This window comes from Micromonospora marincola (assembly GCF_056150385.1).
This window is the reverse complement of sequence record NZ_JAXCFT010000020.1, coordinates 1-57,450: the sequence shown is the minus strand read 5'-3', so window position 1 is coordinate 57,450 and position 57,450 is coordinate 1. Positions and strand designations below refer to the sequence as shown.

Annotated in this window: 52 protein-coding genes, 1 tRNA gene and 1 pseudogene (1 of these 54 only partly in view); 17 read left to right on the top strand and 37 right to left on the bottom strand. The window is 71.2% G+C overall.

The genetic code is table 11. The features are described from left to right. The 5 genes from SM450_RS27220 to SM450_RS27200 all read right to left on the bottom strand — a co-directional run. Window positions 1-136, bottom strand: the start of a protein-coding gene (locus SM450_RS27220; protein WP_474622629.1) for a DUF1540 domain-containing protein. The gene continues 161 nt to the left of window position 1, outside the view; the window shows 136 of its 297 coding nt (coding positions 1-136); it begins with the start codon at window positions 134-136; its stop codon lies off the left edge, out of view. Window positions 137-255: 119 nt separating this feature from the next. After that, entirely contained in the window at window positions 256-2,250 is a 1,995-nt protein-coding gene (locus SM450_RS27215; protein ID WP_474622628.1) for a protein meaA, read from the bottom strand. A gap of 112 nt (window positions 2,251-2,362) precedes the next feature. Further along, complete coding sequence (locus tag SM450_RS27210; protein WP_474622627.1) at window positions 2,363-4,510, bottom strand: FtsX-like permease family protein; 2,148 nt, start codon at window positions 4,508-4,510, stop codon at window positions 2,363-2,365. Continuing rightward, entirely contained in the window at window positions 4,507-5,187 is a 681-nt protein-coding gene (locus SM450_RS27205; RefSeq protein WP_474622626.1) for an ABC transporter ATP-binding protein, read from the bottom strand. The genes SM450_RS27210 and SM450_RS27205 overlap by 4 nt, the downstream gene beginning before the upstream one ends. Beyond that, window positions 5,184-5,708 (bottom strand): PadR family transcriptional regulator, encoded by a 525-nt coding sequence (locus SM450_RS27200; RefSeq protein ID WP_474622625.1) that lies wholly within the window; start codon window positions 5,706-5,708, stop codon window positions 5,184-5,186. The genes SM450_RS27205 and SM450_RS27200 overlap by 4 nt, the downstream gene beginning before the upstream one ends. A gap of 85 nt (window positions 5,709-5,793) precedes the next feature. On the opposite strand from SM450_RS27200, the gene SM450_RS27195 reads away from it, so the two are divergent. The 3 genes from SM450_RS27195 to SM450_RS27185 all read left to right on the top strand — a co-directional run bounded on the left by SM450_RS27195 (window position 5,794) and on the right by SM450_RS27185 (window position 8,375). Then, window positions 5,794-6,642: an ABC transporter ATP-binding protein gene (locus SM450_RS27195; RefSeq protein WP_474622624.1), complete on the top strand. Its 849-nt coding sequence runs from the start codon at window positions 5,794-5,796 to the stop codon at window positions 6,640-6,642. Then, window positions 6,639-7,484 (top strand): ABC transporter permease, encoded by an 846-nt coding sequence (locus tag SM450_RS27190; protein ID WP_474622623.1) that lies wholly within the window; start codon window positions 6,639-6,641, stop codon window positions 7,482-7,484. The genes SM450_RS27195 and SM450_RS27190 overlap by 4 nt, the downstream gene beginning before the upstream one ends. 81 nt (window positions 7,485-7,565) lie before the next feature. Further along, window positions 7,566-8,375, top strand: a complete 810-nt coding sequence (locus SM450_RS27185) for an alpha/beta hydrolase (RefSeq protein ID WP_474622622.1) — start codon at window positions 7,566-7,568, stop codon at window positions 8,373-8,375. Window positions 8,376-8,398: 23 nt separating this feature from the next. Here the strand turns inward: SM450_RS27185 and SM450_RS27180 are convergent, their stop codons facing one another. Together SM450_RS27180 and murA are read right to left on the bottom strand one after the other, a co-directional pair. Beyond that, window positions 8,399-9,247: a 3-hydroxyacyl-CoA dehydrogenase family protein gene (locus tag SM450_RS27180; RefSeq protein ID WP_474622621.1), complete on the bottom strand. Its 849-nt coding sequence runs from the start codon at window positions 9,245-9,247 to the stop codon at window positions 8,399-8,401. Between the two features lie 68 nt (window positions 9,248-9,315). After that, the gene (gene murA, locus SM450_RS27175) at window positions 9,316-10,746 is read right to left on the bottom strand and encodes a UDP-N-acetylglucosamine 1-carboxyvinyltransferase (RefSeq protein ID WP_474622620.1); all 1,431 of its coding nucleotides are present in this window, start codon (window positions 10,744-10,746) and stop codon (window positions 9,316-9,318) included. Between murA and SM450_RS27170 the strand changes: the two genes are divergently transcribed. Continuing rightward, window positions 10,745-11,317, top strand: a complete 573-nt coding sequence (locus SM450_RS27170; RefSeq protein WP_474622619.1) for a cob(I)yrinic acid a,c-diamide adenosyltransferase — start codon at window positions 10,745-10,747, stop codon at window positions 11,315-11,317. The two genes, murA and SM450_RS27170, sit on opposite strands and share 2 nt — an antisense overlap. Next, complete coding sequence (locus SM450_RS27165; protein WP_474622618.1) at window positions 11,293-11,757, top strand: VOC family protein; 465 nt, start codon at window positions 11,293-11,295, stop codon at window positions 11,755-11,757. Before SM450_RS27170 ends, SM450_RS27165 begins: the two co-directional genes overlap by 25 nt. A gap of 61 nt (window positions 11,758-11,818) precedes the next feature. Here the strand turns inward: SM450_RS27165 and SM450_RS27160 are convergent, their stop codons facing one another. From SM450_RS27160 to SM450_RS27100, 13 genes are all read right to left on the bottom strand, one after another. After that, window positions 11,819-12,370 (bottom strand): hypothetical protein, encoded by a 552-nt coding sequence (locus SM450_RS27160; RefSeq protein ID WP_474622617.1) that lies wholly within the window; start codon window positions 12,368-12,370, stop codon window positions 11,819-11,821. A gap of 752 nt (window positions 12,371-13,122) precedes the next feature. Beyond that, window positions 13,123-13,578: a DUF2550 domain-containing protein gene (locus SM450_RS27155; RefSeq protein ID WP_474622616.1), complete on the bottom strand. Its 456-nt coding sequence runs from the start codon at window positions 13,576-13,578 to the stop codon at window positions 13,123-13,125. Window positions 13,579-13,590: 12 nt separating this feature from the next. After that, the gene (locus SM450_RS27150) at window positions 13,591-13,869 is read right to left on the bottom strand and encodes a F0F1 ATP synthase subunit epsilon (RefSeq protein WP_474622615.1); all 279 of its coding nucleotides are present in this window, start codon (window positions 13,867-13,869) and stop codon (window positions 13,591-13,593) included. 108 nt (window positions 13,870-13,977) lie between these two features. Continuing rightward, a complete protein-coding gene (locus SM450_RS27145; protein ID WP_474622614.1) occupies window positions 13,978-15,120 on the bottom strand; it encodes an LCP family protein in 1,143 nt (380 codons plus the stop codon). A gap of 215 nt (window positions 15,121-15,335) precedes the next feature. Continuing rightward, a complete protein-coding gene (gene atpD / locus SM450_RS27140; protein WP_474622613.1) occupies window positions 15,336-16,781 on the bottom strand; it encodes a F0F1 ATP synthase subunit beta in 1,446 nt (481 codons plus the stop codon). Further along, on the bottom strand, window positions 16,781-17,719 hold the full coding sequence (locus SM450_RS27135; RefSeq protein ID WP_474622612.1) for a F0F1 ATP synthase subunit gamma: 939 nt from the start codon (window positions 17,717-17,719) through the stop codon (window positions 16,781-16,783). Before SM450_RS27135 ends, atpD begins: the two co-directional genes overlap by 1 nt. A 4-nt stretch (window positions 17,720-17,723) precedes the next feature. Then, on the bottom strand, window positions 17,724-19,376 hold the full coding sequence (gene atpA, locus SM450_RS27130; RefSeq protein WP_474622611.1) for a F0F1 ATP synthase subunit alpha: 1,653 nt from the start codon (window positions 19,374-19,376) through the stop codon (window positions 17,724-17,726). An 85-nt stretch (window positions 19,377-19,461) separates the two neighbouring features. After that, entirely contained in the window at window positions 19,462-20,283 is an 822-nt protein-coding gene (locus SM450_RS27125) for a F0F1 ATP synthase subunit delta (protein ID WP_474622610.1), read from the bottom strand. Then, a complete protein-coding gene (locus SM450_RS27120) occupies window positions 20,283-20,822 on the bottom strand; it encodes a F0F1 ATP synthase subunit B (RefSeq protein WP_474622609.1) in 540 nt (179 codons plus the stop codon). Before SM450_RS27120 ends, SM450_RS27125 begins: the two co-directional genes overlap by 1 nt. A gap of 29 nt (window positions 20,823-20,851) precedes the next feature. Continuing rightward, on the bottom strand, window positions 20,852-21,085 hold the full coding sequence (locus tag SM450_RS27115) for an ATP synthase subunit c family protein (RefSeq protein WP_046563803.1): 234 nt from the start codon (window positions 21,083-21,085) through the stop codon (window positions 20,852-20,854). Window positions 21,086-21,153: 68 nt separating this feature from the next. Further along, window positions 21,154-21,951: a F0F1 ATP synthase subunit A gene (atpB, locus tag SM450_RS27110; RefSeq protein ID WP_474622608.1), complete on the bottom strand. Its 798-nt coding sequence runs from the start codon at window positions 21,949-21,951 to the stop codon at window positions 21,154-21,156. An 11-nt stretch (window positions 21,952-21,962) separates the two neighbouring features. Continuing rightward, a complete protein-coding gene (locus tag SM450_RS27105) occupies window positions 21,963-22,199 on the bottom strand; it encodes an AtpZ/AtpI family protein (protein WP_091069120.1) in 237 nt (78 codons plus the stop codon). 174 nt (window positions 22,200-22,373) lie between these two features. Continuing rightward, window positions 22,374-22,805 (bottom strand): hypothetical protein, encoded by a 432-nt coding sequence (locus tag SM450_RS27100; RefSeq protein WP_474622607.1) that lies wholly within the window; start codon window positions 22,803-22,805, stop codon window positions 22,374-22,376. 87 nt (window positions 22,806-22,892) lie between these two features. Here SM450_RS27100 and SM450_RS27095 point away from each other — a divergent pair, with 87 nt between their 5' ends. Continuing rightward, on the top strand, window positions 22,893-24,359 hold the full coding sequence (locus tag SM450_RS27095; RefSeq protein WP_474622606.1) for an SDR family oxidoreductase: 1,467 nt from the start codon (window positions 22,893-22,895) through the stop codon (window positions 24,357-24,359). Between the two features lie 52 nt (window positions 24,360-24,411). On the opposite strand, the gene SM450_RS27090 is transcribed toward SM450_RS27095, so the two are convergent. From SM450_RS27090 to prmC, 4 genes are all read right to left on the bottom strand, one after another. Beyond that, window positions 24,412-26,523 (bottom strand): transglycosylase domain-containing protein, encoded by a 2,112-nt coding sequence (locus SM450_RS27090; protein WP_474622605.1) that lies wholly within the window; start codon window positions 26,521-26,523, stop codon window positions 24,412-24,414. Window positions 26,524-26,635: 112 nt separating this feature from the next. Next, a complete protein-coding gene (locus tag SM450_RS27085; RefSeq protein ID WP_474622604.1) occupies window positions 26,636-27,247 on the bottom strand; it encodes an arsenate reductase/protein-tyrosine-phosphatase family protein in 612 nt (203 codons plus the stop codon). After that, the gene (locus SM450_RS27080) at window positions 27,248-27,892 is read right to left on the bottom strand and encodes an L-threonylcarbamoyladenylate synthase (protein WP_474622662.1); all 645 of its coding nucleotides are present in this window, start codon (window positions 27,890-27,892) and stop codon (window positions 27,248-27,250) included. Next, on the bottom strand, window positions 27,892-28,839 hold the full coding sequence (gene prmC / locus SM450_RS27075) for a peptide chain release factor N(5)-glutamine methyltransferase (RefSeq protein WP_474622603.1): 948 nt from the start codon (window positions 28,837-28,839) through the stop codon (window positions 27,892-27,894). The genes SM450_RS27080 and prmC overlap by 1 nt, the downstream gene beginning before the upstream one ends. Window positions 28,840-28,913: 74 nt before the next feature. Here prmC and SM450_RS27070 point away from each other — a divergent pair, with 74 nt between their 5' ends. Then, entirely contained in the window at window positions 28,914-30,467 is a 1,554-nt protein-coding gene (locus tag SM450_RS27070; RefSeq protein WP_474622602.1) for a GGDEF domain-containing protein, read from the top strand. Between the two features lie 70 nt (window positions 30,468-30,537). On the opposite strand, the gene prfA is transcribed toward SM450_RS27070, so the two are convergent. The 11 genes from prfA to argS all read right to left on the bottom strand — a co-directional run bounded on the left by prfA (window position 30,538) and on the right by argS (window position 46,773). After that, entirely contained in the window at window positions 30,538-31,626 is a 1,089-nt protein-coding gene (prfA, locus tag SM450_RS27065; RefSeq protein ID WP_474622601.1) for a peptide chain release factor 1, read from the bottom strand. 94 nt (window positions 31,627-31,720) lie between these two features. Next, entirely contained in the window at window positions 31,721-31,945 is a 225-nt protein-coding gene (gene rpmE, locus SM450_RS27060) for a 50S ribosomal protein L31 (RefSeq protein ID WP_073828674.1), read from the bottom strand. A gap of 265 nt (window positions 31,946-32,210) precedes the next feature. Further along, complete coding sequence (rho, locus tag SM450_RS27055) at window positions 32,211-34,391, bottom strand: transcription termination factor Rho (RefSeq protein WP_474622600.1); 2,181 nt, start codon at window positions 34,389-34,391, stop codon at window positions 32,211-32,213. Window positions 34,392-34,730: 339 nt separating this feature from the next. After that, complete coding sequence (gene thrB, locus SM450_RS27050; RefSeq protein WP_474622599.1) at window positions 34,731-35,633, bottom strand: homoserine kinase; 903 nt, start codon at window positions 35,631-35,633, stop codon at window positions 34,731-34,733. A gap of 65 nt (window positions 35,634-35,698) precedes the next feature. Next, entirely contained in the window at window positions 35,699-36,931 is a 1,233-nt protein-coding gene (locus tag SM450_RS27045; RefSeq protein ID WP_474622598.1) for an MFS transporter, read from the bottom strand. A 9-nt stretch (window positions 36,932-36,940) separates the two neighbouring features. After that, window positions 36,941-37,789, bottom strand: coding sequence for a polysaccharide deacetylase family protein (locus SM450_RS27040; RefSeq protein WP_474622597.1), 849 nt, complete (start codon window positions 37,787-37,789; stop codon window positions 36,941-36,943). A 110-nt stretch (window positions 37,790-37,899) separates the two neighbouring features. Further along, on the bottom strand, window positions 37,900-41,136 hold the full coding sequence (locus SM450_RS27035) for an efflux RND transporter permease subunit (protein ID WP_474622596.1): 3,237 nt from the start codon (window positions 41,134-41,136) through the stop codon (window positions 37,900-37,902). 100 nt (window positions 41,137-41,236) lie between these two features. Next, a complete protein-coding gene (thrC, locus tag SM450_RS27030; protein WP_474622595.1) occupies window positions 41,237-42,286 on the bottom strand; it encodes a threonine synthase in 1,050 nt (349 codons plus the stop codon). Window positions 42,287-42,399: 113 nt separating this feature from the next. Continuing rightward, window positions 42,400-43,704 (bottom strand): homoserine dehydrogenase, encoded by a 1,305-nt coding sequence (locus SM450_RS27025; RefSeq protein ID WP_474622594.1) that lies wholly within the window; start codon window positions 43,702-43,704, stop codon window positions 42,400-42,402. Continuing rightward, a complete protein-coding gene (lysA, locus tag SM450_RS27020) occupies window positions 43,701-45,101 on the bottom strand; it encodes a diaminopimelate decarboxylase (RefSeq protein ID WP_474622593.1) in 1,401 nt (466 codons plus the stop codon). Before lysA ends, SM450_RS27025 begins: the two co-directional genes overlap by 4 nt. A 4-nt stretch (window positions 45,102-45,105) precedes the next feature. Then, window positions 45,106-46,773 carry an arginine--tRNA ligase gene (argS, locus tag SM450_RS27015; RefSeq protein WP_474622592.1) on the bottom strand — a complete coding sequence of 556 codons (1,668 nt, stop codon included), beginning with the start codon at window positions 46,771-46,773 and terminating at the stop codon, window positions 45,106-45,108. Window positions 46,774-46,871: 98 nt separating this feature from the next. On the opposite strand from argS, the gene SM450_RS27010 reads away from it, so the two are divergent. The 7 genes from SM450_RS27010 (at window position 46,872) to SM450_RS26980 (ending at window position 53,389) form a co-directional block, all read left to right on the top strand. Then, window positions 46,872-47,708 carry a DUF3105 domain-containing protein gene (locus tag SM450_RS27010; RefSeq protein ID WP_474622591.1) on the top strand — a complete coding sequence of 279 codons (837 nt, stop codon included), beginning with the start codon at window positions 46,872-46,874 and terminating at the stop codon, window positions 47,706-47,708. A gap of 10 nt (window positions 47,709-47,718) precedes the next feature. After that, window positions 47,719-48,396 carry a DUF305 domain-containing protein gene (locus tag SM450_RS27005; RefSeq protein ID WP_474622590.1) on the top strand — a complete coding sequence of 226 codons (678 nt, stop codon included), beginning with the start codon at window positions 47,719-47,721 and terminating at the stop codon, window positions 48,394-48,396. 121 nt (window positions 48,397-48,517) lie between these two features. Then, window positions 48,518-49,213: a winged helix-turn-helix domain-containing protein gene (locus tag SM450_RS27000; protein WP_474622589.1), complete on the top strand. Its 696-nt coding sequence runs from the start codon at window positions 48,518-48,520 to the stop codon at window positions 49,211-49,213. Between the two features lie 66 nt (window positions 49,214-49,279). Further along, a tRNA-Arg gene (locus SM450_RS26995) sits at window positions 49,280-49,351 on the top strand. A 413-nt stretch (window positions 49,352-49,764) separates the two neighbouring features. Next, window positions 49,765-50,580: a hypothetical protein gene (locus tag SM450_RS26990; protein ID WP_474622588.1), complete on the top strand. Its 816-nt coding sequence runs from the start codon at window positions 49,765-49,767 to the stop codon at window positions 50,578-50,580. Then, the gene (locus SM450_RS26985) at window positions 50,577-51,782 is read left to right on the top strand and encodes an XRE family transcriptional regulator (RefSeq protein ID WP_474622587.1); all 1,206 of its coding nucleotides are present in this window, start codon (window positions 50,577-50,579) and stop codon (window positions 51,780-51,782) included. Before SM450_RS26990 ends, SM450_RS26985 begins: the two co-directional genes overlap by 4 nt. A gap of 215 nt (window positions 51,783-51,997) precedes the next feature. Next, on the top strand, window positions 51,998-53,389 hold the full coding sequence (locus SM450_RS26980) for a hypothetical protein (RefSeq protein ID WP_474622586.1): 1,392 nt from the start codon (window positions 51,998-52,000) through the stop codon (window positions 53,387-53,389). 573 nt (window positions 53,390-53,962) lie between these two features. On the opposite strand, the gene SM450_RS26975 is transcribed toward SM450_RS26980, so the two are convergent. After that, complete coding sequence (locus SM450_RS26975; protein ID WP_474622585.1) at window positions 53,963-54,403, bottom strand: PPOX class F420-dependent oxidoreductase; 441 nt, start codon at window positions 54,401-54,403, stop codon at window positions 53,963-53,965. 147 nt (window positions 54,404-54,550) lie between these two features. Between SM450_RS26975 and SM450_RS26970 the strand changes: the two genes are divergently transcribed. The 3 genes and pseudogenes from SM450_RS26970 (at window position 54,551) to SM450_RS26960 (ending at window position 56,840) form a co-directional block, all read left to right on the top strand. Continuing rightward, entirely contained in the window at window positions 54,551-54,856 is a 306-nt protein-coding gene (locus SM450_RS26970; RefSeq protein ID WP_474622584.1) for a hypothetical protein, read from the top strand. Between the two features lie 74 nt (window positions 54,857-54,930). Next, window positions 54,931-55,581, top strand: a pseudogene (locus tag SM450_RS26965) (helix-turn-helix domain-containing protein); the annotation flags it as partial. A 131-nt stretch (window positions 55,582-55,712) separates the two neighbouring features. Continuing rightward, on the top strand, window positions 55,713-56,840 hold the full coding sequence (locus SM450_RS26960) for an integrase core domain-containing protein (protein ID WP_474622583.1): 1,128 nt from the start codon (window positions 55,713-55,715) through the stop codon (window positions 56,838-56,840). Between the two features lie 210 nt (window positions 56,841-57,050). Here SM450_RS26960 and SM450_RS26955 read toward each other — a convergent pair. Beyond that, the coding region (locus tag SM450_RS26955; RefSeq protein ID WP_474622582.1) for an integrase core domain-containing protein at window positions 57,051-57,450 on the bottom strand (400 nt) is incomplete at its 5' end.

Genomic DNA, 57,450 nt, shown 5'->3' with positions numbered 1-57,450 from the left:
CCACGTAGGTGTGGCAGTGCGCGTGGTCGCTGCTGCCGATCGTGATGGCGAACGCGTGGCAGTCGTTCGTGTGGTTGTAGGCGCAGGACCGGACGGCGCACTCCTGAACCCGGGGCATCTCCATCGACGCGGTCATCTTTCCGCCCTTCCGTGGTGTCTTGCCCCGACTTTAGGCTTTTGCGCGCGCTGCCGGGCCGGTTCCGGTGTTAAGCGGGGCCCCCGCCTCTACCGAATGCGTTAAGCGGGGCCCCCGCCTTACATCCGCTCGCGGATGACGGTGACCAGTTCGTCGATGATGCCGGTGAGCGCGAAGTCCTTCGGCGTGAACACCCGCGCCACCCCGGCGGCGAGCAGCGCCCGCGCGTCGGCCGGCGGAATGATGCCGCCCACCACCACCGGCAGGTCACCCCGCCCGGCGGCGCGCAGCCCGTCAAGCACCGCCGGCACGGCGGCCAGGTGCGAGCCGGAGAGCACGGAGAGGCCGACCAGGTCGACGTCCTCCTCCACGGCGGCGGCCACGATCTGCCCGGCGGTCAGTCGGATGCCCTGGTAGACCACCTCGAAGCCGGCGTCCCGGGCGCGTACCGCGATCTGCTCGGCACCGTTGGAGTGCCCGTCCAGCCCCGGCTTGCCGACAAGCAGGCGCAGCCGGCCGGTGCCCAGCTCCCGGGCGGTCGCGGCGACCCGCTCGCGGACCGCGGCGAGACCCGCGTCGCCGCCGGCCCCGGCCGCGCCGGCGAGCCCGGTCGGCGCCCGGTACTCGCCGAACACCAGGCGCAGCGCGCCCGCCCACTCCCCGGTGGTCACGCCCGCGGCCACGCAGGCGAGCGTCGCCGGCATCAGGTTGGTGGTGGTCGCGGCGTCCGCGCGCAGCCGGTCCAGCGCGGCGTCCACGGCCGCCGCGTCCCGACCGGACCGCCACGCGCGTACGCCGTCCACGGCAGCCGCCTCGACGGCCGGGTCCACCTGCTCGATCGCCTCCGCGCCGGCAGCGGTCAACGGGGACGACTCGGTCTCGGTGAACCGGTTGACACCGATCACCACGTCCGCGCCGGACTCCATCCGCCGGCGCCGGTCGGCGAGCGAGGCGACGAGCGCGCTCTTCAGGTAGCCGGACTCCACGGCGGTCACCACGCCGCCCATCTCCAGCACCTTGTCCAGCTCGACCCGGGCGCCTGTCACGATGTCGTCGACGAGCGCGGTCATCACGTGCGAGCCGTCGAACAGGTCGGGATATTCGAGCAGGTCCGACTCGTACGCAAGCACCTGCTGCATGCGCAGCGACCACTGCTGGTCCCACGGGCGGGGCAGGCCGAGCGCCTCGTTCCAGGCGGGCAGTTGCACGGCCCGGGCCCGGGCGTCCCGGGAGAGCGTGACGCCGAGCATCTCCAGCACGATCCGCTGGATGTTGTTCTCCGGCTGCGCCTCGGTCAGGCCCAGCGAGTTGACCTGGACGCCGTAGCGGAACCGGCGCTGCTTCGCCTCGGTCACGCCGTACCGGTCACGGGTGATCTCGTCCCAGAGCGCGCCGAACGCGCGCATCTTGGCGATCTCCTCGACGAAGCGCACCCCGGCGTTGACGAAGAAGGAGATCCGCTGGACCACGTCACCCATCCGCTCGGCCGGCACCTGGCCGGAGTCGCGCACGGTGTCAAGCACGGCGACGGCGGTGGCGAGCGCGAAGCCGACCTCCTGCACCGGCGTCGCGCCGGCCTCCTGGAGGTGGTAGGAGCAGATGTTCACCGGGTTCCACCGCGGCATCTCCCGCAGCGTGTACGCGACGACGTCGGCGGTCAGCCGCAGCGAGGCGGCCGGCGGGAAGATGTACGTCCCCCGGGACAGGTACTCCTTGATGATGTCGTTCTGCGTGGTGCCGGCGCAGCGGCTCAGCTCGGCGCCCTGCTCGGCGGCGGCGGTGCCGTAGAGCGCGAGCATCCACATGGCCGGCGCGTTGATCGTCATCGAGGTGTTCATCTCGGCGAGCGGGATGCCGTCGACGAGCGCCCGCATGTCGCCGAGGTGCGCCACCGGCACGCCGACCCGGCCCACCTCGCCGGCGGCCAGCTCGTGGTCGGGGTCGTACCCGGTCTGGGTGGGCAGGTCGAACGCGACCGACAGCCCGGTCTGCCCCTTGGCCAGGTTGCGGCGGTAGAGCGCGTTGGAGGCCGCGGCGGAGGAGTGCCCGGCGTACGTGCGCATCACCCACGGGCGGTCCCGCTCCGGCAGGCGTCCCGGCATCGCGTCGTCCATGGCCGGAGTCTAAGTTACCGTTCAGTAAAAGAGGCTGTGCAAAACCACACAGTTGGATGGCTGCGCCGGTGGGCCGGCCGGGGCTCCGGATGTGGCCGGCCCACCTGGCGGCTCACTCGCTGCGGGCGGTCTGCGGACCCGTGATGCGTTCCAGCAGCGGCAGCGTGGCGGCGATGACGGCGAGGCAGCCGAGCAGCCCGACGGCCACCACGGCGGCGAACCCGGCCCCGGGCAGGCGCAGGTCGTAGTCCATCTGCGCGCGCAGGAACAGGTGCGCGGCGACCAGTCCCATCCCGACGGCGACCGCGGCGACGATGAGCATCGGCACCGCGCTCTCCAGCGCCACCACCCGGCGCAGCAGCCGCACCGGCGCGCCGCTGAGCCGCAGCAGGCTGAACGGCCGCTTCCGCTCGCCGAGGCCGGCCGCCACGGCGACCGCCAGGCTGCACCCGGCGAGCGCGAGGCTGGACACCACGACCACGTCGGCCAGCCGCTGCCAGCCCCGCATGGTGTCCGCGAAGTCGGCCTCGAAGTCGCCCGGCACGTTCGGGGCCACCACGTAGGCGGGGAACGCCGCCTCGATGACCGTCCGGGCCCGCTCCACGGTTGCCGGGCCGTCCGCGTCGAGCGCCACCGAATCCACCGGCAGCCCCGGGAGGGCGGCCGGATCGACAGTGGACGCGGGCCAGATCCGGGCCGCCGAGGCGGACTCCCGCCAGGGGATCAGGCCCGACTCCACCTCGGCCACGGCCACCCCGGGCGCGCACCGCCCGTAGGCCGGCGGGATGTCCGCGCAGGCGATCACGCCGGACCCGCCGCCGCGCGCCGGGTTCTGCCGGACGACCACCGGGTCACGCACGCCGGGGACCGCGGCCAGGTCGGTCAGCAGCGTGGCCGGCACCGGCACGTCGTGCACCAGGTTGAAGGACAGCCGACCGGCCTCCAGCGAACCTCGGGGGGCCGGGCCGCGCTCGGCCGCGATCGTCCCCATGATGCCGACCGCCACTGTCGTCACGAAGAGCGCGAGCATCACCCCGCTTACCGCCCGGAAGCCGGCGGCCGGGTTGTCGGCGAGCCGGCGGGCGGCGATAAGCGCCGCCGGCCGGCTGGCACGGGCGGCCATCGCCCGCGCGCCGACCATGGTCAGCCAGGGCCCGCCGGTGACCAGGCCGGTCATCACCAGCAGCAGGGAGGGCAGGAAGAGCGCGGTCTGTCCGTCGCCGGTGACGGGCCGGTAGAGCAGGCCGAGGCCCAGCCCGGCGAAGCCGAGCACGAGCGGGATCAACCGGTACGCCCGCGGCGGCCTCGGTGTCACCCGCCGGGTGACGCCGAGCGGGGAGATCCGCACCCGGCGCAACGCCACCCGGGCCGCGACCGCCGCGCCCGCCGGCACACCGAGCGCCACCAGCAGCACGTCCGGCGCGCCGAGGGAGAGGTCGCCGGGGAAGTACGGCATGCCGGTGAACGGGATCGCGGCGAGTTGCCCGCGGAACGCGAGGAACAGGGCGAAGCCGGCCGCGGCGCCGACCGCCGCCGCGAGCGCCGCCTCCACGGCCGCGACCACCGAGATCTGTCGTGGGGTGGCGCCGACCAGGCGCATCGCGGCGAAGCGCTGCTCCCGGCGGGCGGCGCCGAGGCGGGTCGCGGTGCCGATGAAGATGAGCACGGGGAAGAGCAGCCCGCCGACCACCACGCCGAGGATGAGGTCGATCGCGGTCTCCGGCAGCGGCGCCTCGTTGCCGGCCACCCGGGTGACTTCCCGGACCCGATCCAGCGCGCCCACCTGCTCCGGCGTCCCGCCGACCAGGATGAGCAGGCTCTCCGGCGAGGTGAGCGCCGCCGGGCCGACGGCACCGAGGTCGCGGCCGGGATAGCGGTCACCGAGCTGGTCGCCCGGCGTGGCGGCCAGCAGCTTCCGCAGCGCCGGGGAGGCGTAGTACTCGCCGGGACCGGGCACCCGGGGCACGCCGACCGGGGTGGGCGCGGTCGGCCCGGTCGCGGCGACGTCGACGCGCTGGATCTGGGCGCCGTGGAAGTAGTCGGTCCGGGTCGACCAGAGCAGCGGGTCGGCGGCGCCGCCCGCCGTCTCCTGCGGGTACATCGCGGCGTACCGGCCGAGCTGGGCGTTCGTGGCGTGCACGCCGGCGACTGTGGTGAGCAGCAGCCCGGTCCCGATCGCGGCGGCGGCGGCGATGGCGGCCAGCCGGACGAGCGCCTCCCGGCCGCCCGCGACGGCGAGGCGCAGCGCGAGGGCGGTCACGAGGCGACCCCGGCCGGCGCGTTGATCCGCCCGTCACGCACGATGACCTCCCGGTCGGCGTACGCGGCGACGCGCGGTTCGTGGGTGACCAGGACGACAGTGGTCCCCTGTTCGCGGGCGGTGTCGACGAGCAGGTCCATCACCTCCTCGCCGGTGAGCGAGTCGAGCGCGCCGGTGGGCTCGTCGGCGAAGAGCACCTGCGGCTTGGCGACCAGGCCACGGGCCAGCGCGACGCGTTGGGCCTGCCCGCCGGAGAGTTCGCCGGAGCGGCGGTGCTCCAGGCCGCCCAGCCCGAGCCGCTCGAACCAGGCGCGGGCCGCCCGCAGCGCCGGGGCACGCCGGACGCCGCCGAGCAGCAGCGGCAGCGCGACGTTCTCCGCCGCGGTGAGTTCGGGGACGAGCTGGCCGAACTGGAAGACGAACCCGAAGCGGTCGCGGCGCAGCGCGCTCCGCTCCGCCTCGCCGAGCGTGTCGATCCGCACGTCGCCGATCCGGACCTCACCGGAGTCGGGCCGCAGGATGCCGGCCAGGCAATGCAGCAGCGTCGACTTGCCGGAGCCGCTGGGGCCCATCACGGCGACGACCTCGCCGGCGTCGACGGCGAGGCTCGCGCCGCGCAGGGCCGGGGTGTCGCCGAACGAGAGCGTGATGTCCCGGGCCTCGATCGTCACGGTCATCGCCGTACCGCCTTCCGCAGGGCGTCCAGTCGGGCGCCGGCCATCTCGATCCATCTCAGGTCGGCCTCCAGGTGGTAGAGGCCGTGGTCGGCGAGCATCACGTCGACGAGCCCGCCGGCCCGCTTGACCTCGGTCAGCTCGCGCATCCGGCGCAGGTGGGCGGCGCGCTGCGTGTCCAGGTAGTCCTCGGCCGGTCGGCCCAGCATCAGGGCGAGCACGACCTTGGCGAACAGCACGGTCTGCAGGTGCGGTTCCGGCTCGACCGGCTCGGTCAGCCAGTGCTCCACCTCGGTGGCGCCCCGGTCGGTGATGACGTAGCGCTTGCGGTCGGGGCCGGCGCCGGGCTCGACCTCGCTGACCACCACCTTGCCGTCCCGGGCCAGCCGGCTGAGCGTCGAGTAGACCTGCCCGTAGGGCAGCGGCTTGCCTCGGCCGAAAAAGGTGTCGTAGTCGCGCTTCAGGTCGTAGCCGTGGCTCGGCTCGCGTTCGAGCAGGCCGAGCAGGGTCAGGGGAACGGTCATGGACCGAGACTACACCCGGTGTATACCTCGCGTATATAGCTAACCCGGGACCGCCGTGAGTGGCGGCAGGACGCACACTTGAGGCATGGACCAGCAGCTCGCGATCTCCGTACGGGGACTGCGCAAGACGTACGGCGACAACGTCGCGGTGGCCGGGGTGGACCTGGACGTCCACCGGGGCGAGGTGTTCGCCCTGCTCGGCCCGAACGGCGCGGGCAAGACCACCACGGTGGAGATCCTGGAGGGCTACCGGCACCGCGACGCCGGCGAGGTGCGGGTGCTCGACGCCGACCCGGCCCACGCCGACGCCGGCTGGCGCGCGAAGGTCGGCATCGTGCTCCAGGGCACCGGCGAGTTCGACGAGCTGACCGTCGGCGAGGTGGTACGACACTTCTCCGGCTTCTACCCGGACGCCGACGACCCGGCCAAGGTCGTCGAGCGGGTCGGCCTGGGCGCCAAGGCCAAGGCACGCACGCACACGCTCTCCGGCGGGCAGAAGCGCCGCCTCGACGTGGCGCTCGGCATCATCGGCCGCCCCGAGCTGCTCTTCCTCGACGAGCCCACCACCGGCTTCGACCCGGAGGCCCGACGCGAGTTCTGGGAGCTGATCCGGGACCTCTCCGCCGCCGGCACCACGATCGTGCTCACCACCCACTACCTGGACGAGGCCGAGGCGCTCGCCGACCGGGTCGGTGTGATCGCGGCCGGCCGGGTGGTGGAGGTCGCGCCGCCGGGCCGGCTGGGCAACCGGCAGGAGTCGCTGGCGACCGTCTCCTGGCGTACCCCCGAGGGGGAGGCCGGGTCGGCGGAGACCGCGACGCCGACGGCGCTCGTGGCCGAGCTGGCCGCGCGCTTCGGCGGCGAGGTGCCCGGCCTGGCCGTGCGCCGGCCGACCCTGGAAGACGTCTACCTGCGGATGATCGGAAGCCGATGACCACCACGACGAAGCCGGCGGCCCCGGTCGCCGCCGTACCGGCCCGACGGCCCGGCGCGGGCACGCTGGCGTTGCGCCAGGGCCGGCTGGAGATCACCCAGTTCCTGCGCAGCCGGGAGTCCGTCGTGTTCACGATGGGCTTCCCGATCATCATGATCCTGATCTTCGCGGCGATCTTCAGTGACGAGATCGCCCCGGGCGTCAGCTACACGCAATACTTCATCACCGGCATGATCGCGACCGGCCTGATGACGGTGAGCTTCCAGAACCTCGGCATCTGGATCCCGATCGAGCGGGACCGGGGCGTGCTCAAGCGCTACCGGGGCACGCCGATGCCGAAGTGGGTCTGGTTCGCCGGCAAGGTGATCATGGTGGTGGCGATCGGCATCGCCGAGACCGCGCTGCTGCTCGCCGTGTCGGTGGCGCTGTTCGACCTCGACCTGCCGCAGACCGCCGCCAAGTGGCTGACGTTCGGCTGGGTCGCCGTCCTCGGCGTCACCGCCTGCACGCTGTGCGGCATCGCCATCTCGTCGCTGGCCCGCACCGCCCGCAGCGGCTCGGCCGTGGTCACCCCGGTCGCGCTGGTCCTCCAGTTCATCTCCGGCGTGTTCTTCATCTTCACCAGCCTGCCGACCTGGATGCAGCAGGTAGCCGCGCTCTTCCCGCTCAAGTGGATGTGCCAGGGCCTGCGCTCGGTCTTCCTCCCGGACAGCTTCGGCGCCCAGGAGCCCGGCGGCTCGTTCGAGCTGGGCCGGGTGGCGCTGGTGCTGGGCGCATGGTGCGTCATCGGCCTGCTGCTGTGCCTCACCACCTTCCGCTGGACCACCCGCCGCGACGGCTGAGGTGTAAGGCGGGGCCCCCGCTTAACGCCTGGCGTATAGGAAGGGGCCCCGCTTAACACGCGGGGTGGCACACTGCCCGGCATGGGACGCACGCTGAGCCGGCGGACGCTGCTCACCGCCGCCGGAGGGATCGCCGGCGCCGGGCTGGTCGGCGGGCTGGCCGCCCGGCAACTGACCGAGCCCCGCCCCGGGCCGGCCCCCGCCCTGCCCGACGCGCCGGCCGGCGACGAGCGGCTGACCCGCATCGCCTCCGGCGCCCGGGGCCGGGAGGTGGACTTCTGGACCGCCGTGCCCGAGGGGTACGGCGACGGCCGTGGCCTGCCCGTCTGCCTGGTGCTGCACGGCGCCTCGGCCACCCCGCGCGACTACGGCCGGTTCGGGCTGGCCCGCTTCCTCACCGACGCGGTACGCCGTGGCGCCCCGCCGTTCGCGCTCGCCGGCGCGACAGGTGGACGGCTCGCCTGGCGCCGGACCGGCGACGACGACCCCCAGCGGATGGTGCGCGAGGAGGTGCCCGCCTGGTGCGCCCGGCGCGGTTTCGACAGCAGCCGGCTGGCCGTCTGGGGCTGGTCGATGGGCGGTTTCGGGGCGCTGCTGCTCGCCGAGGCGTACCCGAAATGGCTGCGGATGGCCGCGGCCTTCTCCCCCGCGGTCAGCCCCGGCGACGCGGTCTTCACAGGCGTCGACAAACTGCGCGGCACCCCCGTCGGGCTCTGGTGCGGGCGGCAGGACAACTTCCTGAAGGACGTCCGCGCCCTGGCCCGGGCGCTGCCCGAGCGCCCGGTACGCGCGGCCTGGGCCGACGGGCGGCACAACTTCGGCTACTGGGGCACCGTCATCCCGGACGCGTTCGCGCTGCTCGGCGCCGCGCTCACCCCGCCCCGGACGTGAGTCGTCCGGGGCGGTAGCCGCAATCAGTACGGGTAGAAGCCCTGGCCGGTCTTGCGGCCCAGGTCGCCTGCGGTGGCCATGCGCTGGAGCAGCTCCGGCGGGAAGAACTTCTCGTCGGCGGTGTCGGTGTAGATGTTGCGGGTGGCGTTGAGCAGCACGTCCACGCCGGTCAGGTCGACCGTGGCAAGCGGGCCCATGGCGTGCCCGAAACCCAGCTTGCAGGCGGTGTCCAGGTCCTCGGCGGAGATCACGCCGGCCTCGACGAGCTTGACCGCCTCCATCGCCAGGGCACAGATCAGCCGGGTGGTGACGAAGCCGGCGATGTCCCGGTTGACCACCACGACCGTCTTGCCGATCTCCTCGGCGAAACCTCTGGCCGTGTCCATCGTCGCGTCGCTCGTCTTGTAGCCCCGGACCAGTTCGCAGAGCTTCATCATCGGCACCGGCGAGAAGAAGTGGGTGCCGACCACCGACTCCGGACGCTGCGTGGCGGTGGCGATCTGGGTGACCGGGATGGCCGAGGTGTTTGTGGCAAGCACCGCGTCCGCCTTGCAGATCTTGTCAAGCGCGCGGAACACCTCGTGCTTGATCTCGATCTTCTCGAAGACGGCCTCGACCACGATGTCCGCGTCGGCCGCCGCCTCCAGCTCGGTGGTCGGGGTGATCCGGCCCAGCGTCGCCTCGACGTCCGACGCCTCGATCTTGCCCTTCTCGGCGAACTTCGCAAGCGACTTCCGGATGCCGTTGACGCCCCGCTCAGTGGCCGCGTCGTCCACGTCGCGCAGCGTCACCTGCCAGCCCGCCTGCGCCGCCACCTGGGCGATGCCCGAGCCCATCAGCCCGGCACCGACGACCGCCAGTCGACCCGCCATCTGCTTCTCCCTCGCCCGTGGTTCTCCACTGTCTTCGAAGAACCCTACTTAACGAGGGATAAGGAGCGTCAGATGGCCAGGTCCGGTTCCTCCGGCGCGGTGCCGCGCTCCACCTCGACGCCGAGCGCCCGCAGGTCCGCCACGAAGTCCGGGTAGCCCCGGTCGACGTGGTGCACGTGCGACACCTCGGTCATCCCGTCCGCGCAGAGCCCGGCGATGATCAGACCGGCGCCGGCCCGGATGTCGGTGGCGCGCACCGGGGCGCCGGAGAGCCGCCCCCGGCCGCAGACCAGGGCGTGGTGGCCGTCGGTACGGATCTCCGCGCCGAGCCGCATCATCTCGTTGGCGAACATGAACCGGCCGTCGAAGATGTTCTCCGTGATCAGGGAGCCGCCCTCGCTGACCGCGGCCAGCCCGATCGCCATCGGCAGCAGGTCGGTGGCGAAGCCCGGATAGGGCAACGTGACCACGTCCACCGCCGCCGGCCGGTCGTCCATTCGTACCCGGAAGGTGTCACCGCGCGTCTCCACCAGGCCGCCGGCCGCGACCAGCTTGTCGAGCGCGACCGCCAGGTACGCCGGGTCGAGGCCGGTCACGGTGACGTCGCCCCGGGTCATCGCCGCGGCGAACGCCCAGGTGCCGGCGACGATCCGGTCCCCCACCGTGGCGTGCCGCACCGGGCGCAGGCCCGGCACACCGGCGATGTGCAGCGTCGACGTGCCGGCGCCGGCGATCTGGGCGCCCATCCGGTTCAGCATGGTGCAGATGTCGACGATCTCCGGCTCCCGGGCCGCGTTGTCGATCGTCGTGCCGCCCCGGGCCAGCACGGCCGCCATCACCAGATTCTCGGTGGCGCCGACGCTCGGGAAGTCGAGCACGATGTCCGCGCCGTGCAGCCCGTCCGGCGCCTCGGCGATGACGAACCCGTGCTCACCGGAGATCTCCGCACCCATCCGGGCCAGCCCGGCGATGTGCATGTCCAGGCCGCGCGAGCCGATCGCGTCGCCGCCCGGGTGGGCCACCCGCACGTGCCCGCGTCGGGCCAGCAGCGGGCCGAGCACACAGATCGAGGCGCGCAGCCGGCGGACCAGTTCGTAGTCGGCCTCCGCGCCGGGCCGCTCCGGCACGTCGATGACGACCGAGCGGGACCGTTCCCTGCCGCCGCGGGCCACCATCGGGTCGACCGGGTCGTCCGGGCCGAAGCGTACGCCGCAGCCGAGCCGCCGCAGCACCTCGCCCATGATCGCGATGTCGGTGATCCGGGGCACGTTGGTGATCACGCTGCGGCCGGGCGCGAGCAACGCGGCGGCCATCAGCTTCAACGCCGAGTTCTTCGCGCCCACCACGTGCACGGTGCCGGCCAGCCGGGCCTGGCCACGTACCCGGATGACGTCGACGTCGCTGAGCGCCGGGTCGCCGGCGTCGCCCGGGCCCACCGCGGTCGGCCGGTCCGGCCGCACCGGGATGGTCAGGTCCGGTATCCGTAGGCTGTGCGTCATGGCCGTCCACCTCACGCGCATCTACACCAAGGCCGGCGACGCCGGCATGACCAGGCTGAGCAACAACGAGCAGGTGCCGAAGACCGATCCACGGATCGTCGCGTACGCGGACGTCGACGAGTGCAACGCCTCCATCGGCGTCGCTCTCGCCCTCGGGCAGTTCCCCGACGACCTGCGCACCGTGCTGGAATCCGTGCAGAACGACATGTTCGACGTCGGAGCGGACCTGGCAACCCCGGTGGAGCCGGACCCGGCGTACCCGCCGCTGCGGGTCACCGAGGAGTACGTCGAGCGTCTCGAAGGCTGGTGCGACGAGTACAACGCGCGCCTGAGCAAGCTCGACTCCTTCATCCTCCCCGGCGGCACCGCGGGCGCGGCGCTGCTGCACGTGGCACGGACGACCGCTCGGCGCGCCGAGCGTGCGGCATGGGCGCTTGTCACGCACGATTCCGACCGGACCAGCACCCTCCCGGCAAAGTATCTCAACCGGCTCTCCGATCTACTTTTCATCCTGTCAAGAACGGCAAATCCGGGCGGAGACGTGCTATGGGTGCCGGGCGGGAAGCGATGACCGCCGGCGGCCTGCACCACGTGGAGGTCTGGGTACCCGACCTGGAGGCGACCAGACGTACCTGGGGGTGGCTTCTCGGCGAGCTGGGCTGGACGCCGTACCAGGAGTGGCCGGCCGGCCGGTCCTGGCGACACGGGCCCACCTACCTGGTGCTGGAGGAGTCTCGGGCGCTCACCGGCCGCGTCCACGACCGGCTCGCGCCGGGCCTCAACCACCTGGCCTTCCACGCCGGCCCGCCGACGGCCGTCGACCGCCTGGTCGCCGCCGCCCCCGAGCACGGCTGGGCGTTGCTCTTCCCGGACCGGTATCCGCACGCCGGCGGCCCGGACAGCTACGCCGCCTACCTCACCGACGGACAGGGGTACGAGGTGGAGCTTGTCGCGTCGGTTAAGGAGGGGCCCCCGCTTAACGCCTCCGGTAGAGGAAGGGGCCCCGCTTAACACGTGCGGCAGCCCGAAGGCCGGCACCCCGTCGTTGCGGGGTGCCGGCCTTCTGCGTGAATCAGCTCCAGTGCTTGTTGACGAGGTCGGTGGCCTGCTTCTCCCACTGGGCGTACGCATCCGGGTAGGCGCTGACCTGGACGGTCTGGGCGGCCTCGGTCACCGGCATGTCCTGCCAGCCGTCGACCTGCTTCAAACCCTTCAGGAACGCCAGGGTCGAGTACTCCGGGTCGGTGATCTGCTCCGGGCTGCCCCAACCGCTCGACGGGCGCTGCTGGAACAGGCCCAACGAGTCGTGGTCGTTGGTGTCACCCAGGTGACCCAGGTTCTCCAACTTCGACTCCTGGAGGCTGGTGGCGATCGAGATGACCGCGGCCCGCTCGGGCAGGCCGGCCTTCTTCGTCGCCGCGATGATCGCCTTCACGTTCGCGGTCTGCTCGTCGTTCAGCGTGATGGTGGACTGCTTGCCCTCCACCTGCACCGCCGTGGTGGCCGGCTTGGCGGTGGTGTGGGCGGGGGTGTCGGCGTGGGCGGCGATCGGACCGGCGAACACACCACCGGTAAACGCGAGACCAGCAACACCCAGGACGCTCTTACGCAGGATCGTGTTCACCAGGGGCTCCATTCCGGGGGTCGACAACACGCACCGAGGGGGGTCGGCACGCGCGCAGGCACCGTCAGGCACTCAAAGCTTTCGCGGGGGACCGGCTGTTCCGCGGGGCAGGGCCACACCACGGGGCCGGGAGGATGTGTAACGACCGGCTGCCCACCGTCATTCCTGGGGCGGGTCGGCCGCGCGGCGAACCGGTGCGCTGGCCTTCCTCGGTCGTTCACCCGGCTACAACGCCCGCACCCCCGGGCCGATTCCACCGTCAGAGTGCCACCCACCACCACCGAACCGGACACCCCACCCACCCGGAACACACGGCCGTACACGGCCGCACACGGCGACCGGGATTCCGGCACACCGTGAGACACCCCTGACTTTCCACCCGTGCTCCCCCAAGCCCGCGACTGGAACGCCAGGGGCGTCTCCGGGCGCCGCAGACAGCCATACCGTTCCACCCACGCTCCGCCCGGGCGACGACTGGAACGGTATGGGTGTGTCAGGGCGCCGCAGACACCCGTGACGTTCCACCCGCCGCCACCGGACTCGACATCCCGGCCCACCCAGCAGCGGTGGCGGCGGGTGGACACCGTGGCATGGCGGTCTGAGTCGTCTCTGCGCTCAGCTCCAAAGGCACCGACCAGGTACTGGAAGAGGAGGCACTGTCGCAGGGTCCGGAGCTGTCCGCGGCTCGTCCCGCCCTCCACCGCCCTGCCGTCCCCGTCGAGACGGCCGGGTAGCAGTCGATCGAACCCGCGTCAGGCGGCGGGCCAGTCCTGGGAGGCCATACGCGGCGAGGCCGCCCCCGGAGGGGCGGCCTCGAGCCAGGAGAGAAAGCCGGTGACCGTGGACCGCGCCATGGCGATCTCGACCGGAGCATGGTCACAGGTACAGCGCAGGATCACCCAGTCGGACGGCATCGAAAGGCGCTCCTGCCCCTCCGGCAGCCGGCGTCGCTCCACCGCCAGTCCCTTGCGGGAGAGCACCCGCTTCGGGCGCAGCGCGAAGCTGAACATCCGGTACCAACGGAGCTGGTCGCCGACGAAGCGGCCGAAGCCGGGCGACCAGCCGCGACCGTCGAGCATGGTGGTGACCCGGACGCTCAGCCGGATGATGCCCCCGCTACGGGTGAACAGGGCCCGCCGAATGAAGAGGATCAGAAGCGCGACGACGACTATCGCGACGCCGATTCCGATCCCTTCCACGATCTCCATCGGCGGGTCGGCTCAGCGGGCCGGGGTTGCCGGGGTGGCGCTCTCGGCGAGAACTGTCACGCCCTCGCCGGTCACCGAAAGGAAGCCGCCGGCGACGTCGTACGCGACCTGCTGGCCGCCGGCCTGCTTGATGCGGACCTGGCTGGGCTCCGCGAGCTGGCCGAGCAACGGCGCGTGCCCCGGCAGCACACCGAGCTCACCCTCGGTCGTGCGGGCGACCACCATCTCGGCGTCACCGGTCCAGACCTTCTCCTCGACGGCTACGAGCTCGACGTGAAGCTGCTGTGCCACGCTGTCTCCTTGCTGCGGCGGCGGATTGCCGAAAGTCTAGTCGCGCCCTCGACGCCTGCCCACGGCGGGTGGTGAGAGCCGGACCACGGCGTCCCGCACCCGCTCAGGCTACTTGCTCTTCTGCTTGAAGTCGGGGTGCTCCAGCAGGAACGCGTCGAGCTGGTCGGCGCGCAGGGCGGCGAAGAAGTCGTCGGCCGGGTCGAACAGTTGCTCACCCCGGTAGGCGCTGCCGCTTCCGATCGGGCCGCCGGGCAGCTTGATCGTCTCGATCGCGTCGGGGCGGATGTCCTTCAGGGCGAGCCCGAAGTCGACGACGCTGTTGCCCCGGCCGTTGAAGATCAGCGACTGCCCGGCCGCGCGGAGCACCCGGTCCAGCTTGATCGGGTTGGCCACCACGTCGGCGCCGAACGCCTGGCTCACCATCGCCTTGACGAACTGCTGCTGGTGTCGCTGCCGGCCGTAGTCGGCGTCCGGCACGCCGTTCTTCGGGTAGCGCTGGCGGACGTAGTCAAGCGCCTGCCAGCCGTTGAGGTGGGCGTCACCCTTCTCGTACCGTGCCTGCGGGCCGAGGTAGCCGCCGCCTCCGGGCCGGAGCTGGCGCGCCGAACCGTCCGGCTTGAGGTGCTCGGACTTCACGTCGCGCTCGATGTACATGTCGACGCCGCCCATGGCGTCGACGATCTTCTTGAACCCGCTGAAGTTGATGATCGCGCCGGCGTCGAACCGCTTGATGCCGGTGACCTCCTGGACGGTCTTGGCGAGCAGCTCGAAGCCCTGCGCGGCGCTCGGGTCCTTGCCCGGCACGTTGCTGCCGTGCGACATGGCGGCGTTGATCCGGTCGTTGCCGCCGCGGTAGTCGGCCTTCGGGAAGGCCGGGATGTCCACCCGCAGGTCACGTGGGAGGGAGAAGAGATAACCCCGGTCCATTCCGGCCGGCACGTGCAGGATCATGATCGAGTCGGAGAGCGGCCGGGTCCTCGGGTTACGGGGGTCGATGCCGACAAGCAGGATGTTGAGCGGGCCCTTGATGTCGCTCTTCTTCTCGGTGGCGCCTGCGGCCTGCTCGCCGAAGAGATCTCCCTTGCCGACCGCGCCCTCGTAGCGCGCCACGAGTGTGTGGTAGCCCACAAGCACCGAGCCGCTGAGCACCACCATGACGATGCCGAGGATGGTGCAGACCCGGGCCCACCGGGGCACGCCACGCCACAGGGACCGCTTGCCGCGATCCGTGCCGCCCTTACCCACGAGCATCTCCAATCGTCGCGCCCACGAAGAAGAGACGGGCGCGGGGGTCCGTTCCGTTGCAGAGATCAACGGCCGCGATGCGAATTCGTGTCACGAACGGTACCGCGCACTTCTCCGGACCGCCTGCCGGTGAACCGGACGCCGGGTACGTGACCGGCCTTGAACAGGCGAAGGCCGCCCCGACGAAATGTCGGCGCGGCCTTCGTGGTGTGAGCGGGCTCTCAGCCCTCCTCGCCCATCAGCTCCTCGGCCTTGGCCTTGAGGTCCTCCAGGCCGCCGCACATGAAGAACGCCTGCTCCGGGAAGTGGTCGAACTCCCCCTCGCTGATCCGGCGGAAGGCGTCGATGGTCTCCGAGATCGGGACCGTCGAGCCGGGCACGCCGGTGAACTGCTCGGCCGCGTACGTGTTCTGCGAGAGGAACCGCTCGATCCGGCGGGCGCGGCCGACGGTGAGCTTGTCCTCCTCGGAGAGCTCCTCGATGCCGAGGATGGCGATGATGTCCTGCAGGTCCTTGTAGCGCTGCAGGATCCGCTTCACCTCGGTGGCGACGGCGAAGTGGTCCTCGCCGACGAACTCCGGGGCGAGGATCCGGGACGAGGACGCCAGCGGGTCCACGGCCGGGTAGATGCCCTTGTCGGAGATCGACCGCTCCAGGTTGGTGGTCGCGTCGAGGTGGGCGAACGTGGTGGCCGGCGCCGGGTCGGTGTAGTCGTCGGCGGGCACGTAGATCGCCTGCATCGAGGTGATGGCCTGGCCCCGGACGGAGGTGATCCGCTCCTGGAGCTCGCCCATCTCGTCGGCCAGGGTCGGCTGGTAACCCACGGCGCTCGGCATGCGGCCGAGCAGCGTGGAGACCTCGGAACCGGCCTGGGTGAAGCGGAAGATGTTGTCGATGAAGAGCAGCACCTCCTGCTTCTTCACGTCGCGGAAATATTCCGCCATGGTGAGCGCGGAGAGCGCCACCCGCAGCCGGGTGCCCGGCGGCTCGTCCATCTGGCCGTAGACGAGCGCGGTCTTGTCGATGACGCCGGACTCGGTCATCTCGGCGATGAGGTCGTTGCCCTCGCGGGTGCGCTCACCCACGCCGGCGAAGACCGAGGTGCCACCGAAGTTCCGCGCCACCCGGGTGATCATCTCCTGGATGAGCACCGTCTTGCCCACGCCCGCGCCGCCGAACAGGCCGATCTTGCCGCCCTTGACGTACGGTGCGAGCAGGTCGATGACCTTGATGCCGGTCTCCAGCATCTCGGTCTTCGGCTCCAGGTCCGCGAAGGCCGGGGCCTTGCGGTGGATGCCCCACCTGTCGTCGGCCTGGATAGTCTCGCCCTCGGCGAGGTTGAGGCACTCGCCGATCGCGTTGAACACGTGGCCCTTGACCGCGTCGCCCACCGGCACGCTGATCGGCGCGCCGGTGTCACGGACGTCGGCGCCACGGACCAGGCCGTCGGTCGGCTGCATCGAGATGGCGCGGACCAGGTTGTCACCCAGGTGCTGGGCGACCTCCAGGGTCAGCGTCTTCTCACCGCCGGAGAGCGTCACGTCGACGTGCAGGGCGTTGAACAGCTCCGGCATGGCGTCGCGCGGGAACTCGGCGTCGACGACCGGGCCGATGACCCGGACCACGCGACCCGTGGCCGTCTTGGTCTCCACTGCGGATACAGTCATCACACTTCACTTCCCGACGCGGCCAGCGCGTTCGCGCCGCCGACGATCTCACTGATCTCCTGGGTGATCCCGGCCTGACGGGCCGAGTTCATCTCACGCGTGTACTTCTCGATCATCTCTTCGGCGTTGTCGGTGGCGCTCTTCATCGCCCGCCGACGCGCTGCCGACTCACTCGCCGCCGACTCCAGCAACGCCGCGTAGATCCGCGTGTTGATGTACTTCGGCAGCAGCGCGTCGAGCAGCGACTCCGGTTCCGGCTCGAACTCGTACGCCGGCAGCAGGCCGCCGGGCGCCTCGGACCGGGGGCGCTCCTCGACCTCCATCGGGCCGATGATCCGGGTGACCGGGTTCTGCGTCATCAGGGACTTGAACTCGGTGTAGACGATGTGCAGCTCGTCCACGCCGAGGATCCCGTCCGCGCCGGCGTGGCCGTCCGTGTCGTCCGCGCCGGCGGTGAACGCCTTGATCAGCGTGTCACCCACCTCGCGGGCGTCGTCGAACGTCGGCTGCTCGGAGAAGCCCGTCCAGCTCCCGGCGATCTCCCGGTTGCGGAACCGGTAGTACGCCACGCCCTTGCGGCCGATGACGTAGAGCACCGGCTCCTTGCAGTCGGCCCGCAGCCGGGCGATGAGCGACTCGGCGGTGCGGATCGCGTTCGAGCTGTACCCGCCGGCCAGGCCGCGGTCGGCCGTGACAAGCAGGACGCCCGCCCGCCGCACCCGCTCACGCGAGGTGAGCAGCGGGTGGTCGATCCGCGCGTTCGAGGCCAGCGCCGTCAGCACGCCGGTGATCGCCTGGGCGTACGGCAGCGACGCCGCCACCTTGGCCTGGGCCTTGGCGATGCGGCTCGTCGCGACGAGCTCCATCGCCTTGGTGATCTTCTTCATCCCCTTGGCGGAACGGATCCGCTGCCGGAGAACGCGTACCTGGGCGGCCATCGGATCAGCTCTCGGCCGGGCGGTCGGTGTTGCCGTCGCGGAAGCGGGTCACCGTCTCGCGGGTCTGCTCGCCCTCAAGCGCCTCGGCCGGGGCCTCGTTGATCCGGACCTCGTCCTCCTTGCCCAGGAAGACCTGCTTGAACTCGGTGATGGCCGAGTCCAGCGAGGAGACGATGTCGTCGCCCCACTTGTGGTCCGCGATCGAGGCCAGCACGCCCTCGTGCTTGTGGCGCAGGTACTGGAGGAACTCCGACTCGAACCGGCGGACCTCGCCGACCGGGACGTCGTCGAGCTTGCCCTCGGTGCCGGCCCAGACGGAGACGACCTGCTCGTTCACCGGGTAGGGCGAGTAGTTCGGCTGCTTGAGCAGCTCGACCAGCCGGGCGCCCCGGTTGAGCTGGTTCTGCGAGGCCCGGTCCAGGTCGGAGGCGAAGGCGGCGAACGCCTCCAGCTCACGGAACTGGGCCAGGTTCAGCCGCAGCGAGCCGGCGACCTTCTTCATCGGCTTCACCTGCGCGGCGCCACCGACCCGGGAGACCGAGGTGCCGACGTTGATGGCCGGGCGGACGCCCTGGTTGAACAGGTCGGTCTCGAGGAAGATCTGACCGTCGGTGATCGAGATGACGTTGGTCGGGATGAACGCCGAGATGTCGTTCGCCTTGGTCTCGATGATCGGCAGGCCGGTCATCGAGCCGCCGCCCAGCTCGTCGGAGAGCTTCGCGCAGCGCTCCAGCAGGCGGGAGTGCAGGTAGAAGACGTCACCCGGGTACGCCTCACGGCCCGGCGGGCGGCGCAGCAGCAGCGACACGGCCCGGTACGCCTCGGCCTGCTTGCTCAGGTCGTCGAAGACGATCAGGACGTGCTTGCCGCCGTACATCCAGTGCTGGCCGATGGACGAGCCGGTGTAGGGCGCGAGGTACTTGAAGCCGGCCGGGTCGGAGGCCGGGGAGGCGACGATGGTGGTGTATTCCATCGCGCCGGCCTCCTCAAGCGTCCCCTTGATGGAGGCGATGGTGGAGGCCTTCTGGCCGATCGCGACGTAGATGCAGCGGACCTGCTTCGTCGGGTCGCCGGAGCGCCAGTTGTCCCGCTGGTTGAGGATGGCGTCGAGCGCGACCGTGGTCTTGCCGGTCTTCCGGTCGCCGATGATCAGCTGGCGCTGGCCACGGCCGATCGGGGTCATCGCGTCGATGGCCTTGATGCCGGTCTGCAGCGGCTCGGAGACCGACTGCCGGGCCATCACGTTCGGGGCCTGGAGCTCAAGCTCACGGAAGCCCTCGTTGGCGATGTCGCCGATGGCGTCGATCGGCTCGCCGAGCGCGTTGACCACGCGGCCGAGGAACGCGTCCCCGACCGGCACGGAGAGCACCCGGCCGGTGCGCTTGACGCGCTGGCCCTCTTCGATCCCGCCGAAGTCACCGAGGACGACGACACCGATCTCCCGGACGTCGAGGTTCAACGCCACGCCGAGCGTGCCGTCCTCGAACTCCAGGAGCTCGTTGGTCATGGTCGAGGGCAGACCCTCGACGTGGGCGATGCCGTCGCCGGCATCGGCGACGGTGCCGACCTCCTCACGGGAGACGTCGGCCGTGTAGGAGGAGACGTAGCGCTCCAGGGCGCCGCGGATCTCCTCCGTCGAGATGGTCAGCTCGGCCATCCTCTGCTTCCTTAAAGTTCAGGGGCCCGGGATACCTAGTACCGACCGGTCCGATGGCGTCGAATCAGGGCTGCGGAGACGCTGGTCAGCGCTTCGCGAGCGCGTTGCGGGTCTCGTTGAGGCGGCGCAGGACGGTGCCGTCGTACAGGTCGGAACCGACCCGTACGCGCACCCCGCCGAGCACGTCGGGGTCGACCGTCTGCTTGACGGACACCTCCCGACCGTACATCTCGGTGAGGCGGGCACCGAGGCGTCGCTCCTCCTCGTCGGAAAGCGGAGCCGCCACGGTCACGTACGCGACCTGGCGGTCCCGCCGGTCGGCGGCCAGCTCGACCAGCCGGGTGAGCGCACCGGTGAAGGAGCGTCCCCCGAAGCCGGCGAGCGCGGCCTCGACGAGGCGGACGGTGACCGGGCGGGCCTTTCCGGCGAGCAGTTGGCCGGTGAGGCCGGCCCGCCGTTCGGCCGGGGCCATCGGGTCGGAGAGCGTGTTCGACAGCTCCGCGGAGCCGGAGACGACCTGCCCGAAGCGGAACAGCTCGTCCTCGACCTCGCCCAGCTCGCCGGCCGAGTCGGCGCTCGCCAGGAGCGCCTCCACGCCGAGCCGCTCGACGCCGTCGAGCAGTTCCGACGGGGCCGACCACCGGCCGGAGACCAGCGCGGCGAGCAGGTCGAGCGCGTCCGCGCCGACCTTGCCACCGAGGATCCCGGTGAGCAGCGCGGCGCGGTCCACACCGGAGCGGGCCGGGTCGGAGAGCGCCCGGCGCAGCCGCGGCTCGCGCCGCAGCAGTGCGGCGACGGAGAGGATGTCGTCGGCGGTGGCGGCCACCGCCGACGGCTCCGCGCCGCGGACGTACGCGTCGAGGCGCTCGACCCCGGCGGAGTACGACTCCCGGCTGGCGGCCTGCATCAGCGGGCCCCCGTGCTCTCGAGACCGTTGAGGAACCGGTCGACGGTGCCCTTGCGACGCGCCTCGTCGGCGAGCGACTCGCCGACGATCTTGCTGGCCAGGTCCACCGCGATGGTGCCCATCTCGGTGCGCAGCTCGCGCACGATGGTGGCCCGCTCGGCCTGGAGCTGCTCCTTGCCGGCGGCGATGACCCGGTCGGACTCCTCGCGTGCCTTGGCGAGGATGTCCTGGCGGATGCCCTCGGCGTCGGCCCGGGCGTCGTCGCGGATCCGGGCGGCGTCGGTACGCGCCTCGGCGAGCTGGGCCCGATACTGCTCGAGCAGCTGGTTCGCCTCGGCCTGGGCGGCCTCGGCGCGCTTGATGCCGCCCTCGATCGCGTCGACCCGGGCCTGGAACGTCTGCTCCATGCGCGGGAAGACGAACTTCATCAGCACGAAGCAGAGCACGATGAAGGCGATCCCGCCGACCACGATCTCCTGCCATACAGGGAGGATCGGGTTGTGGGTCGTCTCACCACCCTCAGCGGCGAGGAAGTACATGGGAAAACCTCCCGGTCAGAGGGGCTGGATCAGGCGGTGCCGGCCCAGATGAAGCCGAAGGCGATGCCCAGCAGCGCCAGCGCCTCGATGACGGCGAAGCCGATCCAGACGTAGGGGAGGGTCATCCGGGACGACTCCGGCTGGCGGGCGGTCGACTGGATGTAGGCCGAGAAGACCAGGCCCACGCCGATGCCCGGGCCGATGGCGGCCAGGCCGTAACCGATGGCAGCGGTGCTGCCCGTTACCTCGGCAAGGATGCTCATTACGGTTCCTCCTGGTTATCACACGTGACGGTCACGCGGGTCGACAACGGTTGGTGCGAAAGATCGGATCAGTGCTCGTCGGCGAGCGCGCCCTGCACGTAGCTGGCGGTCAGCACCGTGAAGACGTACGCCTGCAGACAGATCACCAGGAACTCGAGGAAGGTCAGCGCGATCGTCATCACCCAGGACAGCACCGACACCGGCGCGAGCCAGATGTTGGCGTTGAGCATGGCGAATCCACCGAGCGTGAAGACCAGCAGGAGCATGTGGCCGGCGAACATGTTCGCGAAGAGACGGACGGCGAGCGAGAACGGCCGGACGATGAAGGTCGAGAAGAGCTCGATCGGGATCAGCAGCGGCAGGATGTACCACGGCGCCGGCGGAACCAGAGAGTTCTTGAAGTACTTCACGAAGCCGTGGTGCCGGATGCCGACGTAGTTGAACATCACGTAGCTGATCACGGCGAGGAAGGCCGGGAACGCGATGTGCGAGTTCGGCGAGATCTGGAAGAACGGCAGGATCGCGAAGAAGTTCGTCAGCAGGATGAAGCAGAAGAGCGTGGTGAAGTAGGGAGCGAACCGCACCCCCGCGTGCCCGATCATGTCCACCGCGATGTTGTTGCGCACGAAGCCGTAGATCGACTCGGCGAACCACTGCTTCTTGGTGGGGACCAGTTGCGGGTTCCGGTAGCTGACCAGGAAGAAAATGATCAAGATGCCGACGGCGACCCACACCATCGCCGTGATCTTGGTGAACCAGTACGAGTTCTCCGCACCCCAGGGCAGGATGCTGGGCAGGTAGAAGTCCCCCACCTTCGGCGGGAATTCCGCCTGGCCCTGAGCCAGGACGTTCGCCTGTCCGAACACCGCGTCCCTTCCTAAGTAGGCGTGCCCAGCCGGCGGACGACCAGGATGATGCCCCCGGCCATGCCGAGCACGACCCCGATGCCGGTGGCGACGCCGCCGGTATCGAGCCAACGGTCGACCAGCCAGCCGATGAAACCCCAGACGAGCATGCCCCCGATGAGGTATGAGAGCGCGGTCCAACCCTGACCGGCACCGGACGGAACGTCGCCCGAGCCGCCAGTGTTGGGGGGTTTCTGGTCACCGGCCATGACGGGGCGAACGATATCAGTCGAGCGGAAGAGGTTGTGCCTCACCCCCCGCACAACCTGGTTGTGTGGGACACGGGCGGGCGAAGTCGTCTGGAGGCACGGTACTCCTCCGTCGCCACTGAGAGAATGACCGATCGCGGACAGGTTGGCGCGTCGCCCGAAAGTGGGGACGCGTCAGCGCGCCACCCGTCGCGCGTGGACGGTGGCCAGCCACCAGATGTGCGCCCCGGTCCACACCACCACGCCCGCCGCGATGCCCAGGCAGAACGGGATCAGCCCGGGCCAGCCGGTCGAGGCGACGAGCACCATCACCCCGCCGAGCGCAGTGATCTTGGCGATGTAGAGGCCCAGCCCGAACGGCAGGACGAGCTGCGGATCCCGGGCGTCGGCCCAGGCCAGCACCACTGTGGTGAGCGTGTAGCTGGCCGCCGTGGCGGCCACCCCGGCCGCCGCGCCGAGCGCGCCGTCCCCGCCGCGCCACACCCCGCCGGCCACCGCCGCCACCGCCGCCATGACCGCCACCGCGGCCAGCAGCACGGGCAGGTGGCGCAGTCGCCAGCCGCGGTCCGCGGTCGCCTCCGCCCCGCGCGCCGCCGGCTCAGCCACGGGGGTACGCCGGGAACACCGTGATCATTTGCAGCTCCCTCGCGTTCTCCACAGCGAAGGAGTCTACGGAGCCGCACACTGGAGGCCGTGAGATGCCTCGTCACCGGCGCCACCGGCTACATCGGCGGACGCCTCGCGCCCCGGCTGCTGGCCGAGGGGCACACCGTGCGCTGCCTGGCCCGCACGGCCGGGCGGCTGCGCGACGTGCCCTGGGCCGCCGAGGCCGAGATCGTCGAGGGTGACCTGCGCCGGCCGGAGACGCTGCCGGGCGCGTTCGAGGGCGTGGACGTCGCCTACTACCTGGTCCACTCGCTGGGGCAGCGCGACTTCGAGGCGGCCGACCGGGAGGCGGCGACCAACTTCGCCGAGGCGGCGCGCGCTGCGGGCGTACGCCGGATCGTCTACCTCGGTGGGCCGGAGCCGGCGGAACGGGAGGGGTTGCCCTCGGCGCACCTGCGGTCCCGGGCGGAGGTCGCCCGGATCCTGCTCGACAGCGGCGTGCCGACCGCCGTGCTGCGCGCCGCGGTGATCATCGGGTCCGGCTCGGCCTCGTTCGAGATGCTGCGCTACCTGACCGAGCGGTTGCCGGCGATGGTCACCCCGCGCTGGGTGCGCAACCGGATCCAACCGATCGCGGTCCGCGACGTGCTGGGCTACCTGGCCGGCTGCGCGCACCTGCCGCCCGAGGTGAACCGCGGGTTCGACATCGCCGGCCCGGACGTGCTGACGTTCACGCAGATGATGCAGCGCTACGCCCGGGTGGCCGGGCTGCGGCCACGGCTCATCCTGCCGGTGCGCCCGCTCACCCCCGGCCTCTCCTCGCACTGGGTCGGCCTGATCACTCCGGTGCCGAACGCGATCGCCCGACCGCTGGTGGAGAGCCTGGTGCACGAGGCGGTCGCACACGAGCACGACATCGCCCGCTTCGTACCCGACCCGCCGGGCGGGCTGACCGGCTTCGACCAGGCGGTCGGCCTGGCGCTGGCGAAGGTGCGCGACGCCCAGGTGGAGACGCGCTGGTCGAACGCGAGCGGCCCGGCCGCGCCGGCCGACCCGCTGCCGTCGGACCCGGACTGGTCCGGCGGCACCGCCTACACGGACCTGCGGGAACAGGCCGTGAGCGCGCCCCCGGCCGCGTTGTGGCGGGTCATCGAGGGGGTCGGCGGCGAGCACGGCTGGTATTCGTTCCCGCTCGCCTGGTCGGTACGCGGCTGGCTGGACCGGCTGGTCGGCGGCGTCGGGCTGCGTCGCGGCCGGCGCGACCCGCACCGGCTCCAGGTCGGCGAGGCGTTGGACTTCTGGCGGGTCGAGGAGATCGTCCCGGGTGAGCTGCTGCGGTTGCGTGCCGAGATGCGGTTGCCCGGCCGGGCCTGGCTGGAGATGCGGGCCGAGCCGACCGACAACGGGCACAGCCGCTACGTGCAGCGCGCCGTCTTCCTCCCGCACGGCCTGCCCGGCCACCTCTACTGGGCCTCGGTCGCCCCGTTCCACGCCGTCGTCTTCGGCGGCATGGCCCGCAACATCGCCCGAGGCGCCGAACACCCCACCGGTTAGGCGGGGGCCCCTGTTATCGCCCAGGCGATAGGAGGGGGCCCCGCCAATCACCTCAGTTGTTGGTGCGGGGGCTTGTGTGCTGGAAGGCGACGGACTCGCTCGGCGGGACGAAGTCCCGCACCGGCTGGTCGCGCAGGGCCCAGGCGAGGATGCGACCCACGGCGGCGATCTGCCGCTTCTGCACGCCGCCGCCGACCGCGTCCCGCGGGTTGTCCGGGTTCGCCGCGATAGTCGCCACGGCGAGCTGCGGGGTGAACGCGACCACGGTCTCCGTGGCGTTCCGCTCCGAGCTGCCGGTCTTGCCGGCCAGCGGCCGGCGCAGGCCCGGGGCCAGATCCTCGGCCGTGCCGCCGGCGCACCGCCGGTACATCGACTGGTCGCCGACCGGGCAGCGGCTGGCGTCGGCCGCCGCGCGGGCCACCTCGGTGTCGAGCACCTGCCGGCAGTCGGTGTCACCGGTGGCCACCCGCCGGCCGGTCGCGTCGGTGATCGAGGTGACCGGGGTGGGCCGGCACCAGGTGCCCTCGGCGGCCACCGTGGCGTACGCGTTGGCCAGGTCCAACGGCGTGGTGGCGGAGACCCCGAGGGTGAACGGCCCCCAGCTCGCCGCCCCGTCGCGGGCCATCCTGGCGTCCTGCGGCGAGCGGAACACGATGCCGAGCCGCTCGGCCATCTCGACCACCCGGTCCGCGCCGACCCGCTCGGTCAGCCAGGCGAAGTAGGTGTTCACCGAACGGCCGAACGCGTCCCACATGTCCCGGTCGCCGTCCATCCAGTACGTGTTGGCGTTCGCCGGGCACCACCTGCCGCCGCAACTGGCCGGGCCGCCGTCGATCGGGTACTTGGTGACGTAGACGCGGGGGGCGTCGAACTCGGTGTCCAGCGGTAACCCGGCCTCCAGCGCGGCCAGCAGGGCGAACAGCTTGAACGTGGAGCCGGCCTGGTAGCCGACGATGCCGCCGCCCCCGGCCACGAGTTGGTTGACCGTGTTCGGGTAGTTCTGCTGCCCGGCCGGGTTCGCGGCCGTGCCGAAGCCCCGGTTCACCGCCAGGGCCAGCACCCGCCCGGTGCCCGGCTGCACCACCGCCGTCGGCGCGGCCCGCTGGGTCGTCTCCGGATAGATCGCCCGCACCTGCTCGCTCGCCTTGGCCTGCACGTCCGGGTCGAGCGAGGAGACGATCGACCAGCCGCCGCGGCGCAGCGTGCGCTGCCGCTCGTCCGCGGTCTGCCCGAACGCCGGCTGGGCGTTCCACCACTGGGTGAACCAGTCGCAGAAGAAGCCCCAGTCGTTGTGGCCGGCGGGCACCGCGGCGCAGTCGTTCGGGGTGGCGCTGGGCGCCAGGGCCAGCGGTGAGCCCTTGGCCGCCGCCGCGTCCGCGGCGGTCACCCGGCCGGTCTCCGCCATCCGGTCCAGCACGTACGCCCGGCGGTCCAGGGCCGCGCCGGCGTCGCCGTTGATCGGGTCGTCGTGGTCCGGCGCCCGCACCAGGCCAGCGAGCAGGGCGGCCTGCCCCAGCGTGAGCCGGTCCGGGGTGGTGGAGAAGTAGCGCTTGCTGGCGGCGGCGATGCCGTACGCGCCGGCGCCGAAGTACGCGATGTTCAGGTAGCGCCCGAGAATCTCGTCCTTGCCGACCTGCCGTTCAAGCGTCAGCGCGTACCGCATCTCGCGGATCTTGCGACCGGCGGTGATCTCGGTGGCCGCGGCCCGCTCCCGCTCGGTCAGCCGGGGGTCACCGGCGAGCGCGTTGCGCACGTACTGCATGGTCAGCGTGGAGGCGCCCTGCCGGGTGCCCTCCTTGCGGTTGGCCGTCAACGCCCGCACCACGCCCCGCACGTCGACGCCGTGATGCTCGTAGAAGCGCACGTCCTCGGCGGCCACGATGGCGTCCCGCATCACCGGCGCCACCTCGCCGACCGGCACGTCCACCCGGTCCTCGACGTAGAACGAGGTGATGAGCGTGTGGCCGTCGTTCGCGTAGAGGTTGGAGCGCTGGGCCGGCTGCGGCGCCCGGAGCGCCTCCGGCAGCTCGGTGTACGGCATCAGGTTCTTCACGCCCAGGCCGAAGACCAGCGCGGCCGGCAGCGCGGCGGCGGCCAGGGCCAGTCCGGCGAGCACGCCGGCGAGCAGGATCGTGAACAGCTTGTCGAGATGGGCCCGGTTCATCAGCTCTCCCCGCAGGAGCCGGCCGTACGGACCCGTTCAGAATGACCGGAATCGCCGTTTTCGCCGCCATGTTCGGCGAAAGGCGCAGGAAGTTCGCGAGAAAGGATGAACCTCAGGGCAGCAGCGCGGCAGCCAGCGGCTGGACCGTCTCCTCGATCTCGTCGGCCACCCGGCTGAAACACTGGTCGCCCCGGCCCCACGGGTCGTCGAGATCATCGGTGGGCAGGGCGGCGGCGCCCTCCCGGGCCGCGTCGGCCGCCGCCACGAGCGCGACCCCACGGGCGTGCACGGCGTCCGGAGTGGGCGCCGCCGACGGCAGCGCCGACCGGTCCACCGCGCCCAGCAGCCGGCCGAACTCACCAAGCACGAACGTGCGTCCGGCCGCGTCCGACCGCAGCGCCACCACGTACTCCTGCTGGTCGGCGGTCGCGGTGAGGACCAGGTCCGCGCCGTCGATCAGGTCGGAGCGCAACCGGCGCGCGGCGAAGCCGTCGACGTCACCGCCGCGCGCGACCACCTGCCGCGCCGCCGGCGGGTTCATCTCCTCGCCGGCGTGCCACCCGCCGGTGCCGGCGCTGTGGCTGTGCACGAGCGCGTCCGAGTCGGCCGGGGCGACGTCGAGCCGGGCCAGCCGCTCCCGGACGGCGAACAGCAGCAGCCGCTCGGCCATCGGCGACCGGCAGATGTTGCCCATGCAGACGTGCAGAACGGTGAACGGCGGCACTCAGACCCCCCGCTCGTCGAGGATGTCCGGCACCACGTCACGCAGCTTCGCCAGCGTGACCGCGCCCTGGCGCAGCACCCGCGGCACCTCGCCGGTCAGGTCGACGATGGTGCTCGGCACCGGGTCCACCGCCGGCCCGGCCTCCAGATAGGCCCGCACGCCGTACCCGAGCTGGTCACGGGCCTCCTCGGCGGTGAGCGCGGCGGGCTGGCCGACCTTGTTGGCCGAGGCCACCGCCATCGGCCCGGTCTCCCGCAGCACCTCGAGCGCGACCGGATGCAGCGGCATCCGCACCGCCACCGTGCCGCTTGTGTCGCCCAGGTCCCACGCCAGGCTCGGCGAGTGCTCCACCACGATTGTCAACGCGCCCGGCCAGAACGCCTCGACCAGGTCACGTGCCGCGCCCGGCAGCGAGAAGACCAGGCCGTCGAGCGTGTGCCGGGAGCCGATCAGCACCGGAGGCGCCTGCCGTGCGCCACCCTTGGTGTCCGCCAGGGCCTTCACCGCGTACGGGGTGAACGCGTCCGCACCGACGCCGTAGACCGTGTCGGTCGGCAGGACGACGAGTTCGCCGTTCCGGACCGCCTCGATGGCAGCGGCGATGCCGCGGTCCCGGTCGGCGGGCGACCGGCAGTCGTAGAGCATCACGAGGAGTCAGTCTGCCACGCCGCGCCGCCGTCGGCGTGGGTGCCGTCCGCCCGCCGGGACGCGGTCGCCCAACGAGGCCGCCCGGCCAGGTCCCGGTGCTCCGCCACGCGCTCGTACCGGCCGTCGCGGTCCAGCAGGGCCGGCACCGCCGCCGCGTGCGTGTCGTCGTGCTCCACGCCGATCAGCCCACCCGGGCGCAGCAGCACCGCGGCCCGGGCCACCACCGGCCGGATCACGTCCAGTCCGTCCGCGCCGCCGAACACCGCCTCGTCCGGGTCGTGGCCGCCCACCTCCGGCGGCACCACCACCGACCGCGGCACGTACGGCGGGTTGCAGAGCAGCACGTCGACCCGGCCGGCCAGGTCGGCCAGCAGCGCCGGGCCGGTCACGTCGGCGGCCACCACCTCGACCGGCCGGTCCCCCGCGGCGACCCGCCCGGCGGCGTTGCGTCGCAGCCAGGCCAGCGCGGCCGGGGACCGTTCCACCGCCACCACCCGGGCCGACGGCACCTCCTGCGCGACCGCGAGCGCGATCGCGCCGGAGCCGCTGCACAGGTCGACCACGAGCGGCGCGGCGAGCCGCCGGGCCGCGTCGATCCCCCAGCCGGCCAGCAGCTCGGTCTCCGGCCGGGGCACGAACACCCCCGGGCCGACCGCCAGCTCCAGGTGCCGGAAGCCGGCCACGCCGGTGAGGTGCTGCAACGGCTCCCGGGCCGCCCGCCGGTCGACGAGCGCGTCCAGGCGGGCGCGCTGGGCCGGGGTGAGACCGGCGGCCAGCGCCAACCGGCCGCGCGGCACCTCCAACACGTACGCGGCCAACTGCTCGGCCTCCGCCCGGGGCGCCTCGACACCGGCCTCGGCCAGCGCCCGGGCCACCCGGGCGATCACCAGCGAGACCCGTTCGCGTTCTGTCCCTTCGGACGGGTGTTGCGGGAGTGTGCTCACGCAATAATCATGAAGCGTCGCGGGTCGCCAACACGAACGGGTGCGTCCGGGCGCACACGGCAGGGAGGTCGCGAGTGGGCTGGCTCGACCAGGTCGAGGACCAGGTTGACGCCCTCCGAAGCGCGCGGGCGTTGCAGGAGGCCAGCCGTTCCGCCGAGGCGTGCGTCCTGCTCGATCGCGTGATCCGCACCACCAACGACCCGTACGCCCGCGCCGACGCGCTTGTGCAACGCCTGTCCGCGCTGATCAACCTCGGCCGGACCGCCGAGTTCACCCGCGCCATCGAGGACGCCTCCGCCGCCGTACGTGACCTGGCCGAGCCCTACCTGCACGGGCACCTCAACGCGCTGGCCGCGCTCGCCGCCCACCACCAGGGCGCGCTCGACAGGTGCGTCACGCACCTGGTCCGGGCCGCCCGCGCGCTCGGCGCCGACGACGACCCGGACCGGGACACCGCCTGGGGCTGGCACGACCTGGCGATGGCCTACTCGTACCTCAGCTTCCACGGCCACGCGCTCGGCGCAATCGAACGGGCCCGCGAGGTCGGACTGAGCGCGGGCATCCCGGAGGAGACGTTCGCCGCGCCGGGGATCCGGCTGCGCAACGCGGTGGCCCTGGACCACAACGGCGACAGCGACGGCTGCCTGCGGGTGCTGCGCGACGTGGCCGGCGACCTGGCCCGGTTCCTGCGCGGCGGGCGGGCCGGCAACCTACGGCCCAGCAGCCTGGCCGCCTACGGGTACGCCGCCGCCCGGCGGGCCGCGCTCGGCGACCGGGTGGAGTCCGCCGGCGACGCCGACCCGAACCGGCTGCTCGGCCACGGCGGGGACAGCGCCCGCGCCCGTGACCTGCGCCAGCTCGGCCACGTCTGCCTGGCGGTCGCCGCCGGCCGGCCGATCGAGGCGGTCACCCGACTGGACGCGATCCGGGTCTCCGACGAGACGCTCGGCGCCGCCGAGTCACCCCGGCTGCGCAGCATCGCCCTGGCCCGCGCCGGCGACCACGCCGGCGCGCACCGCGCGGACCGGCACGCGTTCCGGCTGGCCGCGCGGCGCAGCGACCGCCTGCGGGACGTCTACATCGACGGCATCGCGGCCCGGATCGACCACGAGGAGATGCGCCGCGAGGCCGCCCGTTACGAGGGCGAGGCGCTCACCGACCCGCTCACCGGGCTGCCCAACCGGCGCCGGCTGGAGCGCTACCTCGGCGCGGTGGTGTCCCGGGGCGAGCGGGTCGTGATCGGCGTCTGCGACCTCGACGGGTTCAAGGCGGTGAACACCCGGCACGGCCACCACTCGGGCGACCTGGTGTTGCAACGCGTGGCCGGCGTGATCAACCGGGTGATGCGACGGGGCGACTTCGTGTCCCGGTACGGCGGGGACGAGTTCGTGGTGGTGCTGCCCGACACCGGCATGTCGGAGGCGGTGGAGGTGGCCCGGCGGATCGAGGCGGCCGTGCGCACGGAGGACTGGGAGTCCCTGGTGCCCGGCACCCCGGTCGGGGTGACCATCGGCTTCGCCGAGGTCGACGGCAGCACCACGGTAAGCGTCCGGGAGGCGCTCGGCACCGCGTTCGAGCTGGCCGACCGGGAGATGCTCCGCGCCAAGGACCGCCTCCGCGCCAGCTGAGGGTGTAAGGAGGGGCCCCCGCTTAACGCCTCCGGTATAGGCGGGGCCCCCGCTTAACACCCCGCACAGCTCAGCGTCGGGCCAGCTCGGTCTCGCCGGCCAGCCGGGCCGCCCGGTCCGCCTCGGCCAGGGCGTCGAGCACCCCGTCCAGCTCACCGGCGAGCGCCAGGTCGAGGTTGTACGCGGTGTAGCCGATCCGGTGGTCGGTGATCCGGTTCTGCGGGAAGTTGTAGGTGCGGATCCGCTCCGACCGGTCCACCGTGCGGACCTGGGCCTTGCGCGCGTCCGAGGCGGCGGCGTCGGCCTGCTCCTGGGCCGCGGCGAGCAACCGGGCGCGCAGGATCCGCATCGCCTGCTCGCGATTCTGGAGCTGGGACTTCTCGTTCTGACAGGACACCACGATGCCGGTCGGCACGTGCGTGATGCGGACCGCCGAGTCGGTGGTGTTCACCGACTGGCCGCCGGGACCGGACGAGCGGAACACGTCGATCCGCAGCTCGTTCGGGTCGATCGTGACGTCCACGTCCTCCGCCTCGGGCAGCACCAGCACGCCGGCCGCGCTGGTGTGGATCCGGCCCTGCGACTCGGTGACCGGGACGCGCTGCACCCGGTGTACGCCGCCCTCCCACTTGAGCCGCGACCAGACGCCGTTGCCGCCGTCGGGCACGCCCTTCGTCTTGATCGCCAGCGAGACGTCCTTCACGCCGCCGAGGTCGGAGTCCTGGGCGTCGATCACCTCGGTGACCCAGCCCCGCCGCTCGGCGTACCTGGTGTACATGCGCAGCAGGTCGGCGGCGAACAACGCCGACTCCTCGCCGCCCTCGCCGGCCTTGATCTCGACGATCACGTCCTTGGCGTCGTGCGGGTCGCGCGGGATCAGCAGCTCGGCGAGGCGCTCCTCCAACGCCGGCAGCGAGGCCGCGATGGTGTCCGCCTCGGCGGCGAACGCCGCGTCCTCGGCGGCGAGTTCGCGGGCGGCGACCAGGTCGGCACGGGCCTGCTCCAGCTCACCGGCCGCCTTGTGCAGCGGGACCAGTTCGGCGTACCGCCGGCCGACCCGCCGGGCGGTGCCCTGGTCGGTGTGGAGGGCCGGATCGGCGAGCCGCTTCTCCAACTCGGCGTACTCGTCGAGGAGTGCGGCCAGGCGCTCACTGCTCATGCTGCGGATGCTCCTTCGGACGACGACGACACCGGCGGAGAACGGACGAACGCCCGTGCCCGGCAGGAGCCGGACACGGGCGTCGTCGGTGGAGCTACTTGGCCTTCTTCGCCTGAACCTTGGCGTACTTCTGCTGGAACTTCGCGACCCGACCGGCGGTGTCCAGCACGCGCTGCTTACCGGTGTAGAACGGGTGGCAGGCGCTGCAGGTCTCGACGCTGATGGCGCCGCCCTTGGCGGTGCTGCGGGTCGTGAACGTGTTGCCGCAGGAGCAACGGACCTCGGTGGTCGCGTACTCCGGGTGGATGTTGGGCTTCATGTCGCCTCGGTCCTTTCGTGGGTGGTCGCCGGGTCGCCGTCGGTGTTCCCGTCGTCACGACGGGCTCGGGCGTGAACCGGAACCGGTGGCCGATTGACAAGTGTGCCATGGGCGTCGGCCGGCCGGCACAGCAGGTCCGCCCGCCACAACGCCCGCCCGTACTCCCGCATTCCCACCCCGTCCCCGCCCACTCCCCCACCCGCTGGCCGGTATGTGACGAGGGGCACGGCCGGCGGCCGTGCCCCTCGTCGTCGAACCTGTCAGCTCACTCGCCCGGGGTGGACTTCGCGATCTGCATCAGGAACTCGATGTTGGTACGGGACTGCTTGAGCCGATCCAGCAGGAGGTCGAGCGCCGCCTGCGAGTCCAGCGAGTGCAGCACCTTGCGGAGCTTGTGGATGATCGCCAGTTCCTCCGGCGCGAGCAGGACCTCCTCCTTGCGGGTGCCGGTGGGGTTGATGTCGATCGCCGGGAAGACACGCTTGTCCGCGATCTTCCGGTCCAGCTTCAGCTCCGCGTTGCCGGTGCCCTTGAACTCCTCGAAGATGACCGTGTCCGCCATCGAACCGGTCTCGACGAGCGCCGTGGCGATGATGGTCAGCGAGCCGCCGTTCTCGATGTTGCGGGCGGCGCCGAGGAAGCGCTTCGGCGGGTAGAGCGCGGTGGAGTCGATACCACCCGACATGATCCGGCCGCTGGCCGGCGCCGCCAGGTTGTACGACCGCCCGAGCCGGGTCACCGAGTCGAGCAGGACGACCACGTCGTGCCCCAGCTCGACCAGCCGCTTCGCCCGCTCGATCGCCAGCTCGGCCACGGTGGTGTGGTCCTGCGGCGGACGGTCGAACGTGGCCGCGATGACCTCGCCCTTGATCGACCGCTGCATGTCGGTGACCTCTTCGGGCCGCTCGTCCACAAGCACCACCATCAGGTGGCACTCCGGGTTGTTACGGGTGATCGCGTTCGCGATCGCCTGCAACACCATCGTCTTACCCGCCTTGGGCGGCGACTGGATGAGCGCCCGCTGACCCTTGCCGATCGGCATCACCAGGTCGATCACCCGGGTGGTCAGGATGTGCGGCTCGGTCTCCAGCCGCAGCCGCTCCTGCGGGTAGAGCGGGGTGAGCTTGTAGAACTCCGGCCGGCGCTTCGCCTCGTCCGGCTCCATGCCGTTGATGGTGTCCAGCCGGACCAGCGGGTTGTACTTGTCGCGCCGCTGCTCGCCGTCCCGGGCCGCCCGCACCGCGCCGGTGATGGCGTCACCGCGGCGCAGGCCGTACTTCTTGATCTGGGACATCGAGACGTACACGTCGTTCGGGCCGGCCAGGTAGCCGGTGGTCCGGACGAAGGCGTAGTTGTCGAGCACATCGATGATGCCGGCGACCGGGACGAGCACGTCGTCCTCGCTCACCTGCGGCTCGCGGCCACCACCGCCACCGCCGTCGCCCTCGCCCCGCTCGCCCCGGCCACGCCGACGGTCCCGGAACCGGCTGCGCCGGCCCCGCCGGCCGCCGCCCTCGTCGTCGTCATCGTCACGGTTGTCACGGTTGTCACGGTTGTCACGGTCGGCGCGCGGACCCCGGTCGTTACGGTCTCCGCGGTCGTTCCGGTCACCACGGTCGTTGCGGTCGTTGCGGTCATTGCGGTCATTGCGGTCGTTACGCTCGGCGCGCTCGCCCCGGTCGTTGCGATCGCCCCGCTCGGCACGGTCCCCCCGGTCGTTGCGGTCACCCCGCTCGCCCCGGTCGTTGCGGTCGCCCCGGTCGTTGCGATCGCCCCGCTCGGCACGCTCGCCCCGGTCGTTGCGGTCGCCACCGCGCTCGGCGCGCTCGCGGCCCCGGCCGTCGTTGCGCTCGCCGCGCTCGGCCCGGTCGGCACCGCCTTCGGCGCGGTCGCCGCCGCGCTCGACGCGGTCACCGCCGCGCTCAGCCCGGTCACCGCCGCGCTCAGCCCGGTCACCGCCGCGCTCGACCCGGTCGCGCTCGACCCGGTCGCCGGTCTCGACGGGAGCCTCCTCGGCCCGCGTCTCGGCTGGTCGCGCCTCGGCGGTCACGGCGGTGGACCGGCTCCGGCGGCCCCGGGTACGGCCCTCGGTCGCCTCGGCGGCCGGCGCCTGCTCGGCGGGACGACGCTCGCCCTCGGCCCGCTCCTGGTGGACCTCGGCGTGCACCTCCTCGCGGGCGGGAGCGGTCGCGGCCGCGACCTCGGCCCGGGGTCGAGGGGTTCCGGCGGCGGCGCCGCCCTGCCGCTCGGTGATCGCACTGATCAGCTCGCCCTTACGCATGCGAGCCGTACCGGAGATGCCGAGCGACGCGGCCAGGCTCTGGAGCTCCGGCAGCAGCATCGCCGACAGGCCGGTGCCGCTACGCCGACGGCGCGTGGGAGCGGCGGTGGTGGCATCGCCAGCGACGTTGGAAACATCCGACGTCACGTCGGTGGTGTCGCTCAATGGATTCCTTCCCTCGATAGGCCGGGGCTGCCCGGAGTCGTGGAACCAGGTGGCCGGGCGGCCTCGGTGCACCCGCCTCGCATGGACGCGTCGCGGGAGTCTGTAACACAGCAGCCGGTCGGTTTCCCGACTCACCAACATCGGTGAGCAGGTCTCGCCGTCTGCGGCGACCTGTGGAAACTGCGGTGCGGCGTGAGCCTTGGGCAGGGGTGACGGGCTGACCGCCGAGAGCTTCGGGGGTGCGCCGAACCGCAGGAAGATCGCATGCTTCGCGGCTGTGCTCGGTCTAGAGCGTAATCAACTCTTCCGACCTGCGGCAACAGGGTCCCGCTCGGCGTGTCAAAGTCTACCCCGGAAAACCCGGGCTCCGCTGACATCTGTCGGCAACTCCCAACGGCGCCAATCTCTTCCCACCTCGAACCCGGCCGGCACGTCGGAGAGCGCCAGCACCGTCGGACCGGCCCCACTGACCACCGCCGCCACACCTGCCCCACGCAGCTCAGCGACCAGTTCGGCGGTGGTGGGCATGCCGGGCGCCCGCTGCTCCTGGTGCAGGCGGTCGACGGTGGCCGGCAGCAACAGCGCCGGGTCGGTGGTCAGCGCGTGCACCAGCAGCGCGGCCCGGCCCGCGTTGGACGCCGCGTCGGCGTGCGGCACGGTGGCCGGCAGGGCGGCCCGGGCCTCCGAGGTCAGTCCCCGCTCCGCCGGCACGAAGACGGTGGGACGGACGGCCGGCGCCACCGGCAACGACACCGCCCGAGCCCCGGTGGGCTCGGTCCAGGCGATCGTGAAGCCGCCGAGCAGGCACGGCGCCACATTGTCGGGATGCCCCTCCAACTCCGCCGCCAGCCGCAGCACGGCGTCGTCGTCAAGCCGTCGCCCACCGTCGACCACGAGCGCGCGGGCCGCCAGCACCCCGGCCACGATCGCCGCCGACGACGAGCCGAGGCCACGGGCCTGCGGGATCCGGTTGACGCACTCCAACGCCAGGCCGGCGGGCTGCATGCCGAGCACGTCGAACGCGGCCCGCATGGCGGTCACGACCAGGTGCCGGTCGTCCGCCGGCAGCTCACCGGCGCCCTCGCCGGTGACCACCACCCGTACGCCGCCGTCGGTGACCTCGGCCGTCACGTCGTCGTGACGGCCGAGGGCCAGCCCGAGCGCGTCGAAGCCGGGGCCGAGATTGGCGCTTGTCGCGGGCACCCGGACCCGGACCGGGCCGGAGGCGAAAGTCGTCGGCACCGGCTCATGCTAGGGCCTGACCCCGACATCACCCGCCGGACCGCCCGCAGCGTGGGACCGGTCGGTCAGCCGGCCCGGTCCGGGGCCGGGTCGGTGAGCGAGAGGCGCCGGGTGGCGAACCGCCAACCGATCGCGTAGACCACCGTGACGAGGCCGCAGCCGGCCAGCACGGTGCGCTCGTCCACCCGGTCCACCACGAGCGCCACCACCAGTTGGCTGACCGCGATGGCAAGCGTCGCCAGCATCATGTCGGTGGCGAAGACCCGACCGCGCAACCGGTCCGGCACCTCGCCCTGGAGCGCGTAGTTGGACAGCACCCAGTTGCTGCCGCCACCCAGGTGGGCCAGGAACACCAGAACCAGCACCAGCGGGAACCAGGACACCACCGAGGCGCCGAGGTAGGCCAGGCCGTACAGGGACATGGACAGCGCCAGGCCGGTGAGCAGCCAGGCCCGGTTGCTGAGCACCCGCCGCATCAGGATCGGGCCGACGAGCGCCCCGGCCCCCCGGGCGGCGAACAGCAGGCCGGCCCCGGCCGGGCCGACCCCGTACACGGCGGCGAGCAGCGGGAACACGGTAAGCACGCCGTTGCCCAGGCCGACCGCCGACTTCACCGTCACGAGCGCGAGCACACGCGGCCGGTGGGCAATGTAGCCGAGCGCCTCCCGGATCGCCGCCCCGGCGCGCGGCGCCGTCGCCGCCGGATCCCGGAGCGCCTGGAGGGGGCGGCGGATCAGCGCGGCCAGCACCGCCGCCCCGGCCAGGCCCACGGCGGCCACCCAGAAGCTGGCGTACGGGCCGGACGCGGCGCTCAGGATGCCGCCGAGCGAGGCGCCGACCACGGTCATCGTGCCCCAGGCCGAGCCGGCGACCGCGTTTGCCGCCGCCAGGTCCGCCGGATCGACCACATTGGGCAGGGCGGCCTGGGCGGCGGGCGAGTAGAACGCCTTCGCCACCGCCACGATCGCGATCGACACCAACGCCAGCCACGCCGTGCCGGAGCTCCGGACGCCGAGCAACAGCAGGATGCCGGCGAGCGCGGCCACATTTGCCACCATCATGACCCGGCGGCGGTCGAACCGGTCGGCCACGGTGCCGGCGTACGGAAGCAGCAGCGCGGTGGTGCCGGTGTCCACGGCCAGCACCAGCGCTCCCCAGACCCCGCTGCCGGTCAGGGCCGGCAGGAGCACCAGCAACGGCACCATGACGAACCAGTCGGCGCCGAAGACCACCAGCTCGGCGAGGAACAGGTGCCGGAAGTCGCGGTTGCGGACGAGGACCGAGAGGGTGGGTGACACGCCGGCACCCTATCGGGCCGCCCCCGGGGGCGGCCCGCGGCGCAGCAGGTCGGAGACCGTGACGAAACTGTAGCCCTGGGCGCGCAAACCGGCGATCATGTCGGGCAGGCCACGGAGCGCGACCAGCCGTTTCTCGTCGCCGACGTCGTGGCCGAGCAGGATGGTGCCGGGCCGCACGTCGGCGACGATCCGCCGGGCGTGTCCGGCCGGGTCGTGCGGGAACTCGCCCTCGACCATCTGCAGCGTCCAGAGCACCACCCGGTAGTCCAGTTGGGCCGCCGCGTACAGCACCGCCCCGCCCAGGTGCCCCCAGGGCGGACGGAGCAGCCGGGGCGCCACCCCGGTGGCCGCGGTGATCGCGTCGTGGCTGCGGCGCAGGTCGTCGTGCACGGCGGCGGCGTCCATCCGGGCGAGATCGTGGTGCGCCCAGCTGTGGTTGCCCACCTCGTGCCCACCCATTCGGCCCCGCACCAGCGCGGCGTGCCGGCGGGCCCGCTCACCGACCAGGAAGAAGGTGGCCGGCACCCGGTGCTCGGCCAACGTGTCCAACACCATCGGCGTCCACTGTGGCCGGGGACCGTCGTCGAACGTCAGCGCCACAAGCGGCGTGCTGGTCCGGACGCCCCAGACCACCTGCACCCCGCCGCCGCCGACCTCCTGGCGACGGCTGCCGAGGGTGGCGCTGGCCGGGCCGCCGGCCAGCGGGAGCCGGCGGTCGGCCACCCGGGTGCTCTCCAGCATGGCGGCCGAGCCCAGTGCGGCGCCGCCGAGCAGCAGCGCGGACCGGCGCAGCAGCGTCCGTCGACCCCATCGGCCCGCGCCGTCCACCATCGCGCCCCCGCACCCCCGAGTAGGCACCAGCTCACCGAGCGTACCGCCCGGGTGCGGCTCGGCGTGGCCCCGTGCAGGGGGAGGTGTTAAGAGGGGGCCCCGCCTATACCGAAGGCGTTAAGCGGGGGCCCCTCCTTTCACTCGGTCGGGGGGAGGGGGGACTGGCGGCTCTTCGGCAGGCGGAGCACCTCGAACTGGTCCGTACCGTCGATCAACGCCCCGGACGGGCGGGCCGGCGGCGCGGGCGGCTCGACCCGGCCGCCCCCGCCACCGACGGTCACCGGCTCCGGCGCCGGGGCCTCGACCGGCTCGACGGGTTCCGGACCGCCCCGACGGCGGTCCCGGCGGTCCCGCAGCGAACCCTTGGTGTGCTCCACCATGGTGTAGAGCGTCGGCACCAGCACCAGCGTCAACAGCGTTGAGCTGAGCAGGCCGCCGATCACCACGACGGCAAGCGGCTTGGAGATGAAGCCGCCCTCGCCGGTCAGCCCGAACGCCATCGGCAGCAGCGCGAACACGGTAGCCACCGCGGTCATCAGGATCGGCCGCAGCCGGCGTCGACCACCCTCGACCACGGCCTCGGTGACGCCCATGCCCCGCGCCCGGTACTGGTTGATCAGGTCGAGCAGCACGATCGCGTTCGTCACCACGATGCCGACGAGCATGAGCACGCCGATCAGCGCCGGCACGCCGAGCGGCGTCCCGGTGGCCAGCAGCAGCGCGATCGCCCCGGTCGCCGCGAACGGCACCGAGACCAGCAGGATCAGCGCCTGGGTCAGGCTGCGGAACGTGGCCACCATGATCAGGAAGACGATCGCGATGGCGGCCAGCACCGCCAGGCCGAGGTCCGCGAACGCGTCCGCCTGGTCGGCGCTCACCCCGCCGATCACGAACGTGGCGCCCGGCACGTCAAGCGCGTCCAGCTTCTTCTGCAGCTCCTGCGTGGTCGCCCCGAGGTTCGAGCCGGCGGCCGTGCCGGTCACCGAGACGCTGCGCTCACCGTCGATCCGGGTCACCTGCTGCGGGCCGTCGACCTGGTTGACGTCGGCGATCGCGTCCAACGGCACCGCGCCCACCCGCAGCGCCCGCAGCTCGTCCACGCTCACCGGCGGCCGGGCCCCGGTGCTGAGCACCACGTTCTGCGCCGTGCCGTCGAGCGTGACCTGGCCGAGCGGCGCCCCCCGGTACGTCTGCGCGACGAGCTGCCCCACGGCCGCCTCGGTGAGACCCGCGCGGGCCGCGGCGACCCGGTCCACGGTCACCTCGACCCGGGGCACCCGGGTGGCGAGGCTTGTGGTGACGTCCTCGACGCCGGCGGTGCCGGCCATGGCGGCCCGCACCTGCTCCGCCGCCCGGGTCAGCGTCTCCTGGTCGGCGGCCTGCACCACCACCTCGACCTGGTTGGCGGAGGCGTTCTGCCCGCCGCCGAAGGTCAGCTCGCCGACGTCCGGGCCGAGCCCGTCGAACTCCTTGCGCAGCACCTGTCGCACGGCGGCGGCGTCGGTGTCGTCGGAGAGCGCCAGCGACCAGGATGCCTGGTCGCTGCCGCCACCGGCCCACGGGTTGTCCCCACCACCGGCGCTGACCTGGTAGGTCTCCACGCCCGGCGTACGCCGCAGCACCTCCTCGACCCGGGCGGCGGCCCGGTCGGTGCCGGCGAGCCCGGTGCCGGCCGGCATCTCCTGCTGGATCGCCAGCGTGTCCTGGCCAGAGTCGTCCAGGAAGTTGGTCTCCAACTTCTGGGCCAGGCCGAACGTGCCCAGGAGCACCAGCAGGCCGAGCGCCACGGTGGCCCACCGGCTCTTCCGGGACCGGGTGGCGAAGCCGATCACCGGCAGGTACGCCCGCTGGAGCGGGCTGCGCAGCTCCTTCTCCTCGGCGGCCCGGTGGGCGGCCTCGTCGTCCGCGCCGCGACCCGGCCGGAGGAACCAGTAGGCAAGCACCGGGATCACCGTCAGCGACACCAGCAGCGAGGCGAGCAGGGCCACCGTCACGGTGATCGCGAACGGCGCGAAGAGCTGCCCGACGAAGCCGCCCACCAGGGCGATCGGCGCGAACACGGCAACCGTGGTGAGCGTGGACGCGGTCACCGCGCCGGCCACCTCACGGACCGCGGTGAGGATCGCCTCCCGCTTCGGCTCGCCGTATTCCAGGTGCCGCTTGATGTTCTCCAACACTACGATGGAGTCGTCGACCACCCGGCCGACCGCGATCGTCAACGCGCCCAACGTGAGCAGGTTCAGCGAGTAGTCGCCGGCCCAGAGCACGATCAGCGCGACAAGCACCGACAGCGGGATGGAGACGGCGGTGACCACGGTGGACCTGATCGAGAGAAGGAAGACCAGGATCACCACCACCGCCATCAGCAGGCCGAGCAGGCCCTCGGTGGTGAGGCTCTCGATGGACCGCTCGACGAACGGGGCCTGGTCGAAGACCACGGTCAGGTCCGCGCCGGAGGCGGCCTCCAACTCGTCCAGCCGGTCGCGGATGTCGTGCGAGATGCCTACCGCGTTGCCGTCCGGGCTCGCGGTGACCGCGATACCGAGGCTCGGCTTGCCATTGGTGCGGGTGAACGACGTCGCCGGGGCGAGCTGCTGCTCCACCCGGGCCACGTCGCCGAGGCGTACCGGGGTCGCGGGCGCGGTGGTGAGCACGATGCCGCGCAGGTCGTCCAGGGTGCGGATCGGCGTGCCGACCTGCACCGGCAGCGAACGGTCGCCGTCGGCGAGCGCGCCGGCCGGCACCGCCACCCCGTTGGTCTTCAACGCCGCCGCGATCGCCGGCGGCGCCACCCGGGCGGCGGCCAGCTTCGCCGGGTCCGGCGTGATCGTGACCACCTGGTCCCGCGCGCCTGTGACGTCCACCGAGCGGACCCCGTCCAGCCCTTCCAGCTCCGGTACGACTGTGGCGCGCAGCTTCTCCGCGAGCGCCCGCTCGTCACCGTCGCCGGTCGCGGCGACCACCACGGCGGGCAGGTCGTCCGTGCTGCCGGCGATCACCTGCGGGTCGACGCCCTCGGGGAGCTGGGTCCGGTTGAGCGCGGTCTCCATCTTGTTGACCACGTCGCCCAGGTCGGTGCCGAACTCGTACTGCACCTGGACGGTGGCCGCGCCCTCACGGGAGGTGGAGGTGACCTTCTCCAGCCCCGGGATGCCCTGGAGGCTGTTCTCGATCGGCTCGGCGACCTGCGACTCGACGATCTCCGGCGCCGCGCCCGGGTACGGCGCCACGATGAACGCGGCGGGGAACTCCAGCGACGGCAGTAGCTGCTGTTTCAGCGAGGGCACGGCGAACGCCCCGAACGCCGCGGTCACCAACGCGATCAGGGCGATCAGGCCCCGGTTGGCAAGACTGAATCTGGCGAGCAGCGACATGGGCGTTACTCACTCCTGAAGAGGGGTCCGAAGGGTGTGCTCAGAGTCTGCCGCACGCGATCGCGCTCCCGGCACGCGCCCCAGGCACGCCCGGCGGGGCTCAGGCCAGGTCGAGCGAGCGGGCGGCGGCGAGGGCGTCGTTGGCGATGGTCACCGGCGCCGGAGCCGTCGAGATGGCCCATTCCGGGTCCTTCAGGCCGTGCCCGGTGACCGTGCACACCACCCGGGACCCCGCCGGCACCCGGCCGGCGGCGGCCTGCTGGAGCAGACCGGCCACGCTTGCCGCGCTGCCCAGCTCGACGAAGACCCCCACCTCGCGGGCCAGCAGCCGGTAGGCGGCGAGGATCTCCCGGTCGGTGACCGCCGAGATCAACCCGTCCGACGCGTCCCGCGCGTCGACGGCCTTGGTCCAGCTCGCCGGGTTGCCGATCCGGATGGCGGTGGCGATGGTCGACGGCTCGGGCACCACCTGGCCGGTGACGATCGGGGCCGCGCCGGCCGCCTGGAAGCCGTACATCCGGGGGGTCTTCGTGGCGTTGCCGTCGCGCAGGTCCTCGGAGTAGCCCATCCAGTAGGCGGAGATGTTGCCGGCGTTGCCGACCGGCAGGCAGTGGATGTCGGGTGCGTCGCCGAGCGCCTCGACGATCTCGAAGGCGGCCGTCTTCTGCCCGTGCAGCCGGTAGATGTTCACGGAGTTGACGAGCGCGACCGGGTAGTCCTGGGCGAGCTTCCCGGCCAGCGCCAGGCAGTCGTCGAAGTTGCCCTGCACCTGGAGCAGCTTCGCGCCGTGCACAAGCGCCTGGGCCAGCTTGCCCAGCGCGATCTTGCCCTGCGGCACCAGCACCGCGCAGGTGATGCCGGCGCGGGCGGCGTACGCGGCGGCCGAGGCGCTCGTGTTGCCGGTGGAGGCGCAGATGATCGCCTTGTCGCCGCCCTCGACGGCCTTGGAGACGGCGACGGTCATGCCCCGGTCCTTGAACGAGCCGGTCGGGTTCGCCCCCTCGACCTTGAGCCACACGTCCGCGCCGACCCGGGCGGAGAGCACCGGCGCCGGCAGCAGCGGCGTGTTCCCCTCGTGCAGGGTGACGACGGGGGTGGCGTCGGTGATCGGCAGCCGGTCCCGGTACGCCTCGATCAGCCCTCGCCACATGTCGCGCTCCTCGCCTCCGTCGCCCCGGTCGCGGGGTCTGCCAACAGCGTGGACCAGCCTTCCCGACCGGCCACCGGTACACCCTGCCCTAACCATCAGGCGGGACGCCGTGGTTACGCGCCGCCCTCGACCCGCAGCACGCTCGTGACCGAGCGGACGGTGTCCAGCCCGCGCAACTCTCGCACGGTGGTGGCGAGCGCGGCGTCCGGCGCGACGTGGGTGACGATGACCAGCTCGGCGTCGCCGCCGGCCGGCCCCTGCCGCACGGTGGCGATGGAGACCTCGTGCCTGGCGAACACCCCCGCCACCGCCGCCAGCACGCCCGGCCGGTCGGCCACGTCGAGGCTGATGTGGTAGCGGGTGAGCGCCTCCCCCATCGGCCGCACCGACAGGTCCGCGTACGCCGACTCGCTTGCCTGGCGCACCCCGGCGAGGCGGTTGCGGGCGACCGCCACCACGTCGCCGAGGACCGCGCTGGCGGTGGGCGCGCCGCCCGCGCCCCGGCCGTAGAACATGAGCTGCCCGGCGGCGTCGGCCTCGACGAAGACCGCGTTGAACGCGTCACCCACCCGGGCCAGCGGATGACTGAGCGGGATCATCGCGGGGTGCACCCGGACGTTCACCGTCTCGCGGCCGGCCGCGTCGACGCCCCGGGCGGCGATGCAGAGCAGCTTGATCGTGCAGCCCATCGCCTTGGCGCTCGCGACGTCCGCCGCGGTCACCTCGGTGATGCCCTCGCGGTGCACGTCGTCGGCGGTGACCCGGGTGTGGAACGCCAGCGAGGCGAGGATGGCGGCCTTGGCGGCGGCGTCGAAGCCCTCCACGTCGGCAGTCGGGTCGGCTTCCGCGTACCCCAGCTCGGTGGCCTCCTCGAGCGCCTCGGCGAAGCCGGCGCCGGTGGCGTCCATGGCGGAGAGGATGAAGTTGGTGGTGCCGTTCACGATGCCGGTGACCCGGGTGATCCGGTCGCCGTGCAGCGACTCGCGCAGCGGGCGCAGCAGCGGGATGGCCCCGGCGACGCTCGCCTCGTAGTAGAGGTCGGCGCCGCCCTCGGCGGCGGCGTCGTGCAGCGTGGCGCCGTCCTCGGCGAGCAGCGCCTTGTTGGCGGTGACCACGCTCTTGCCCGCGCGCAGCGCCTCGACCAGCCAGCCGCGGGCCGGCTCGATGCCGCCGACCACCTCCACCACCACGTCCACGTCGTCCCGCTTGATCAGCCCCAGCGGGTCGGTGGTGAACAGGCTGGGGTCGACAGGCAGGTCGCCGCGGTCCCGGCCGAGCCGGCGTACGGCGATGCCGGCGATCTCCAGCGGGGCGCCGATCCGGGCGGCGAGGTCGGCCGACTGCTCGTGCAGCAGGCGTACCACGTCGCTGCCGACCGTGCCGCAGCCGAGCAACGCCAAGCGAACAGGTGAGGTCATCCGACATCCAATGCGAGCAGGTCGTCTTCCGTCTCCCGGCGCACGATCACCCGGGCTTGTCCGTCCCGCACGGCGATCACCGGGGGACGCGGCACATGGTTGTAGTTGCTGGCCATGCTCCGGCAGTAGGCCCCGGTGCCGGGCACCGCGACAAGATCTCCGGGCTGCACGTCGGCGGGCAGGAATTCATCCTTCACCACGATGTCCCCGGACTCACAGTGCTTTCCCACCACCCGGGCGAGCATCGGCGCCGCGGCCGACGCGCGGTTGGCCACGGTGGCCGAGTAGGAGGCGTCGTAGAGCGCGGTGCGGATGTTGTCGCTCATCCCGCCGTCGACGCTGACGTAGGCGCGACCGCCGGCGGCGTCGCCCAGCATCACGCACTTGACGGTCCCGACCTGGTAGAGCGTGAACACGGCCGGGCCGACGACGGCCCGCCCCGGTTCGACGGAGAGGTGCGGCACGGCCAGGTTCTCCGCCGCGCACTCCCCGTCGACGATCTTGCGGAGCCGCTTGGCCAGGTCGTGCGGCGAGGCCGGGTCGTCCTGCGTGGTGTACGCGATGCCGAAGCCGCCGCCCAGGTCCAGCTCGGGCAGCTCCACGCCGCGGGCGTCGCGGATCTGCGCCTGGAGGGCGAGCACCCGGCGGGCGGAGACCTCGAAGCCGCTGGCGTCGAAGATCTGCGAGCCGATGTGCGAGTGCAGCCCGCGCAGCTCCAGCACGTCCTCGTCGAGGATCCGGAAGGCCGCCGCCGCGGCGGCGCCACCGGCAAGCGAGAAGCCGAACTTCTGGTCCTCGTGCGCGGTGGCGATGAACTCGTGGGTGTGCGCCTCCACGCCGACGGTGACCCGCAGCAGCACCCGGGGGCGCACGCCGCGCTCCCGGGCCAGCGCGCTGAGCCGGTCGATCTCGGTGGACGAGTCGACGATGATCCGCCCGACCCCGGCGTCCACCGCCCGGGTCAGCTCCGCCACCGACTTGTTGTTGCCGTGGAAGCCGATCCGCGCCGGGTCCATCCCGGCGGAGAGCGCGGTGGCCAGCTCACCGCCGGTGCAGACGTCGAGGAACATGCCCTCCTCGGCGATCATCCGCACCACCGCGCGGCAGAGGAACGCCTTGCCGGCGTAGTAGACGTCCGCGTCCGGGAAGGCGGCCCGGAACTCGCGGCAGCGTTCGCGCAGGTCGTCCTCGTCCAGCACGTACGCCGCGGTGCCGAACTCGGCGGCCAGGTCGCGGACGTCCAGGCCGGCGACGGTGAGCGCGCCGGCCGGGCCGCGCGCCACGTGGCGCGGCCAGAGCGCCGGCACCAGGGCGTTGACGTCGGCCGGGGTACGCAGCCACCCCGGCCCGCGGTTGCCGATCTCCCCGTGCAGGGCACCTGCCTCATGCGCTCGCACCGGATCACATCCTCTCGGGCGCGGAGACGCCGAGCAGGTGCAGGCCGTTGGCGATGACCACCCGGGTGGCGTCGTTGAGCCAGAGCCGGGCCCGGTGGGTGTCGGTGATCTTCTCGTCGCCCTGCGGGGCGATCCGGCAGTTGTCGTAGAACCGGTGGTAGGACTGCGCGACGCTCTCCTCCAGATAGCGGGCGACCCGGTGCGGCTCGCGCAGCTCGGCGGCGGTGGCCACCACGGCGGGGAACTCGGCGAGCGCCTTGAGCAGCTCGTTCTCCTTTTCGTGACCGAGCAGCTCGGGGTGGAACGCCGCGGCGTCGCCCCGGCTCAGGCCGATCTCGGCGGCGTTGCGGGCCACCCCGGCCGTGCGGGCGGCCACATATTGCACGTAGTAGACCGGGTTGTCGTTCTTGGCCCGGGTCCACAACTCCACGTCGATGTCGATCGGCGAGTCGGCCGAGTAGCGGGCCAGCGCGTAGCGCGAGGCGTCCACGCCGATGGCGTCGACCAGGTCCTCAAGCGTGACCACGGTGCCGGCGCGCTTGCTCATCCGCACCGGGGCGCCGTCGCGGACCAGGTTGACAAGCTGACCGATGAGGATCTCCAGGGTGCGCGCCGGGTCGTCGCCGAAGCACGCGGCCATCGCCCGCATCCGGCCGAGGTAGCCGTGGTGGTCGGCGCCCAGCATGATCACGACCCGGTCGAAGCCGCGTTCCCGCTTGTCCAGGTAGTAGGCGCAGTCGGCGGCGAAGTAGGTCCACTCGCCGTTGGACTTGCGCAGCACCCGGTCCTTGTCGTCACCGAAGTCGGTGGTGCGCAGCCAGGTCGCGCCCTCGGACTCGAAGACGTGCCCCTGCTCCCGCAGCCGGGTCAGCGCCGCCTCCAGCTCGCCCCGGTCGTGCAGGTCCTTCTCGTTGAAGTAGGTGTCGAACTCGACGCCGAAGTCGCGCAACGAGGACTTGATCTCGGCGAACATGAGCTGGACGCCCTCGGCCCGGAACACCTCCTGGGCGGCGTCGTCCGGCAGCTCCCGCACCTCCGGGTGACGCGTGACCACCTCGGTGGCGATCTCCGCGATGTAGGCCCCGCCGTAGCCGTCCTCCGGGGCGGGCTCGCCCTTGGCGGCGGCCAGCAGCGAACGGGCGAAGCGGTCGATCTGGGAGCCGGCGTCGTTGAAGTAGTATTCCGTGCCCACGTCGGCCCCGGTGGCGCGCAGCAGGCGGCTGAGCGCGTCGCCGACGGCGGCCCAGCGGACGCCGCCGATGTGCACCGGGCCGGTCGGGTTCGCCGAGACGAACTCCAGGTTGATCCGCTGCCCGGCCAGGGTGTCGCTGCGCCCGTACGCCGGACCGGCCTCGACGATGACCTTGGCGAGCTGGCCGGCGGCGGCGGCGTCGAGCCGGATGTTCAGGAAGCCCGGGCCGGCGATCTCCACCGACTTGACCCCCGGCGCCCGGCCGAGCTGCTCGGCAAGCGCGGCGGCCAGCTCCCGCGGGGGCACCCCGACCTTCTTGCTGAGCTGAAGCGCCAGCGTGGAGGCGTAGTCGCCGTGATCGGGGTTACGGGGTCGCTCGACGGTGGTCTGCGCGGGCAGCGCGGCGCCGTCGAAACCCCGTTCGTCGAAGACGGCGTGGGCTGCGGCGAGGACGACCTCGGCGAGTTCTGCGGGAGTCACTGAACCATGTTATCGGGGGTAGACTCGGGCACCGCGGCGGCGACCCAGCATGTGAACCGGCCCCCCGCTCCCCTGACCGACCGACCTGACGAGGCACGATGAGCATCAGCACCCCGGGCGGCCCGGAACGCCGTCCCACCGTGGTCAGCACCGGCAAGAAGCCGGCCGCCGGCCGACCCGCGGCCGGCGACAAGCCCGCCGCCAAGGCCGGCGCGGGCAAGGCCGGGGGCGGCAAGGGCACGCCACGGCCGGGCGCCGGTGGCAAGGGCCGCAAGCCGGTGACCCCGGTGAAGGTGAGCCAGGGTCGCTCGTGGGGCCCGATCGCGCTCTTCGTCGCGGTCGGTGTGCTCGCCGTCGGCATCATCGCCGTCGGCGCGTGGGCGGTCTACCAGGGCGGCCAGCCCTGGGAGAAGCGGGCCGACGCGATCAACGGCGTGGTCGACTTCCGCAAGACGGACAAGGACCTGCTCAAGGGCGGCAACCACCAGCCGGGCACGCTGAAGTACGACCAGTCCCCGCCGGTCGGCGGCCCGCACAACCAGGCCTGGCAGAACTGCATGGGCGACGTCTACGACGCCCCGATCGCCAACGAGCACGCGGTGCACAGCCTGGAGCACGGCACCGTCTGGATCACCTACCGCCCCGACCTGCCGGCCGACCAGGTGACGAAGCTCAAGAGCAAGGTGCAGGGCCAGGAGAAGCTGATGCTCAGCCCGTACGAGGGGCTGAACAAGCCGATCTCGCTCCAGGCGTGGGGCTTCCAGCTCAAGGTCGACAACGCCGACGACGGCCGGATCGACGACTTCATCAAGACGCTGCGGGTGAACGCCTCGATCGAGGGTCCGAACGCGCTCTGCGACCAGGGCGTCACCGCCACCGGCACCACCCCCCGGGACAACCTCCAGCCGAACATGCCCGAGCAGCCGACCCAGTAAGGAAGCCGCGATGACCGCTCCGGTGACCACCGACAGCGAGTTCGACGAGGTCCCGGCCGCCGATGACGAGGGCGGCCGGGCGCCGGCCCGCCGCTACGGCCTGCTGGTCGTGGCGGCTGCCGTCGTGGTCGGGCTCCTCCTCGGGTACGCCGGCGGCCTGCTCACCCCGACGCTCACCCGCCCGGGCGACAACTCGGCCGAGGCCGGTTTCGCCCGGGACATGACCACCCACCACAACCAGGCGGTGGCCATGGGGCTTCTGGCGTTCCGCCAGGGCGAGGACGCGGAGGTACGTCAGGTCGGCGTGGACATCGCCACCGGGCAGCAGGGCGAGATCGGCACCATGCAGACCTGGCTGCGCTCCTGGAAGCTGGACCCGACCGGTGGGCAGCCGCCGATGGCGTGGATGCCGGACGGCGCCGGGCTGGTGAAGGACGGCCTGATGCCGGGCATGGCCACGCCGGAGGAGATGGCGAAGCTGAAGGCGGCGAGCGGGCGCGAGTTCGACGTGATGTTCCTGAACATGATGATCCGGCACCACCTCGGCGGCGTGCACATGATCGACGGCATTCTCGACGAGGGGCACGACGACGACGTGCTGGCGGTGGCCCAGGTCATGAAGAACACCCAGCAGAACGACCTGGCCAACCTCAACGCGGCGCTGAAGCGCCTGGGCGGCACGCCCTAACACCCCACTTGTCCGGTTAGACCTATTGGCACGTTTCGCGTACAACAACCCATTGCCCGGCTTCGGGAGTTTTCTCCATACATATCGTGACCGGTTATGGTTCGGGCTCGTTGCGCAGGACGTGGGGGTTGCACTCAGAGACGCAGGGCGGTCGGTGACCAGCTGGTGCCGACGCCACACCATCGGCGGTGACGGAGCGGTGGCAGCCGTCCGTCGCGGACTGCGGCAGGGCGAGCCGGGAACGCTCAGCCGCGAACAGGAACTTGAACTCATCGACGTGCTGCGGGGCGTCCACCCCGACGAGTTCGGCCTCGACGAGGAGCTGTGGACGCGGCAGAGCCTGACCACGCTCATCGAACGCCGGTTCGGGCTGGCCATGGACGCCGGCACCGTCGGGGCGTACCTGCGGGCCTGGGGGCTCGGGCCGCGCGAGCCGCGCGAGCGCGCCTGCGGGCTCTGCGTCGGCGCGGTCGAGCGGTGGGTGCGCAGCGAGTACCCGGCGATCACGCGGGCGGCCCAGGAGCACGCCGCGGAGGTCTACTGGATCGGCCGGGTCCGGCTGCGCGGCACCATGCCGACCGCCGAGGTGGTCTCGGCGGTCTCATCCCGGGGGCGGGTGCGGTTCATGGTCACCACGCCCGCGGTGGACCCGCCGCTGCCCCGGGACTTCGTCCTGCGGCTCAGCGGCGCCGAGGAACGCACCGTGCACCTGATCGTGGACGGCTCCTGGCCGCGCAACGAGTGGCCCCGACGGCTACCCCGACGCATCGCGCTGCACCCGCTGCCGAGCTGCGGTCGCGCGCTCGCCGCCGCCTGACCCGCCGCACGGAGATACCGATTCGGTGATCCGGGAACGGGTTTGCTACGCTTCCCGGGTCGCTGAGCCCCCGTAGCTCAGGGGATAGAGCACCGCCCTCCGGAGGCGGGGGCGCAGGTTCGAATCCTGCCGGGGGCACCTCACAGAACTGCAAGAGCGCAGCGTAGTCGATCCGCATCTGACAGTCGAGGCTCACTTCACGCTCGTCTAAACATCAGACGCCGCCCCGGGCTCACGCCCGGGGCGGCGTCTGATGTTTCTGGGTCACCGCTGCCGGACTCTGCAGCTCGCGCCCGCGACCAGCCAGGTCGGCTTATCGCCGGGTGCGCCGGCCGGCAAGGCGCCGGAAGTGGCTACGAAACGGCGCTGGAACGCTGCGCGATGGCGATGCCAGCATCCTGAGTCTGGACCGTGAGGCCATGAGGCTGCCGAGCCCGTCGGTCTGCGCGCCACGCGACAGTGAACCCCCGGACGGCACCGGGGGCCTTCGAAACACTCCGCATCGGTTCAGTTTTATACATCAACTACGTGGAGATGGTAGTGTCCCCGTCGTGACCGAGGACGAGAAGGTTATCTCCGAGATGACCGACGGCGGGATTGTCGGGGCGCTCCGGTGGGCGGTGGCATCGGCGCATGCGCGAGCGTGGGCAGACTTCGACCAGGAGACGGGCCACAACCAGACCGTGTTGGGCATTGCAGCGCACACCCTTCTTGCTGATCGGCTTGACCGAGTGTTCCGGCTGGGGAAGTACCTTGCCAGAGAGGACGCTCGGGGCCAGGACGTGCTGCTGGCGGGGCTGTCGTCGCCCGAGCAGAAGTCGATGCCGGCCGTCACGGGGGTAGAGCGTGCAGACCTCAACAACTCGCCCGCGTGGCGGTACGGTCACAGCCGATGGTTCTTGAGCTCGTTTGAGTACAGCAAGGTCCACGACATCGCCTGGGGTCGGAAGAGTCCCACCAAGCGCAAGATTGCAGTGCAGGCAGGATCGGAAAGTCCGGAGCAGTTCGTCCTTCCGGGGACCTATGACGCCCCCGTCGGCGAGAACCTCACCCCGGTTACTCTCCGCGAGTTGCTCGCCGCGAACGAGGGCAACTTATCCGATATCGTGCTCGCGCACAGTCTAGACCCCCATAGCGGGGCCACCGAACTGTTCCTTGGCCGGCCCCGCCTTAACATCCGCGGCGGCAAGCCCTGGGTATGGTTGCGCTCCTTGCTGCCCGGCGAAGGAAGCGCCGGGTCGGGCACCAGGGCCGACGCTCCAGAGCGTATCGAGACGACGCGCAGCGTCGATGTGCCCGACGCCCCGGTGCGGTTGAGGCCCCGTATCGCCGGTCAGGACCCAGACACTGGATCCGTAGGACGATGAGTGCTGCACAACCGCCCGCAGCCGCGCGGCTCGCTGACGCCGCGCGGCTGTTCAGCGGGCGACGACTGACCTTGGCACGCCAGGTTGCCGGACTGCGCAAGAACGGTCTCGCCGAACGAATCGGCAAGACTCCCACTGCTGTCGCTAGCTATGAGAACGGCACGAAGAGACCAGCGACAGCAACGGTGGCACAGCTTGCGCTGACTCTCAAGGTTGAGCCGTCGTTCTTCATCGGCGTCGACTTGCCCGAGACACAAGTTCCGACGCCGCACTTTCGATCTCTAAGGTCCACCACACAGCTTGTACGTGACCAGTCGTATGCCTACGGATGCCTGGTGGCCGACGTCGCCGCCTCACTCGAGAAGTACGTCGAACTACCGCCGCGTGACGTTCCGCGCTGGCCAGTCCCCCAGGACGAAATCGCCTCGGGTGAAGCCGAGACGGCCGCCTCATTTGTCCGTGCCGAATGGAATATGGGCAGCGGACCTGCCGGCCACCTCATCCGCCTCCTAGAGAACAGGGGTGTTCTGGTTGTCTTCTCGCTTCCGCAGACAGCCGCCGTGGATGCATTCTCGTTCGAGGCGGGCGCGCGGCCGATTATTCTACTCAACCCCGTAAAGGAAGACTACTACCGGCAGCGATTTGATGTTGCCCATGAACTGGGCCATCTCGTCATGCACGCTGATTCGGAGCCGGGCAGCAGAATTGTCGAAGATCAGGCGCATCGTTTCGCGGCGGAGTTTCTGATGCCGGCGGCCGGGATCATCGATGATCTGCCTGCCAAGGCGGACTGGCAACAACTGTTCGTACTTAAGGAGCGCTGGGGTGTCAGCCTGCAGGCCATTCTCATGCGATGCCGACAGTTGAAGGTGATGAGCGAGTCGACTTACCAGAGGGCCATGGTTGCGTTGTCGTCCAACGGTTGGCGACGCCAGGAACCCGGCGAGGGGACCGCGCCGGAGTTGCCGTCACTGCTACCCAGGAGTATCGATCTTCTCGAATCGGCTGGCTACACCTCGCAAACCTTGGCAGCGCAAGGCCGTATACCAATCTTCATATTTGACGCGGCCACTTCGCGCCGCCCAACGGTGGACGTCCAGCTGCCAGACGTAGGGCTCCGACGTGCAGGTAAAGACGATAGTTTTGTCGTTCAAGAAAGTCCCTTGCCGTTTCCGGATTTGGGCGGACGAAGCAGTCATTAGACGTCCAACTTTCTGACTGATCGACTCTATACGCGATTTCGATCGTCGCTGGCACTGAAAGCACCGAGCGGCAAACACCTACATGCTTCGGATCAAATAGGGGCAACGTTTCTGTTAATCCACTGGCCAGCTGTGCGTCTAAGGCTGGCAGTAAATAACGCTGCTCGGCACCTCTGGCCACTCTTGCTGCCACTGAATAAGACGACAGGAGTTCGATGCGCTTTTCGGTCTGCGCCGAGGTTGCCCGTGGCGACGACGACGATTGGTTCGATCCTGTCTTATCCGAAGATACCCCATTGTATGTTGACCCGTTTTTGGTGTTCGAGGATCAGTCGCCGTTATTCGCGGATGCTCACGACCTCGTGGTGCAGTTCTTCACCACTTGCCGTGATCTAGTTCGCGAAGACCGAGGAAGCCGGGGTCGACCGTGGAAGAAGGCACTTCGGTTGCTGACATTCCCCGAGCCCAAAGAATTCGCACTGGGGTTGGCCATGGGCTCACCCAATGGATCCGGTACCGACGAGCACTACGCCGCTCAGATGGCCGAGGCTTTGGAGGGGATCAGTCGGGCAGTCAAACGGCGAGTCGCATATGTGGAGATGTTCGCGCTTTTTGTGCCGGGCCTGGGCGTCGACCGAATCAGTGACATCTTTTGCAACATCCTTAAATCGAGGTTCATCGCCTACACGCAACAGGTATGCCAGCGCCACAACATCGGGGTGGAGCAGGTGTCGGTCCGCAACGCTTCCTGGAATTCGACCACCGCGCGATGGTCCGACGCCCGGCTACTTCTACCTCGCAGTCCCGTAACGCGTGGCGCGGTACTGTTGACCCCTGACCGGTTCTTGCAAGACATTCCTTTACGGATCACGGCTGATGGATTTTACGGTTGGGCAGAATCGCAGCATAATGCCGAGCTTCGCGACGACCTCAATTACGATCTTGCCGGGGATCTTAGTCGAAGTGAACGCGCTGAGCGTGGACGCGATTTGGCGCAGCGCCGACCATCGATGGCATTCGACTACGTCGACCACATCGCCGAGCAGGCCGAGCCCCAACCGTACGATGTCGCTGCAGACACGGAGTTGTTCGTGCGGTGGTACGAGGCGGGTCGTGCCGCTGGCCGCCATGAAGCCGAGCGGTTCGAGCCCATCGGGCAGCCCGTTGAAGCCGAATTCCACAGTTGGCTCGGTACGCTGGTGGACCGGTTCGCTCACGCGGTTGAGCACACCGACCTGTGGCGGGCATTTTGGAACGATGAACTGACGAAGGCGCGGAAGGAGAAGATTGTTCAGGCAGTAGCCGGGCAGATGTGGATCCTGCTTTGCGAGCGGTCTGACGTTGACGTCAGCCGAGAAGCCAACGTAGGCCGTGGTCCAGTCGACTTCAAGTTCTCCGCAGGCTGGCACCGCCGGGCACTAATCGAGGTTAAGCTGATGTCTAGCCGCAAGCTGCGCCAAGGCGCCGAGGCGCAGCTTCCGCAGTACATGGTCAGCGAGCGGATCAGCGGTGCTTACTACGTGTGTGTCGGTTTTACCGACGAGGAGCTCTCTGAAGAGCGCAAGCTCCTAGTACTCCAGCAGGAGATCCGTTTCAGGGCTCAGTGAGGGCTTGTCGGGCGTAGTGGCTGGTCTTGGCTTCGGCTTGATGGCGCCGTCGGAAGATTTCAGGCGGAGCCGACATCGATCAGGCACCCGTCGATCCGGTGCTGCCGAACATCGAGGGACCACCCCCGCGTGCGCGGGGAGCAGATGATGGCGTCGGGGTCGATGCGGCGGCTGTAGGGACCACCCCCGCGTGCGCGGGGAGCAGGCGAGTCGGGCCGCGGCGTCTTCGGCGACCCGGGGACCACCCCCGCGTGCGCGGGGAGCAGACTAATTGACCTGGGGCTTTGCAACGTCGAGGCGCTGTTTTTATCCACTTTGGATGGCCGGGTCCACTCTAGGTCATGGCCGGCTACCCGACCTACAACAGCCAAGCTGCCTACGACGGTCCGGGCGCCGGTGGCGGCAACTCGCCGCGGTGACCGGCTCTGACGACCACTGGCCCTCGACGCCCGCCCATCGCCGGCTCTCGCCATCGCCGCACGGTCGGGTTTTCAGCCGGGCGCCCGTCTTACCGCCCACGCCCGTGGCACGGGAACCTGGACCCGCCGACGGGATCGCAGGTACGCGGTTCGGTCAGTGCGAGCCTGCCTCGGTCCAGGGGCCGACGCCGCCGATGCGCTCGATCGAATAGCGCACGAGGTAACCCGGACCCTCCGGGGCGGGGAACTCCGCGTCGGGAGACATATAGACCTTCACCAGGCGGTTGAGCAGATGCCACGCGTCGTCGCTGGGCTCGACAGTGGCGCGCGCCCGCAACACCACGTACGGGTTGAGGAAGACGTCGGGCTGGCGCGGCGCGTCGAAGGACAACACCACCCGCGGGTCCCGCTCGATGTTGCGCAGCTTGAGGTGCCGTCTCATGTGGCCGCTGACGATGTCGTCGCCGTCCAGCCCGATCCAGATGACGGTCACCTGCGGGCTCCCGTCGGCATTGATCGTGGTCAGGTGGGCCAGGGGGCCGGATTCGATGAGATCGCGCAGCTCGCGCGGCAGTCGCGTACCTTGCTCCGTCACGGGTCCACCGTATCTCGCGCCGGGGGATCCGACTCGATGCGGCGGGACCGTGTCGTGTACGTGACAGGGCGCCGGCCCGGATGGGCAGGCAAGCACAGGTGTATGCGCCTCACACTGGCGTCCTCGGTTATTCCTGAAGGAGTAGCGATGGTCAACTGGGTGACACGGCGAGACCTGTCCGAGGCGGCGAAGGGCGGTGCCGGGTTCTTCGCGCTGCTGATGCTGGCCGTGGCGGCGTTGTTCGCAGGCGCCTGGTGGTGGGTGTCCGGACGGCGGCTAACCGCGGAGCCCACCATGCCACGGTGGGTGCGGGTGTTGTGGAGGAGCTGCCTGTTTGTAGCCGCGTTCGCGTTGGCGTACTCGGATGGCTGGGTGGGGTCGGCGAGCGCGATGGCGGTGTTTGTAATGGCAGGATTCGGATGGTGGCTGATGGCCACGCCAGACGAGGCGTAGGCGGTCACCCTCGCGTCACTGCCGGCAGACAAGTTCTGTCCTCCGTCGGCTGATGTGCGACACGCGTCCGCTAGGTGATCTGCGACAGTGGTCCGTTTCGGCACTCTGAGCCCGACGTCTCCGCGGGGCGTCAGGACTCGGGGAGGCCGGGATTGGCGCTGGTTGTCTTGTCGGTTGTCGAGCAGCGGTTGGACGCGGTTCGTGCGGTGCTGGCCGGGTCGGATGTGATGGAGGTGGCCGCCAGCTTCGGGGTGCATCGGTCGACGGTGCATCGGTGGGTGGGCCGGTATCTGACGGAGCAGTTGGCCGGATTGGCCGACCGGTCGCATCGGCCTCACTCGTGTCCCGGCCAGGTCGCGGAGGCGGTCGAGGTCGCGGTGGCGGAGATGCGTCGGGAGCATCCTCGGTGGGGTTCGCGGCGGATCCGGTTGGAGATGCTGCGCAAGGCCGGGCCGTGGGTGGTTGAGGATCTGGCGGTGCCGTCGGAGCGGACGATCGACAGGATTTTGCAGCGGCAGGGTCTGTTGCGGGTCCGGTCCCGGAAACGGCCGAAGGACTCGTATAAGCGGTGGGAACGCCCTGCGCCGATGCAGTTGTGGCAAATGGACATCGTCGGTGGAGTGCAGCTGGTCAACCCCGCGACCGGTGTGCTGCGGGAGGCGAAGCTCGTCACCGCCGTCGACGACCACTCCCGGTACTGCGTGATCGCGAAGGTGGTCGAGAGGGCCACCGGCCGGGCGGTGTGTCTGGCGTTGGCGGAGGCCTTGGCCCGGTTCGGGTCCCGGAGGAGATCATCACCGACAACGGCAAGCAGTTCACCGACCGGTTCGGCAAGTACCGTCCCCGCACCGGTGAGGTGCTGTTCGACAAGATCTGCCGCCACAACGGCATCACACACCGGCTCACCGCACCCGCCTCACCGAACCAGAACGGCAAGGTTGAACGGTTCCACGGCACCGTTCGCCCCGACTTCCTCGACACCGCCGAGGCGTTCACCAGCCTGGCCGAGGCCCAAGCCGCGGTGGACGCATACGTCCTGCACTACAACACCGGCCGACCCCACCAGGCCCTCGACCCGAAGACGCCGGTCACCCCGGCTGACCGGTTCCAAGCGGTCCCGGTCCAGCAGCGGGCACTGGTCGACCTGTGGCTGCCACCCACCCTGGACTCCGTCCCCTCCACCCCGATGCCGCAGCCCTCGACCGACCCTGAGCCCGCCCGCGTCCAGCCGCCGGCAGTGCAGCCGGGTGCGCCGGTGGAGTTCGACCGGGTGGTCCCGGCGTCGGGCAACCTGATGGTCTGCCAACGCCAGTTCTGGATGGGCACCCACCGAGCTGGCATGGTGGCCCGGATCTGGGCCGACTGCGACCTGATCCACGTCCTCATCGCCGGCATCCGGATCAAGACCGTCCGCTCTCACCTGACCGTCAACGACCTCGCCGCCCTTACCCGCCAAGGCGCCGTCCCGGCCGGCCCCGCACCCCTGCCGCCGATCGACGGCGGCGACGCCATCGAGGTCGAACGCTGCGTCAACCGAGGCGGCGGGGTTTCACTCGGCCAACACATCGTCCTGGCCGCAGAAATCCTCGCCGGCCGCCGCGTCGGCATCCGCATCGAACCGACCACCCTCATGTTCTACGACCTCGACACCCGCGAACTCCTACGCGCCCGCACCAACCCACTCAGCCCAGAACAGATCAAGCGCCTGCGTGGAGCCCGACCGGCAGGACCACCACCACGACCCTCCATCGAACCCATCCGGGTGCAACGCAGGGCTTCCAACAGCGGCATCATCATGGTCGCCGGCCAGAAAGTCGCCCTCGGCCGACTGCACCGCCACCAGACCGTCACCGTGACCGTGTCCGAGACGACCCTGGCCATCGAACTACCCGACGGCGACACCAAGGTCATCCGACGCACGACCACCCAGCCAGTCCGTAGCATCAAAGGCCAGCGACCGCGGATCGCTACCTCAGTTTCCTAGACCACCCGTCGCGCATCACCTGGCGGAGCTGCGTCGCACATCAGCTGACGGATCACACACCCGAAGGCATCTGTCCCGTGACGGGACATGTGTCCTGTCACGGGACATGCTTGACACACGCGTCCCACATGATGCGCGACATGTCCTCAAGCGGCGTCGCGGAAGGCCCTCACGGCCCGCGACTGAACCGCCCCGGGTTCTGTGGAGACTTCAGCTGTTGGCTCCAACCACCTCGCGGGGCTGGGGTTGAGCGTAGAACATCGATTCGTGTTCGGTCGGTGGGACATGCCCGATGGCGGAGTGCAGGCGCTGGTTGTTGTACCAGTCGACCCACTCGGCGGTGGCCAGTTCGACCTGGGCGAGGCTGCGCCACGGGCCCCGAGGTTTGATCAGCTCGGTCTTGTAGAGGCCGATGGTGGACTCCATCAACGCGTTGTCCAGGGCGTCACCGACGCTGCCGATCGAGGCGTCGATACCGGCATCGAGCAGGTGGGTGGTGAACCGGAACGACGTGTACTGACCGGTTTCAACCAGTCGTTGCAACACATTTGTCCTGAGTGGACGATAACAGATCGTTAAGGGCCTCGCCGGGCGTTCTCCACCCGAGTGC

Excerpts from the sequence above, each read along its gene's own strand:
- SM450_RS27215 (WP_474622628.1), bottom strand. The coding sequence starts at position 2,250 with ATGGACGACGCGATGCCGGGACGCCTGCCGGAGCGGGACCGCCCGTGG.
- SM450_RS27205 (WP_474622626.1), bottom strand. The coding sequence starts at position 5,187 with ATGACCGTGACGATCGAGGCCCGGGACATCACGCTCTCGTTCGGCGAC.
- SM450_RS27200 (WP_474622625.1), bottom strand. The coding sequence starts at position 5,708 with ATGACCGTTCCCCTGACCCTGCTCGGCCTGCTCGAACGCGAGCCGAGC.
- SM450_RS27195 (WP_474622624.1), top strand. The coding sequence starts at position 5,794 with ATGGACCAGCAGCTCGCGATCTCCGTACGGGGACTGCGCAAGACGTAC.
- SM450_RS27190 (WP_474622623.1), top strand. The coding sequence starts at position 6,639 with ATGACCACCACGACGAAGCCGGCGGCCCCGGTCGCCGCCGTACCGGCC.
- SM450_RS27185 (WP_474622622.1), top strand. The coding sequence starts at position 7,566 with ATGGGACGCACGCTGAGCCGGCGGACGCTGCTCACCGCCGCCGGAGGG.
- SM450_RS27180 (WP_474622621.1), bottom strand. The coding sequence starts at position 9,247 with ATGGCGGGTCGACTGGCGGTCGTCGGTGCCGGGCTGATGGGCTCGGGC.
- SM450_RS27170 (WP_474622619.1), top strand. The coding sequence starts at position 10,745 with ATGGCCGTCCACCTCACGCGCATCTACACCAAGGCCGGCGACGCCGGC.
- murA (WP_474622620.1), bottom strand. The coding sequence starts at position 10,746 with ATGACGCACAGCCTACGGATACCGGACCTGACCATCCCGGTGCGGCCG.
- SM450_RS27165 (WP_474622618.1), top strand. The coding sequence starts at position 11,293 with ATGGGTGCCGGGCGGGAAGCGATGACCGCCGGCGGCCTGCACCACGTG.
- SM450_RS27155 (WP_474622616.1), bottom strand. The coding sequence starts at position 13,578 with ATGGAGATCGTGGAAGGGATCGGAATCGGCGTCGCGATAGTCGTCGTC.
- SM450_RS27145 (WP_474622614.1), bottom strand. The coding sequence starts at position 15,120 with ATGCTCGTGGGTAAGGGCGGCACGGATCGCGGCAAGCGGTCCCTGTGG.
- atpD (WP_474622613.1), bottom strand. The coding sequence starts at position 16,781 with ATGACTGTATCCGCAGTGGAGACCAAGACGGCCACGGGTCGCGTGGTC.
- SM450_RS27135 (WP_474622612.1), bottom strand. The coding sequence starts at position 17,719 with ATGGCCGCCCAGGTACGCGTTCTCCGGCAGCGGATCCGTTCCGCCAAG.
- atpA (WP_474622611.1), bottom strand. The coding sequence starts at position 19,376 with ATGGCCGAGCTGACCATCTCGACGGAGGAGATCCGCGGCGCCCTGGAG.
- SM450_RS27125 (WP_474622610.1), bottom strand. The coding sequence starts at position 20,283 with ATGCAGGCCGCCAGCCGGGAGTCGTACTCCGCCGGGGTCGAGCGCCTC.
- SM450_RS27120 (WP_474622609.1), bottom strand. The coding sequence starts at position 20,822 with ATGTACTTCCTCGCCGCTGAGGGTGGTGAGACGACCCACAACCCGATC.
- SM450_RS27115 (WP_046563803.1), bottom strand. The coding sequence starts at position 21,085 with ATGAGCATCCTTGCCGAGGTAACGGGCAGCACCGCTGCCATCGGTTAC.
- SM450_RS27105 (WP_091069120.1), bottom strand. The coding sequence starts at position 22,199 with ATGGCCGGTGACCAGAAACCCCCCAACACTGGCGGCTCGGGCGACGTT.
- SM450_RS27090 (WP_474622605.1), bottom strand. The coding sequence starts at position 26,523 with ATGAACCGGGCCCATCTCGACAAGCTGTTCACGATCCTGCTCGCCGGC.
- SM450_RS27080 (WP_474622662.1), bottom strand. The coding sequence starts at position 27,892 with ATGCTCTACGACTGCCGGTCGCCCGCCGACCGGGACCGCGGCATCGCC.
- prfA (WP_474622601.1), bottom strand. The coding sequence starts at position 31,626 with ATGAGCAGTGAGCGCCTGGCCGCACTCCTCGACGAGTACGCCGAGTTG.
- rpmE (WP_073828674.1), bottom strand. The coding sequence starts at position 31,945 with ATGAAGCCCAACATCCACCCGGAGTACGCGACCACCGAGGTCCGTTGC.
- SM450_RS27035 (WP_474622596.1), bottom strand. The coding sequence starts at position 41,136 with ATGTCGCTGCTCGCCAGATTCAGTCTTGCCAACCGGGGCCTGATCGCC.
- thrC (WP_474622595.1), bottom strand. The coding sequence starts at position 42,286 with ATGTGGCGAGGGCTGATCGAGGCGTACCGGGACCGGCTGCCGATCACC.
- SM450_RS27025 (WP_474622594.1), bottom strand. The coding sequence starts at position 43,704 with ATGACCTCACCTGTTCGCTTGGCGTTGCTCGGCTGCGGCACGGTCGGC.
- SM450_RS27010 (WP_474622591.1), top strand. The coding sequence starts at position 46,872 with ATGAGCATCAGCACCCCGGGCGGCCCGGAACGCCGTCCCACCGTGGTC.
- SM450_RS27005 (WP_474622590.1), top strand. The coding sequence starts at position 47,719 with ATGACCGCTCCGGTGACCACCGACAGCGAGTTCGACGAGGTCCCGGCC.
- SM450_RS26985 (WP_474622587.1), top strand. The coding sequence starts at position 50,577 with ATGAGTGCTGCACAACCGCCCGCAGCCGCGCGGCTCGCTGACGCCGCG.
- SM450_RS26980 (WP_474622586.1), top strand. The coding sequence starts at position 51,998 with ATGCGCTTTTCGGTCTGCGCCGAGGTTGCCCGTGGCGACGACGACGAT.
- SM450_RS26970 (WP_474622584.1), top strand. The coding sequence starts at position 54,551 with ATGGTCAACTGGGTGACACGGCGAGACCTGTCCGAGGCGGCGAAGGGC.